This is a genomic window from Sphingobium sp. CFD-2 (assembly GCF_024611135.1).
Classification (GTDB): domain Bacteria; phylum Pseudomonadota; class Alphaproteobacteria; order Sphingomonadales; family Sphingomonadaceae; genus Sphingobium; species Sphingobium fuliginis.
The window spans coordinates 2,312,780-2,367,372 of the sequence record NZ_CP084405.1 but is presented as its reverse complement, the minus strand read 5'-3'; the positions used below and the strand labels follow the sequence as shown (position 1 = coordinate 2,367,372).

Below are 54,593 nucleotides of genomic sequence, written 5' to 3'. Positions count from 1 at the left end.
GGATCGTCAAATAATGAGCGAAGCCTATAAGATCATCGACCACACCTATGACACGGTCGTCGTGGGTGCCGGCGGCTCCGGCCTGCGCGCCACCATGGGCAGTGCGGAAGCGGGCCTGAAGACCGCCTGCATCACCAAGCTGTTCCCGACCCGCAGCCATACGGTGGCGGCGCAGGGCGGCATCGCGGCGAGCCTTGGCAACAACTCGCCCGACCACTGGACCTGGCACATGTACGACACCGTCAAGGGGTCGGACTGGCTGGGCGACCAGGACGCGATCGAATATATGGTGCGCGAGGCGCCGGCCGCCGTGATCGAGCTGGAGCATGCGGGCGTTCCGTTCAGCCGTAACGACAACGGCACCATCTACCAGCGTCCGTTCGGCGGCCACATGCAGAATATGGGCGCCGGCCCGCCGGTGCAGCGCACCTGCGCCGCCGCCGACCGTACCGGCCACGCCATGCTGCACGCGCTCTATCAGCAGAGCCTGAAGTATGACGCGGACTTCTACATCGAATATTTCGCCATCGACCTGATCATGGAAGACGGCCCGAACGGCAAGGAATGCCGGGGCGTCATCGCCATCTGCATGGAAGACGGTTCGATCCATCGCTTCCGCAGCAAGGCGGTCGTGCTGGCGACGGGCGGTTACGGCCGCGCTTACTTCTCCGCCACTTCGGCGCATAGCTGCACCGGCGACGGCGGCGGCATGGTGCTGCGCGCGGGCCTGCCTTTGCAGGATCTGGAATTCGTGCAGTTCCACCCGACCGGCATCTACGGCGCGGGCGTGCTCATCACGGAAGGCGCGCGGGGCGAGGGCGGCTACCTCACCAATTCCGAGGGCGAGCGCTTCATGGAGCGCTATGCGCCTTCCGCGAAGGATCTGGCGTCGCGCGACGTCGTGTCGCGTTCGATGGCGATGGAAATGCGCGAAGGGCGCGGCGTGGGTCCGAACAAGGACCATATCTACCTGCACCTCGATCATATCGATCCCAAGGTGCTGGCGGAACGCTTGCCGGGCATCACCGAAAGCGGCAAGATCTTCGCCGGTGTCGACCTGACCCGCCAGCCGCTGCCGGTGACGCCGACCGTCCACTATAATATGGGCGGCATTCCCTGCAATTATCATGGGCAGGTGGTGACGAAGGTCGGTGACGATCCCGAAGTCGTGGTGCCGGGCCTCTATGCCGTGGGTGAAGCGGCCTGCGTTTCGGTCCATGGCGCGAACCGGCTGGGTTCCAACTCGTTGATCGATCTCGTCGTCTTCGGCCGCGCGACCGGCTTGCACCTCAAGGAAACGATCAAGCCCAACGGCTCGCATCGTCCGCTGCCCAAGGACGCGGCCGACCTGGCGCTGGGCCGCCTCGATCATTATCGCAATGCAAAGGGCGGTTCCCCTACGGCGAAGATCCGCCTGGAAATGCAGCACACCATGCAGAAGCACGCCGCCGTGTTCCGCGACAGCGCGCTGCTGGCGGAGGGCGTCGCGAAGATGGCAGAGGTCAATGGCCGCTTGCAGGACGTCGCGGTTTCGGACCGCTCGCTGATCTGGAACACCGACCTGATCGAGACGCTGGAACTGGACAATCTGATGTCCCAGGCGGTCTGCACCATGGTCAGCGCGGAAAACCGCAAGGAAAGCCGCGGCGCCCATGCGCATGAGGACTTCCCGAACCGCGACGACGCCGAATGGATGAAGCACACCGTAAGCTGGTTCGAGGGCTGGGGCGGCAAGGGCGGCAAGGTGACGCTCGACTACCGTCCGGTGCACGATTACACGCTCACGGACGAGGCGGAATATATCAAGCCCAAGGCGCGCGTTTACTAAGCCGCGCGAACGGCGGGAAACAGGAAGGGCGGGCTGCGAAGCTCGCCCTTTTCTTATATATGCTTCGTTCTGGGAAATTGCGGACACCAGCGCTTCCCCCCTGCTTCAGGGAAGGGGTTTGATGTCCTCGATCACCCAAGGCTTGCATCCCCGGCAGATGTGCCTGCTTCCCCTCCATCCGCCAAAGGTCTAAAGGCCGCGACATGAACGACCTTGCCACCCCATCCGCGCTGGCCGAAGAGAAGGCGCAAAGCTGGAAAGTCACCTTCCCATGCACCCGTGCGGAGGCCGAAGCGCTGGATGGCGACATTGCCGCCTTCGCGCTGATGGATCGTCCGCCTGTGCTGATGACCAGCGAGGCGGAGGCCGATAATGAACAAAGCTGGCGGCTCGACGCCTATTTCGAAGGCCAGCCGAGCCCCGCCGCGATCCGGCTGCTCCGTTCGCTCGTCCCCAGCGCCGCCGGCGTCAAGCCGCTGGTCGAGCAACTGCCCGACGAGGATTGGGTGACGTTGAGCCAGCAGGGGCTGGAACCCGTCACTGCGGGGCGTTTCCACGTCCGCAATCTCGCCAGCGACCCGGCGGCGCCCGGCCACGTCAATTTCCTGATCGAGGCGAGCCGCGCCTTCGGCACGGGCCAGCATGAAACCACGGCGGGCTGCCTGATCATGCTCGACCGCATGCGGCGGGTCGGCATGCGCTTCGGCAATGTCGCGGACATCGGAACGGGCACTGGCCTGCTTGCCTTCGCGGCGCTCCACCTTTGGCCGCGGGCTTATGCGACGGCGTCGGACATCGATCCCGTCGCGGTGGAGATCAGCGCTGCCAACGCGGCGGCCAACGGGATTGCGACGGGCAAGGGACAGGGGCAGCTCGCGCTCTACACGGCTGCCGGCGTGGATCACCCGGCTATTGCGACGCGCGCGCCCTATGACCTGCTGATCGCCAATATCCTGGCCGGTCCGCTGATCGAACTTGCTCCCTCGCTCTGCGCGCTGGTGGAGGAAGGCGGCACCATCGTCCTTGCGGGGCTGCTCAATGAACAGGCCGGTGCGGTGCTGGCTGCCTATCGCGCCCAGGGAATGCGCCTGGCGGAACGGACGGACCGCGGCGACTGGCCGACCCTCCGCCTGCGCAAGCGCCCGCGGATCGGCTGGAGACGGCCGACCCGCATCGACGGCAATGCCCGTGGCGAAGCCCCTGGTTTCGGCAGTCTGTGACCTTTTGCTGAGCGTGATCATCGCCCGGATCGACTTGGGGACCATTTCGACAGCGGACGGTTGAGGTGACCGCACGTTGGCGGAGGTGATGCATTTACAGGGCGGGACTGCGTGGAGCGCCTCGCCCTGCAAAAGGCCTCAGCCCACGATGCCCGCACCCAGCAGCAACAGCAGCTTCACGTCGATTGCGAAGCCTTCCGTCCGCCATGCCGCGATCCGGTCTTGAATTCTGTCGAGCGGCACGCGGTGCACGCGGATATCCTCGCCTTCCACGCCGCCGCCATCGCCGGTTTTCATGAGGTCATGCGCACGGAACAGCGTGAAGCTCTCCGACACCATGCCGGGCGAACTGAAGAATTCACCCAAAGCCTCCATCCGGCCGGACAGGTAGCCGGTTTCCTCCTCCAGTTCGCGAGTGGCGGCCAGCACGGCTTCCTCGCCCTCGTCATGGTCGCCCACAAGGCCGGCGGGCAATTCGATGCACCGGCGGCCCAGCGGCACGCGATATTGATCGACCAGCAACACATGCCGCCCGTCCGCCGCCTCGTCCACGGCCAGAATGACGGCGGCATGGATGCCCCGCGCCCGGCCGACATATTCCCACCTGCCCCGGCGCTTGGCGGTGATGAAGCGGCCTTCCCACATGATCTCTTCGGGGGAAGCTCCGTCCCGTTCGCTCATAATTCGATCAACCTGTCGGGCAATTCATTGGGATTGTCGCCGGTCGCCGGAAAATATTCGGCCAGCACGCCGCCGACCTGCCGCACCGCTTCCGCCATGCCTTCGGCGGCGCGGCCTGCGCGCACGCCGTCGATCAGCGCGGCCATGGCCTCGCCCCAGATTTCCGGAGCGACCTTTTCGTTGATCGCCGCATCCGCGACGAGTTCCGCCCGATGCTCATCCAGCGAGAGGTAGATGAGCACGCCGGTCCGTCCGCGCGTGCGCCCCTGGGCTACCGCGCGAAACAGGGTGATGGCACGGCGGCGCACGCGGCGGGCCTTGGTGGCCTTGGGCGTCAACGCCATGCGCAGCGGCATCCAGGCGAGTGCATAGCGGACGATCAGGAATTTGAGGATGAGCAGGCTGAGCAGGACCGTCAAGAGCTTCCAGTCCTCCACCTCATGCTCCCAGCTTTGCAGCAGCCAGGAGCATAAGCGCCGGAAATGCAGGGGAAAGGCCGCCGCCGCCGACAGGGCCAGGAACACCGCGCCGATGGCCCAGTGCAGCCCTGCATCATGATAGGCGTCCGACCGGCGCGCGACGATGGTGACGATCTCGCCATCCGTCGCCTTCTCCGCTTCGGCCACCGCAGCGGTCACGCGGTCGTGATCGGCTTCGTTCATGATCAGGCGCATCACCAGTCCCCCGACGCGCCGCCGCCGCCGAAGCTGCCGCCGCCGCCCGAAAAGCCGCCGCCGCCGCTGCCCCAGCCGCCACCGCCCCAGCCTGATCCACCGCCGCTCCATCCGGAATCGCCCGGCCCCCACAGGATGATCGGTCCCGATCCGCCCCGATAGCGCCGTCCCTTGCCCCGCCCGGAAAGCATGGCGATCACGATGATCGCGACGACGACGAGCCAGAATATCGCCATGAATGCCCCGCCATCGTCCGCTGCGTCGCGCGCCCTGGCTTCGGCCTGCGCCGCCAGCGCCTTGGCTTCTTCGGGGGGCAGGGTCAGCAGCTTGCCGATGGCGTCCACGCCCGCATCGATCCCGCCGGGCATGTCCCCGGCCTTGAACCGGGGCGTGATGGCGTTGCGGATGATCTGGGACGACAGCGCATCGGTCATGATGCCTTCCAGGCCGTAGCCGACCTCGATCCGGACCTTGCGCTCATTGGGGGCGATGATCAGCAGCGCGCCGTCATTCTTGTCCTTGGACCCGATTCCCCAGGCGCGGCCCAGCCGATAGCCATAATCGGATATGTCATATCCCTGGAGGTCGGGCAGGGTCGCCACCACCAGTTGTCGCCCGCTCTGCTGCTCCAGCGCCGCCAGCTTGTCGGTCAACGCCTGCTTCTGCTGAGGGGAGAGCAGGGCGGCGTCATCCACCACCCGGCCGGTCAGCTTGGGGAAGGTCTGGGCCTGAGCGGAAGGCGCGATTCCCGTCCCTCCCGCCACGGGCATGAAAACCAGCAGCGCGAAGATCAGGAGCAGGCGGCGTAGCATCACCGGCTCAGTTGCCGAAATCGACCTTCGGCGCTTCTTCCGCGCCGGGCGTGGTGGCCTGGAACGGAGTCATGGGCTTGGCGCCATGGATGATCTTGGCGCCGATCGCGTCGGGGAAGGTGCGGATGCGGGTGTTATAGGCGCGCACCGCTTCGTTATAGTCGCGAATCGCGACGGCGATGCGGTTCTCCGTACCCTCGAGCTGGGATTGCAGGTCGAGGAAATTCTGGTTGGTCTTGAGCTCCGGATAAGCCTCTACCGAGGCGAGAAGGCGGCCAAGGCCCTGGCTCAGTTGCGCCTGCGCCTGCTGGAACTGCTGCACCTTGGCGGGATCGGACAGATCCTCGGCATTGACCTGGACGGAGGTGGCCCTGGCGCGGGCCTCCGTCACCTTGACCAGCGTGTCCTGCTCCTGCTTGCCGGCGGCTTTCACCGTGGCCACGAGATTGCCGACAAGGTTCGCGCGGCGCTGATATTGCGCCTGCACGTCGGCCCATTTGGCCTTTGCGACCTCCTCGGCGGCGGGGACGCTGTTGATGCCGCAGGCGCTGAGCGCAAAGGCGCCCAGCAGCGGCAGAAGGAACAGGCGGAACTGGCGCAGGATCGTCATGGAACATCCTCAGGCTTGTTTCGTGTGAGGAAATAGGCGGTTGTCGAAGCCTTCGCAACGGCTCATGCTGTCAATATCGCAATCGGGACAAGGGGTTCGCCATGGGGCTGATTTCCGAATTCAAGACGTTCATCAATCGCGGCAATGTCATGGACCTGGCCGTCGGCGTGATCATCGGCGGGGCTTTCGCCACCATCACCAAGTCGTTGACGGACGACCTGATCATGCCGGTCGTCGGCTATATCTTCGGCGGGGCCGACTTTTCCGGCTATTTCATCCGGCTGGGCGAGATTCCCGCCGGGTTCAAGGGGAACCCGGACAGTTATGCCGACCTGAAGGCGGCCAATGTCGCCATGTTCGGCTGGGGCGAATTCCTGACCGTGTTCGTCAATTTCCTGATCCTGGCCTTCATCATCTTCCTGCTGGTGAAGGCGGTGAACAAGCTGATGCCCAAGCCCGAGGAAGCGCCGGCCGCGACGCCGGAGGACGTGCTGCTGCTGCGCGAAATTCGCGATTCCCTGAAAAAATAAGTCGTTTCCGCGACGAAAGGAGTGTGCGGCGGGAACCATCCTTCGCGCGACCAGTTGATGGGCGTCAGGGTTCCGGGCATCCGGTCCCCTTGCCGAATGACGTCAGCCCATGGGGGCGCAACAGGAGAAAACGCCGTGAAAACCTTCGTATCAGTCCTTGGCCTTGCCAGCCTGATCGCGCTTGCTGCATGCGATTCCAAGCAGGAGAACAAGGTCGAGAACGCGTATGAGAATCAGGCGGACGCCATCGACAACCAGGCCGACAATATGGAAGCGATGGCCGATAATCTGAGCGGCAATGCCGAAAGCGCCGCTGAAAACGCCGCGGACGCGCTGGAGAACAAGGCGGACGCCACCCGCGAAGCCGGTGAGAAGGCGGCTGACTCGGTCGAGAAGACCGAGGCGCATTAAGTTCAAGGCTGTTACCGAGCCGAAAGGGGCGCCGCGACTGCCGGTCGCGGCGCCCCTTTTCCTTTCATGGTTGCCGCGTTACCCCTCTTTAACGGGGATTTAACCACAGCCGCGCCATGGTCCGCCGCCTATCCCATGAGGCGGTGGAATGGACGAGCTACTCCAGGAATTCATATCGGAAACGCAGGAAACGCTGGAGGCGCTGGCGGGGGAGGTCGTCGCCTGGGAAGCCGACCCTACGGACCGCGACCGGCTGGACGCCATTTTCCGCTTTTTCCATACGGTGAAAGGGAGCTGCGGCTTCCTCAACCTGCCGCGGTTCGAACGGCTGAGCCATGCGGCTGAGGATGTGTTGTCGGAAATCCGGGCGGACAAGCGCCTTGCCGATCCTGCCACCGTCAGCGCCGTTCTGGGCATTATGGACCGGATCGCGGAACTGGCCGAGGCGGTCGCCATCGGCGCTGCGCTGCCGCAGGAGAATGACGATTATCTGATCGCCGCCCTGACCGAGAAGGAAGCGTCCGCGCCGGATGAGAGCGAGGCGCCGGCGGCGTCCGTCGCCGTCGCGCGCGCTTCCGGCGGGCAATCGGCGCCGCGCACGATCCGCCTGCCCCTGTCGCTGATCGACCAGTTGATGAACGGCGTGTCCGACATGGTGCTGGCCCGCAACGAGCTGTCGCGCAAGCTGCGCGAGCGGTCGGGCGATCCGGAACTGGAAAGCGCCTTCGAAAGACTGTCGACCTGCGTCGCGGACATGCGCGACGCCATTTCCAAGACCAGGATGCAGCGCGTCGACCGGCTGTTCACGGCCATCCCGCGCATGGTGCGCGATCTCGGCCGGGACCTGGGCAAGCGCATCGACCTCAGCCTTGAGGGGGGCGATGTCGAAATGGACCGCGAAATGGTGGAGATGGTGGTCGACCCGCTCACCCATATCGTCCGCAACAGCATCGACCATGGCATAGAAACGCCGGAAAGGCGCCGGGCGCTGGGCAAGCCCGAAGCGGGGCGGCTGAAGCTGGAGGCGCGCCAGTCGGGCAACCAGATCGTCATCGAGATTTCCGATGACGGGCAGGGCATCGATACGGGTCGGCTGGTCGACAAGGCGATGGCCGCGGGCCGCCTGACGCCGGAAGCAGCCGCGCGGATGAGCGAGGCGGAGAAGCTCGACCTGATCTTCCATCCTGGCCTTTCGACCGCCAGTCAGGTCACGGCCATTTCCGGGCGCGGCGTCGGCATGGATGTGGTCCGCGCCAATGTGGAGCGGATCGGCGGCGTCATCGCGCTCGACAACCGGCCGGGCTGCGGATTGACCATCACCTTGCGGGTGCCGCTGACGCTGACCATCATTCCGGGATTGATCGTGCGGGCCGGCGACCTGCATTTCGCGATTCCCCGCGCTGCCGTCGTGGAAATCCTGCACGACAACAATGAGACGCTGAACATCGCGCAGGTCGGCGGGGCCAAGATCGCGACGATCCGCTCCATCCGCCATTCGATGATCGATCTGGAAGACGTGCTGGGCATGGAGCGGGTCGCGCAGTCCGGGCCGCGTGCCGTCATGGTCGTGCGTTCCGCGACCGGCGTGCCCTTCGCCATGGGCGTGTCGGCGGTGGAGAATCATGAGGAACTGGTGATCCGTCCCGCATCGCCGCTGGTGATGGCGTCGGGCGTCTATGCCGGCATGACCCTGCCCGACAATGGCAAGCCGATGCTGCTGCTGGACGCGGCGGGCCTCGCCAATGCGGCGCGCCTGCCCAACATCATCGACGATCATGCGGCCCGCCGGGCCGGGGAGGATGAGGAGGCGCAGGGCGGTGTCGAGATGGTGCCCGCCTTGCGGTTCGAGGAATATTCGGGCGAGCGGCGCTTGCTGAAGCTGTCGCTGATCGAGCGGGTCGAGGACATAGACGCCCGGCTGTTCGGTCGGTCGGGCGGGCGCGGCTTCGTGCGTCTGGACGGGCGGCTGGTGCCGGTCGCCAACGGCCATCATGCCTTTTCCGAGGAGAAGGTCGCCGCGCTCCGCCTGCGCGACGGCGCGAGGGAGGCCTGCTATCCGGTTGCCGCGGTGCTCGACATCGTGGAAATGCCCGCCGTGCCGGACATGGTCGCGATGCATGGGCTGTTGAGCGGGGTTGCCGTGATCGATGGCGAGCATCTGGAGGTGATCAATCCCTTCGCCCTGTTCGCCGCCCTGCCGGAGGAGCCGGTCGCGGAACGGAGCGGCGGCCGCTGCCTGCTGGCCGACAGCGAAGATGGCTGGACGCGCGAGATATTGGCGCCGCTGCTCCGCCAGGCCGGGCATGATGTGGTGATGGGCCTGCCCGCCGACGAAGCGGTCGACCCGCAGGATGTGGTGCTGTTCACCGGATCGGACGCGTCCCAGGCGAGCGAACTGCTGGGCTGCCGCATCGTCCATCTGCGCGCCACGCCGCGACCCGCCGGACCCCAGGACAGCAGCATCTATCGCTATGATCAGGACGCGCTGATGGCCGCGCTTGCCGGATCGCGGCGATAGGAACGGAGAAATAGCCGCATGAACCAGCTTTACCTCTTCGCCACGCTGGCGGGCACGAGGATCGCCGTCGAAACCCGGGAGGTGGAGGCGGTGGTCAAGCTGACCGACATCTCGCCGGTGCCGGGCATGGGCGCGCATGTCGCCGGGCTGTCCGCGCTGCGCAGCCGGGTGCTGACCGTCATCGACGTCGCCGCGCTGGTCCGGGGGCGGCCGACGCCCATGGAGCGGCGGGTCTTCGCGATCATCGCGGACATCAGCGGCCACAGCTATGGGCTGATGGTCGATGCCGTGCACGACATCTGCCAGGTGCCGGAGGGCGAACTGCCGCTGCGGGGCCAGCTCGATGCCGCCTGGGCGCCCTATGCCCGCGGCCTGGTGGAGCATGAGGGCCAGCCCTATCTGCTGGTGTCGTTGAGCGGCTTCATCGAGGCCGGCACCGTCGCCCAGGCGGCATGACGCCAGATCGCACGATCTCGTACCGGCGTTTACCAAATCCTCGCCTTTGCCGGTTAAGGCTTGTGACAATGGGACGCAAAACAAGGGACGCTCTATGAAAAACTGCCTGGTCGTGGATGATTCGAAGGTCATCCGCAAAGTTGCCCGCCATATATTGGAATCGCTCGATCTTTCGGTGAGCGAGGCGGTCGACGGGCGTGACGCCCTTACGCAATGCGAAACGTCCGTGCCGGACGTGGTCCTGCTGGACTGGAACATGCCGGTGATGAGCGGCATGGAATTCCTCCAGGCGTTGCCGGACGCCAATCTGTCCGCGCGGCCCAAGATCATCTTCTGCACCACGGAAAACGGCATCAGCCATATCAAGGCCGCCGTCGAAGCCGGCGCGGACGAATATGTGATGAAGCCGTTCGACCGCGAAACGCTGGAAAGCAAGCTGACGATCGTCGGCGTCATCTAGGCGTAGCGCTTCGGATCGAGCGATCTTCGACCGACCTCCCCGATTTTGTTCAGAAAGATTTCCCTCGATGACCGTTCACGTGCCGATCATGGCCAGCAGCCGCGACGAGGACAGGGCGCTGCGTACCCTGATCGTCGACGATTCGGTCGTGGTCAGGACGGTCATCGAACGGATATTGAACGCCGACCGGCGATTTTCCGTCACGCACAAGACCAACAGCGCCGAACATGCGCTGGGCTATTTGCGGGACCATGAGGTCGACCTGATCCTGCTCGACATAGAATTGCCGGGACAGAGCGGCCTTACGGCGCTGCCCGCGATCCTGCGGACCAATCCGCGCGCCAAGGTCGTGATCCTGTCGGGCAATTGCGAGGAGGGGAGCGCCGCGGCGGTCGAAGCGCTGGCGCTGGGCGCGAGCGACATATTGGCGAAGCCGGGAAGCGGCAGCTTCGGTGAGCACTTCCCCCAGGCCCTGATCGACCGCCTGTCGCGCCTGTTCAGCGGCGAAGCCATGCCTGTGGCGGTCGGGCCGCCTCTGCGGGCCGATCCGGAGCAGGCGGCCCAGCCGCTCGCCTGCCTGGGCATCGGCGCATCGACCGGCGGCATCCATGCCCTGGGACAGCTTTTCGCGGGACTGGCCGCGCCGCTGGGCGTGCCGATCCTGTTGACCCAGCATCTGCCCGCCAGCTTCACCCATTATTTCGTCCAGCAACTAGGGCGGATGACACCCCTGCGCGTCAAGGTGGCGGAGCAGGGCGAGTTGCTGGCCCCGGACATCGTCTATGTCGCGCCGGGCGACGCCAATCTCCAGCTTCGGCGGGGGCTTTATGCTCGGGTGTCCGTCGTGCTCAATCCGCAGCGCACGCCGACCGGCAATCTGCCCGGCGTCGACCCGATGTTCGCCAGCATGGCCCAGGCCTATGGCGCTGGCGCGGCCGGCGTGGTGCTGACGGGCATGGGGCGGGACGGCACCGCCGGTGCGCGGGACATAGTGGCGGCCGGCGGATGGATCGTGGCGCAGGACGAAGCGAGCAGCGTGGTCTGGGGCATGCCCGGATCGGTCGCCGGAGAAGGATTGAACTGCGCCCTGCTGGAACCCCATGCGATCATGGATTTCGTGGCGCGAAGAGGAAAGAACAGAAACTGATGGCATTGCCCCCTTCGGCCGACCCCCTCCTGTCCGGCTCCGTTTCCTCCGCCGATCCCATGCGCGGGGCGGCGCGCATCTTTTCCGGCCTGCTGGAAGCGCGCACCGGTCAGATTCTGTCCGAAAGCCGGGCCTGGCGGATGGAGACGGCGCTGAAGCCTGTGCTGCGGGCGCATGGGCTGAGCGACATGGATGCGCTTGCCTCCCGGCTGATGGGGCACAAGGATGCTATGCTGGAAAATGACGTGGTCAACGCGCTGCTCAACAATGAGAGCAGCTTCTTCCGCGATCTCCAGATATTCGACATGATCCACCGCCATATCCTGCCACGCATCCATGCGCAGCGATCGGACCGGACGCTGCGCATCTGGAGCGCGGGCTGTTCGACTGGGCAGGAGGTCTATTCGCTGGCGATCCAGCTTTGCAACGACATGGCGCGCTGGCGCGGCTGGCGGATCGAGATATTGGCGACCGATATTTCCACCGCCGCCATAGCGCAGGCGAAGACGGGCATCTTCACGCAGATGGATGTGCAGCGGGGCCTGCCGGTGGGGGACCTGCTCAAATGGTTCGACCCTTCGGGCGACGATTGGCGCGCCAATTCGGCCCTGCGCCAGATGATCGATTTCCGCACCGACAATCTGTTCGACGCGCATGCGCCCCAGGGCGAATATGACCTTTTGCTCTGCCGCAACGTGCTTCTCTACTTCACGCCCGAACGCCGCCAGAGCGTGCTGCGTCTTCTCGCCCGGCACAGCCATGCGGGCTCTGTCCTGCTGCTGGGCGCGGGCGAGACGGTGATCGGCCATAGCGAGGATTTCGTCCCCCATGCCGAATTCCGCGGCGGCTATGGACGCCGCGCCGACGCCGCGGCGCAATCGGGCGGAGCCATGCGCCGGGCGGTCTGATCGTCCCGGCGGGAAAATACCGCGCCCTGCTTGATTGGTCTGCCGCTGTCGGCCATGGTCTGTCCGCGCGCCCGAAGGCGCTGACGGACGAATGCGAGTGACTGGCCCTTGGCGATGAACGACTTCCCGATGATCGACACGCCGTCGCCCAATTTTGACGAGCGCAGCCTGCCGATTTCCATGCTGGTGCTGCACTATACCGGGATGGCCGATGCCGCGACCGCGATCAACTGGCTCGCCAGCCCGGAATCCAAGGTATCCGCTCATTATGTCGTGACGGAGGATGGGCAGGTCATCCGCATGGTGGATGAGGAAAAGCGCGCCTGGCATGCCGGCCGTGCCCATTGGCGCGGCATCGACGACATCAATTCGGCCAGCATCGGGATCGAGATCGTCAATCCGGGGCATGAATGGGGCTATCGACCCTTTCCGGACGCGCAGATGGGATCGCTGATCCCGCTGATCCACCAGATCGTGCAGCGGCACAGGATCACCCGCGGCAACATCGTCGGGCATAGCGATGTCGCCCCGGCCCGCAAGCAGGACCCCGGCGAACTGTTCCCCTGGGGCCAGTTGGCGCGTCTGCGGCTGGCCCTGCCGCGACCGACCAAGAATCTGATGGACCCGCATTGGAGCGACGGCGGCTTCATGTTGGCGCTGGAGCGCTTCGGATACGACATTGCGGAGCCGCAGGCGGCGGTGGTCGCGTTCCAGCGCCGCTTCCGGCCCGAACTGATCGATGGAATCATCGATGGCGAGTGCCGGGCGATCCTGCTGGCGTTGCTGCTGCCCAAGCCGATGGGCGACGACTGAACGGGGACGACGCCCAAACGGGGATGACGGGGGCGCCGGACTTGTGTATAGGCCCCTCTGCCAGAGGGCCGGGCGGCCGCGGCGTGGCGGGTAACTTCCACGGCGAGGAAAGTCCGGGCTCCACGAAATGACGGTGCCGGCTAACGGCCGGCTGGAGTGATCCAAGGGACAGTGCAACAGAAAGCAGGTCGCTACAGCTTCGGCTCAGCGAAATTGAAAGGGTGCGGTAAGAGCGCACCGCGCCTGCGGCAACGCAAGGCGGCACGGTAAACCCCACCGGGAGCAAGACCGAATAGGGGCGGCGCGCAGTTTCGGCTGCTAGGCCAGTTTCGGCTGAGACCGCCCGGGTTGGTTGCTGGAGGGACGGAGCGATCCGTCCCCTAGAGGAATGGTCGCCACCCTTCGCAAGAGGGGGACAGAACCCGGCTTACAGGCCCTCTGGCATTTAAATCCTCCCCATCGGCAGATGGGGAGGATTTAAAATAACGGCAATTTCATCGGCTGCCGGGGTGGCGTTCCGCCTGCGGCCTGCCTAATTTGGAACCATGGCAAGAAGCAGCCGATCCAATGACTGGGGCTTTCCCCGCTGGCGCAGCTACGGCGCATCGCGTGAGGCGCAGCAGGTGCGCCTGTGCGACCGGCATGGCTGCGAACGGCCGGGCGACTGCCCCGCGCCCAAATCGCCCAACAGCCGCGAACGCTGGTATTTCTGCACCGACCATGCAGCGGAATATAACCGCAACTGGGACTATTTTCAGGGCCTGGACCAGGAAGAGCGGGAGCAGCGCGAACGTGCCGAGCGGCGCGACGCGGGCGGTTATCAGAACAGCGCCTATCATGGTTGGGGCGGGCCGGGTGACGGCAGCCGCTCGCGCGACGAGTTGCATGCGCTGCAGGCGCTGGAGCTGGAGGACGACGCTGATTTCGAGGCCGTGAAGAAGAGCTGGCGCCGCCTTGCCAAGGAATATCATCCCGATGTGAAGCCCGGCGACGCGCAGGCGGCCGTGCGTTTCCAGACGATCCAGGCTGCCTATGAAGTGCTGCGGGCGGCGGAGGAGCGGCGGACGTGGAAACCGCGGGAGCGGGCGGATTGAAGGATCGCGTCCGGTCGAACTGGGATCATGCGGTGCTGGTCTGCCGCAAATGTTCGAAGAAGCTGGACGGCGGTTTCGGCCGGGACGGGGACGAGCGGCTGGCCCGGGCGCTGCGCCGGCATCTTTCTCTGAAAAAGGGGCGCAAGGCGGCGGCTGGGATCGTCGAGGTCAACTGCCTCGGCATCTGTCCCAAGGGTGCGGTGACAGTCGTCGACGGCGCAAAATCGCGCGACTGGTTGCTAGTGCGGCCGGGCGCCGATCTGGATGAACTGGCACAGGCGTTGGGCCTGGTTCCGGCAAAGGAAGGCTGAATTCAGCCTGCGCGCCTGATCCGGGCCGAATCGATCAGCCCGGCGTCGGACAGCAAGGGCATCAGCAGCCCTTCTTCCTTGTGCAGCCGGTTCAGGATGCTGGCCAGGATGGCACGGGTTTCACGGCAGAAATCCGCCCATTCGCGTTCGATCCGATCATCGCTCCAACGCGCCATATAGGCGGCGAAGTCGCTGGCGATGGGCGCCATTTCACTTTCGAGTCGCGCCGCGGTGCCGCGCAGCTTTTCGTGCGGCTGCCGTTGCATATTGGGGTAGAAAATCCGGTCTTCCAGCGCCAGATGCGCCATCAGCAGGCGGGCGAACTGCCAACGCAGCGGGCCCAGCCTTTGCGGAACGCCTTCGTCCGCTATCGCCTGATGAAAGCGGGCGGCCATCGCCTCTATCTCATCATGCTGCTTCTGCAATTCGTCGAGGTCCATGCACCGCTTTCCTCGTCCCCGCCCGGCATATTCCGCTCGCGGGGTTAAGAAACGGTTGTGCGGACTTCACAAAGGCTTGAGCGGTCCGCCCGCCGCGCATTCCACGCGGCGGGCGCCCTCCATTCAGGCCGGCTGGTCGGCGCGGCTGACGCCCTGGCCGTCCAGATTCTGCGCGGCGAAGTCCCAGTTGATCGCTTCCTTGAGGACGCGGTCGGCATAGTTGGGGCGCGCGTTGCGATAGTCGATATAATAGGCATGTTCCCACACATCGAGGATCAGCAGCGGCTGATGGCCCTCATGCGCAACGGGCGTGTCCGCGTCATGGTAGCTGGTGACTTCCAGCTTCCCGTCCTTCAGGATCAGCGCGGCCCAGCCGCTGGCGAAATGGCCGACGGCTTCGGCCTTCAGCTTTTCGACCAGCGCGTCGACCGAGCCGAAACCCTCGTTGATGAGGTCGAGCAACTGGCCGGACGGCGCGGTCTTGGTCGGCGACAGCGACTGCCAGTAAAAAGTGTGATTCCAGATCTGGCCGACCTGGTTGAACAGGCCGCCCTTGGACGACTTGATCAGCTCGACCAGCGACTTGCCCTGGAGCGAGGCGTCGGCGGCGACCAGTTCATTGGCCTTCACGACATAGGCATTGTGGTGCTTGCCATGGTGGAAGTCGAAGGTTTCGGCGGTCAGAATGTCGCCAAAGGCATCCTTGGCATAGGGCAGGGGGGGAAGAACAAAGGCCATGGCGGAACTCCTCGGGTTCGTTATGGGTCGGCCGCAGAACGGATGGTGCGGTCGATTGGTTCAATGGTCCTGTCGGGGCGTGGACGCCTCCGCGCCCCTCCCATATGCGCCCCCGGCGGCCATGAAAACAGATATATGCCTATTGCGAAACGATCTTAATTAGGCGGCCGATTCAACCCTGGGGCGGGGTGGTTTCACCGATCTCGTCACTGTCCAGCTTTTCGCCCAGGTCCAGGCCGTGGCGCATCAGCATGGGGATGTTGGCGGCAGCGAAGACGACCGATACGATGGTCACGCCCCATACCTTGACGGCCAGCCAGCTATCGAAGCTCATGGTCCGTCGCATGACTTCGTTGGCGAGCGCCATGGCGACGAAGAAAAGGGCCCAGTTGCGCGACAGCTTGCGCCAGCCGGTCTCGGTCAGGCCGTCATAGGCCGCCTGGAGGAGATATTTGAGCAACGCCTTGCCCCGCATCAGCCCCGCGAACAGCATCAGCGCGAAGAAGGCGTAGATGATGGTCGGCTTGATCTGGATGAAGCTCTGGTCGCGGAAATAGATGGTGAGGCCGCCGAAGAAGAGGATCAGCAGCGCCGATAGCCAGAGCATGGGCGACACGCGGCCGAGCTTCACCTTAGAGGCGATCACGGCGACGACGATGGCGGCCATGAAGGCGGCGGTGCCGAACATCATCGCGGTGATGGGGTTGCCCGGCCCCCAGAGCCAGCCCGCGCCCTTGTAGGTCAGGAAGAAGACGAGAAGAGGGCCGAAGTCCAGCGCGAGGCTGAGATTGCCGCCATGGGTCGGTTTTTTCGGATCAGCCATATATGTTCACTCCGTCGTCCCGGCGCGGGCCGGGATCTCGTGAGGCCGGGTCGAGCCGCGGAGGCCAGAGATGCCGGCCTGCGCCGGCATGACGAAGGGGGAGCGATCACCGCGCATAGGCGGTTCCCGCGATCGCCCGCGCCATGTCGCCCGGGTCGAACGGCCGCAAATCCTCGATCTTCTCGCCAACGCCGATGGCATGGATCGGCAGGCGATATTTCTCCGCCGCCGCGACCAGCACGCCGCCGCGCGCCGTGCCGTCCAGCTTGGTCATGACGAGGCCCGTCACCTGCGCGAATTCCTTGAAGACCTCGATCTGGCTCAACGCATTCTGTCCCGTGGTGGCATCCAGCACCAGCACAACGTCATGCGGCGCCGCCGGGTTCAACCGGCCGAGCACGCGGCGGATCTTGGCCAGCTCGTCCATCAGTTCGGTCTTGTTCTGCAGGCGCCCGGCCGTGTCCACGATCAGCACGTCGATGCCGGTGGCGGTCGCCTGCTTCACCGCGTCGAAGACGATGCCCGCCGCGTCGCCGCCCTCCTTGCCCGCGACGATGGGGATGCCGAGCCGTTCCGCCCAGACCTTGAGCTGGCCGATGGCGGCAGCGCGGAAGGTGTCGCCCGCCGCCAGCATCACGCCATAATCCTGTTCGAGGAAGAGGTTGGCGAGCTTGGCGATGGTGGTGGTCTTGCCGGAACCGTTGACGCCGATGACCAGGATCACCTGAGGGCGCGGAAAAGCTTCGATCTCCAGCGGGCGCGCGACCGGGGCGAGAACCTTCTCGATCTCCTCCGCGATGATCTCCCGCAGATAATCCTCGGTCAGTTCGCGGTTGTAGCGGCCTTCGGACAGGCGGTCGCGCACGCGGGCGGCCATGGCGGGACCGAGGTCGCTGACGATCAGCGCTTCCTCGATCTCGTCCAGTGTCTGCTCGTCGAGCGCGGCCTTGGAGAAGAGGCCGGTGAGATTCTCGCCCAGCTTGTCGGAAGTGCGCTTGAGGCCGCCGAAGAGGCGATCGCGCCAGGATGTTTCAGCCATGTCTATCCACCAGCATCATCCCCGCGCGGGCGGGGATCCATCTCCCATGGGGTGCACCAGGCGGAACGGCCCGGAGCCCGGAGATGGATTCCCGCCTGCGCGGGAATGACGGAAAAATGATTGTCTCTCACGCTGCCTCTTGCGCGATCAGCGCGCCATTCTCAAGGGCCGTGATGGTCGCATGGACGATGGAGGAGGGCGATTGCGGGGTCGCGAAACGCACCGGGGCGAAATTTTCGGCATGTCCGGAAAGCCCGTTGCGTTCGACCAGCACGGATTGGGTGGAACCGATGAGGCTCTGGAGCCAGCGTTCCCGTTGCGCCTCGCAGGCGGCGCGCAGCCGGGCGGCGCGCGCCTTGATGGTGGCCCGCTCCACCTGCGGCATGCGGGCGGCCGGGGTATTTGCGCGCGGTGAATAGGGGAAGACATGGCCATGGACGATGGCGCATTGCTCGACCAGCCTGAGGCTGTTTTCGAACATGGCGTCGTCCTCGGTCGGAAAGCCGGCGATGATGTCGGCGCCGATGCTGATCTCCGGACGGGCGGCCCTGAGGCGTTCCACGACGCGCACGGCGTCGGCGCGGCTGTGGCGGCGCTTCATGCGCTTCAGGATCATGTCGTCGCCCGCCTGGAGCGACAGGTGCAGATGCGGCATCATGCGCGGCTCATGGGCGAGGATGTCGAACAGCCGCTCGTCGATCTCCACGCTGTCGAGCGAGGAAAGGCGCAGGCGGGGGAGGTCGGGCACCCCCTTCAGCATGCGTTCGATCAGCAGGCCGAGCGACGGCGCGCCCGGCAGGTCCGGGCCGTAGCTGGTGACGTCCACGCCGGTGAGGACGATTTCCCTGTAACCCGCATCGACCAGTTCCCTGGCCTTGTCGATGACGGCGCCGGCCGGGACGGAGCGGCTGTTGCCCCGGCCATAGGGGATGATGCAGAAGGTGCAGCGATGGTCGCAGCCATTCTGCACCTCCAGGAAGGCGCGGGCATGTTCTGCAAAGGCGCTGGCCATATGGGGAGCGGTGTCGCGGACCGACATGATGTCGGAGACCCTGACCGGGTCACTTCCTCCGTTCGGGAGATAGGATGTCCGGTGCATCTTTTCCCGATTGCCGATCACCGCGTCGACTTCGGCCATGGCGGCGAAGGTTTCCGGCTCCGTCTGCGCGGCGCAGCCCGTCACCATGATCCGCGCACCGGGGCGGTCGCGGCGGGCGCGGCGGATGGCCTGCCGGCTCTGGCGCACGGCCTCTGCCGTCACGGCGCAGCTGTTGACGACGACCAGATCATCCTGCGCGTTCGGCATCTCGCGGCCGATAATCTCTCGAATCGCCTCGCTCTCCGCGATGTTGAGGCGGCAGCCAAGCGTGATGATCTGCGGCCCGCCCATGTCAGAATCGCGCCCAGTCAGCCTCGCCGTCGAAGACATGGGTGGCAGGGCCGGTCATCAATATGTGCCCGCCCGGCGCCCAATCGATCACAAGGTCGCCCCCCGGCAGGCTCACGGTGGTCGGCCCGCTCGCCAGCTTGCGCCGCACCGCCGCCACCGCCGTCGCGCAGGCGCCGGTTCCGCAGGCGCGGGTCAGGCCGGCGCCGCGTTCCCAGACGACCAGGCGGATATGATTGTCGCCCACCATCTGCGCGAAATTCACGTTCACGCGGGCGGGGAAGAGCGGATCATGCTCGATCAGCGGCCCAAGACGGTCGAAGTTCACACCGTCCAGACGGTCCATGAAGAAGATCACGTGCGGATTGCCGACATTGACCGCGACCGGGGCAGGCAGATCCTCCCAGCTTACCGGCATGGCCAGCGTGTCCATGGCGTAGGCGAGGGGGATCGCGTCCCATTCGAGGCGCGGTTCGCCCATGTCGACGCTCGCGCCGCCATCGACGGTCCTTGCGTCCAGCAGGCCTGCCTTCGTCTCGATCAGCACGTCCCGGCCGACGAACAGGGGGACGCAGCGGGTGGCGTTGCCGCAGGCCTCCACCTCGCCGCCGTCGCTGTTGAAGATGCGCATCGACACGTCGGCGCGGTCGCTATTGCCGATCAGGATCAACTGGTCGCAGCCGATGCCGGCGTGACGGTCGGCAATGGCCTGCGCGCGCGCCTCCGTCATGTCGAGCGCGGTTTCCCGCGCGTCGATCACGACAAAGTCGTTGCCCAGTCCATGCATCTTCGAAAAACGGCCCATGATGGGCGCGCATGTAAGGCCTGTGCCGGCAAAAGACCAGCCTATCCCGCGTTCAGTGCGGCGCGCCTGCGGCCATAGAGGAAATAGACGGCCAGACCGATGGCGTTCCAGAGGAGGCAGGCGAGGATGGTCTTCACCGGCAGGCTGATGAACAGATAGGCGCAGCCGCCGATGGCGCCGAGCCCGACCAGCCATCCGGCCGGGGTGCGGAAGGGGCGCCTCATGTCGGGCATGCGCCGGCGCAGGATCAGCAGGCATGCGCCCACGGCGGTGAAGGCGATCAGCGTTCCCGCATTGGCCAGCGCCGCGATCTCGTCGATGGGCAGCAGGCCGGCGATGATCGCGACCAGCAGGGCGGTGACGGCGGTGATCCGGGCGGGCGTCCCGCGCCGGGAGATCAGCGCCAGCCTTTGCGGCAGGAAGCCGTCGCGGGCCATGACGAGGAAGATGCGGCTCTGGCCGTAGAGGAAGCCCAGCAGCACCGTGGGAAGGGCGATGACCGCCGCGATGGCGACGATTCGCGCCACCTGTCCCTGGCCCATTTCACGCAGGATCAGCGCCAGCGGTTCGGGACTGCCGGCAAAGCGGGTGAAGGGCATCGCCCCGACCGCCGCCGCCGCCACGAGCACATAGATCAGCGTGCAGGCGACCAGCGATCCGACGATGCCGATGGCAAGGTCGCGATCCGGGTTCTTCGCCTCCTCCGCCGCGGTGGAGATGGCGTCGAAGCCGTAGAAGGCGAAGAAGATGATCGCCGCCGCGGCCATCACGCCGCGCTCGACGCCGTCCGGCGCCATCGACTTGGCGAAGCCGAAGGGCATGAAAGGCTGAAGGTTCTGGGCGTCGAAGGCGGGCAGGGCGATGGCGACGAACAGGCTGAGCGTCGCGATCTTGATCACCACCAGCAACGAGTTCAGCCGCGCGCTTTCATGCGTGCCGAGCATCAACAGGCCGGCGACCACGGCGATGATGAAGATGGCGGGCGCATTGACCAGGCCGCCCAGTTCCGGCCCCCTGGTCAACAGGTCCGGGAAGCCCGCCGATGTCAGCAGGGGTGCGGCATAGCCGGACCAGCCCACCGCCACGGTCGACACGACCAGCGAATATTCGAGGATCAGGCTCCATCCGACGATCCACGCAATGCCTTCGCCCAGCACGACATAGCTGTAGCTGTACGCGCTGCCGGCGGCGGGCATCATGGTGGAAAGTTCGGCATAGGCCAGCGCCGCGCAGGCGCAGATCGCGCCGGCAATGGCGAAGGACAGCAGCACGGCTGGACCCGCCCGGTCCGCGCCGACGCCGATCAGCGTCAATATGCCGGTGCCGACGATGGCCCCCACGCCCAGCGCCAGCAGATGCGGCCAGGACAAGGTGCGCGCCAGCCTTTGCCCCTCATGCGAGGGCATCATCGCCTCCATCGGCTTGCGGCGCGTCCAACCCATGTCCTGATTCCCCTCTCTGCACGGCGCACCTTGCCGCTGCCGAAGCTGCTGGCAAGGGGTTTTACAAATGTAAGGCAGCGCCGGGCCGCCTCTCGCGACTCCCCTGATATTCTGTTACAGGGACGCAAACAAAGGTCGCGACGGCTTAAATCTTCTTGAAAAGGGGGAAGGCGTCCCATGGATGCTGCTGCGTCGACCGTTCCCGCGTCCGTGCGGGAAAATGGCTTTTACCTGGCAATGTCGGTCGCCATCGCGGCGACGGTGATCGGGGGCTTCGGCTCCTACGCGCTGCGCGGAATGGTGGATGTGGCGCGCGTGCCCTTTTGGGTGCATGTCCACGGCGCGGTGTTCGTCGGCTGGACATTGCTGTTCGTCATGCAGAACGCCTTTGCCCATCGCGGGTCGATGGCGCTGCATCGGCGCATGGGATGGGTGGCCGTAGGCCTGGCCACGGCGATGGTGCCGCTGGGCATCCTGACCATGAGCATGGCGGTCGTGCTGGACCGGGTGCCGCCCTTCTTCACGCCGCCGATCTTCCTGGCGCTGAGCCTGCTGGAACTGCTGGCCTTCGCCGCCCTGCTGACGGGCGCCATCCGGATGCGCCGACGGACCGAATGGCATCGGCGGCTGATGCTGTGCGCCATGGTGGCGATCATCGGGCCTGCCTTCGGACGCATCCTGCCGATGCCGCTGCTCGGCCCCTGGGGCGGGCTGGCGGTGATGAGCGGGCAGATGCTGTTCGTCGCGGCCGGCATGGTCCATGACCTCGCCACGCGGGGCCGGGTGCATCCCGCCTATGCCGTGGGCGCTGCGGCGATTCTGGCGGAGGGACTGGCCGTGCCGGTCCTGGCGGCGACGCGGCCTGTCCTCTGGCTGGCTTCCGCCCTGGCCGGCTGAGCCGCTTTCGGTTGCGTCGGGCGCGCCCTTGCGCTAAGGGCGCGCCAGCAGTCGGATGGTTTGCCGTCCGATACCCTGACAGATCCATGGCACTCAAGAGGAGTACCGGATGGACGCTGGCCGGCGAGGTTTCGCCCGCCGGCGATTTTGTCGTTTGACGGGGTAAGCAAGGTTTTCCGGGCCTTTCGGCCCAAATTGAGGTGATGATGTTCGATTCGCTAAGCGATCGTCTGGGTGGGGTATTCGACAAGCTGCGTGGGCGCGGTGCGCTGACGGAGGACGATGTCCGCGCCGCGATGCGCGAGGTGCGAATCGCGCTGCTGGAGGCCGACGTCGCGCTTCCGGTGGTGCGCCAGTTCGTCGAGCAGGCAACCGAGCGGGCGGTCGGCAGCGACGTGCTGCGATCGGTCACGCCGGGGCAGATGGTCGTCAAGATCGTCTCGGACACGTTGACCGAGACGCTGGGTTCGGAATCCTCCGACCTGCTGATCGACGTGACCCCGCCCGCCGTCATCATGATGGTCGGCCTGCAGGGTTCGGGCAAGACCACCTCCACCGCGAAGATCGCCAATCGCCTGAAGGAAAAAGAGCGCAAGAAGGTGCTGATGGCGTCGCTCGACGTCCAGCGACCCGCCGCGCAGGAGCAGTTGGCGGTGCTGGGCACGCAGACCGACGTGGCGACCCTGCCCATCGTGCCGGGGCAGCAGCCGGTCGACATCGCCAGGCGGGCGTTGCAGGCGGCGAAGCTCCAGGGTTTCGACGTGGTGATGCTCGACACCGCAGGCCGGCTGCATGTCGACCAGGCGCTGATGGACGAGATGAAGGCGGTGGCCGAAGTCTCCAGCCCGGCGGAAATCCTGCTGGTGGTCGACTCGTTGACCGGTCAGGACGCGGTGAATGTCGCGACCAGCTTCACCGCGCAGGTGCCGCTGACCGGCGTGGTGCTGACCCGGATGGACGGCGATGCGCGCGGCGGCGCGGCGCTGTCGATGCGCGCCGTTACCGGCCGTCCGATCAAGTTCGCGGGTACCGGCGAAAAGCTGGACGCGATCGAGCCGTTCCATCCTGCCCGCGTGGCGCAGCGCATATTGGGCATGGGCGACGTCGTCTCGCTGGTCGAGAAGGCCGCCGAGACCATCGACGCCGAGGAAGCCGACAAGCTTGCCAAGAAGATGGCCAAGGGTCAGTTCGACATGAACGACCTGCGCGCCCAGCTCAACCAGATGCGCCGCATGGGCGGTCTTGGCGCGCTGGCGGGCATGCTGCCGGGCCTCAAGAAGGCGCAGGCGGCGATGGCGCAGAGCGGCGCCAACGACAAGACGCTGATCCATCTCGATGCGATGATCGGGTCGATGACCCCCAAGGAGCGGGAGAAGCCCGCCCTGATCAACGCCAAGCGCAAGATCCGTATCGCCAAGGGTTCCGGCACGACCGTGCAGGAAGTCAACAGGCTCCTGAAAATGCATCAGGAGATGGAAACGGCGATGAAGAAGATCCGCAAGATGGGCGGCCTGAAAGGGCTGGCCAAGATGTTCACCGGTGGTGGGCTGGATGGGATGCTGGGCGGCGGCGGCGCGCCTCCGCAGGGTTTGCCGGGACTGGGGAGCAATATGCCGAACCTGCCGCCCGGCTTTCAGAATTTCATGAAGAAGTGAAGCTGCTCGTCATTGGCGCAAGCTGGGATGACGAATTGAAAAACACGTAATTGGTACAGAAAGGTAAGGTCAGGTTTCATGGCAACGTCCATTCGTCTTTCGCGCGGCGGTTCGAAGAAGCGTCCCTATTACCGCATCGTCGTGGCGGACAGCCGCGCCCCGCGTGACGGCAAGTTCATCGAGCGCATCGGCAGCTACAACCCCGTCCTGCCCAAGGGCGACGAGAAGCGCGTCGTTCTGAACGTCGAGCGCGCGAAGCACTGGGTTGCCGCCGGCGCGCAGCCGACCGACCGCGTGGCCCGCTTCCTGGATGCTGCCGGCGTGAAGGAACGCGCCGCCCGCAACAACCCGAAGAAGGCCGAGCCGGGTCAGAAGGCCAAGGATCGCGCCGAAGACCGCGCCGCCAAGGCTGCGGAAGCCGCTGAAGCTGCCGAAGCCGCCAAGGCGGCCGCCGCCGAGGCCGCTGCCGCTCCGGCCGCCGAAGCACCGGCGGAAGAAGCCGCTCCGGCTGAAGAATCGGCTGAAGGCTGAGCCCTTTGACCGACAAGCCCGTCACGCTTGCCGTCATCATCGGCGCGCATGGAGTGACGGGCGAGGTCCGTCTGAAGCTGTTCGGGGAGGGGGCTGAGGCCCTGAAATCCTATGACGGCTTCGATGCGGCGGGGCGCAGGCTGACGTTGAAGTCCGTGCGCCCCGGCCCGAACGGCGCGGTCGCCCGCTTTGCCGAAGTCGGCGATCGCTCCGCGGCGGAGGCGCTGCGCGGCACGGAACTGACCGTTCCCCGTTCGGCTTTGCCTCCTCTGGGGGAGGGCGAATATTATCATGCCGACCTGATCGACCTGCCCTGCTTCTCCAGCGATGGCGAAGGGCTGGGCCATGTCGTGGCGGTCGAGAATTTCGGCGCCGGCGACATCATCGAGGTGGAGCGGCCCAACGGCAAGCGTTTCATGGCGCCGATGCATGCGGTGACCATTGCGGATGAGCGGGCGGTCATAGAGGCCGCCTTTGCGGCTTGAGCTTCGTTCGCCAGGGCAATTGAACCGCCGTGCTCCCGCGAAGACAGGAGCCCAGATCGGACGGTGGAACCAGGCTCCCGCCTTCGCAGGAGCAGCTTGTAGATCAATCGGAGGCATTAAGAGGGCGCGAACCATGCCGAAAATCCTTGCCGCTCTCTATCTGCTCCTGATGGTCGCCGCCGGCTGGCGTCTCTTCGCCATGTCCTGGTCGCGGGCGCTCAAGATCGCCGCGGGCGTGGCGATGGTCGTTCCCATTCCGATGCTGTTCCTGCTGCCCGCGCTGGTGCAGCCGGACCGGCCCTTCGCGGACCTGCTGTGCGCCATCGGCATCGCGCTGATGCTCGGCGGCGGGGTGTCGCTGCTGGGCGGCATGACGGGCGCCTGGTTCAAGGCGCGCAAGGCATGAGCTTTCAGGCGCAGATATTGACGCTCTACCCGGAGATGTTTCCTGGGCCGCTGGGCGTGTCGCTGGCCGGGCGGGCGCTGGCGGAGGGGAAATGGGGCTGCGATCCCATCCACATTCGCGACTTTGCCACCGACAGGCATCGCACCGTGGACGATACGCCCGCGGGCGGCGGGGCGGGCATGGTGTTGCGGGCCGACATCCTTGGCCTTGCCATCGATCATGCGCTGGCAAAGCGCCCGGACCTGCCCGTCATCGCCATGACGCCGCGCGGCGCGCCGATCACCCAGGGGCGCATCCGCCAGCTTGCCGCCGGTCCCGGAGCCACCATCCTCTGCGGCCGGTTCGAGGGATTTGACGAGCGGATTTTCGACGCCCGGCCCGTCGAGCAGATCAGCATGGGCGACATCATCCTTTCCGGCGGCGAAATGGGCGCCCTGATGCTGCTGGATGCTTGCATCCGCCTGCTTCCTGGGGTAATGGGCGCCGCTTCCAGTGGGGATGAAGAGAGCTTCGAAAGCGGCCTTCTCGAATATCCGCACTATACCCGGCCCGTTATATGGGAAGGGCGTATGATCCCCGAAGTGTTGCGATCGGGGGATCATGCGAAGATCGCCGCCTGGCGGAAACAAAGGGCGGAGGATGACACACGGCTAAGGCGGCCGGACCTTTGGGAACGTCATATCGGCGTTCGGGACCAGCCGCCCTCTGGTGCGCAACGCGAAAAGTAGGACTTGAAGTCATGAACCTGATCCAGCAGATCGAGGCCGAGAACATCGCGGCCCTCGCCAAGGATATTCCGGAATTCCGTCCCGGCGACACGCTGCGCGTCGGCGTGAAGGTCGTCGAAGGCGACCGCAGCCGCGTCCAGAATTACGAAGGCGTCTGCATCGCCCGCTCGAACAAGGGCATGGGCAGCAACTTCACCGTGCGCAAGATCAGCTTCGGTGAGGGCGTGGAGCGCGTCTTCCCGCTCTATTCGCCGAACATCGATTCGATCACTGTCGTCCGCAAGGGCGTGGTGCGTCGCGCGAAGCTCTATTATCTGCGCGGCCGCACCGGCAAGCGCGCTCGCATTGCCGAGCGCCGTGAAGTGCGCAGCGAGGATTGATCGCTTTCATACTGTCTTGACAGTTGTAAAAAAGAGACAGGCGGCATCCCATGCGGGTGCCGCCTTTTTCTTTATGCATCAATGATTTGATCTGGAATTGCGGGGATTTCCCCTTTCCCCGTCAGCCATGATTTTGCGCCGCAGCAGAAATTCGTTTTTCTTTGATGGCGGTTTTGTGTCAGCGTTCCGTTTCCAGAGATTGCTAAATATTTCGAAGATCCAAGCCTGCGGCTCTGGAGCAGGATCATCGTAGCTCAAAGGATTTGAACGAACTGTTCAGGTAAGAACAAGAAAATATCTGTCGGGAGAGGCTCTCTTCATAACGAAGCAAGGGGGCTGGTTCATGAACCACAAGAGTTTCGTTTCTCGCGCAGCCATGATTATTGCGCTGTCTTCTTCAGCAACAGTTTACGCACAGACCGATCCGCAAGCGGCCTCCGCCACGGATGGCGCGGCGATCATCGTCACCGGCACCCGCCTGACCGGGATGAAGGTGGCCGACAGCCCGGCGCCGATCCAGCTCCTGGGCGCGGACACGTTGCAGCGCACGGGCTCCCCGGACCTGATGCAGAGCCTGGCGCAGCAGCTTCCCTCCGTCCAGGCGCAATCCTTCGGCAGCGACCTTCAGGCGCATAACCTGCAGATGAAGCTGCGCGGCCTCAGCCCCAACCACACGCTGGTCCTGGTCAATGGCAAGCGGCGCCACGGCACCGCCAACGTCTCGGTCGCCGGTGGCCCCTATGGTGGCAGCGCCGCTCCGGACGTCAGCTTCATCCTGCCCGAATCGATCGAGCGCGTGGAAGTGCTGCAGGACGGCGCGGCGGCGCAATATGGCACGGACGCGATCGCGGGCGTCATCAACTTCCTCCAGAAGAAGGCCGACCATGGCGGCTCCATCAATGCGACCGGCGGCGAATATTACGACCAGGGCGGCAAGACCTATGCGATCGGCGGCAATATCGGCCTGGCGCCCTTCGACGGCGCCTATCTGAACATATCGGCGCAGAAGAAGCACAAGGGCTTCAGCTTCCGGGGCGACATCAACCCGCAATCGATCAACCTGTCCAACACCTATCCCGAAATCAGGAACCTGCCCGGCTATCCCTATACCAACCGGATCATAGGCGACCCGCACATCGACCAGACGGTCGTGAACTACAATGCCGGCTATGAATTCGGCGACTATGAAATCTACAGCTTCGGCAGCTATGGCCACAAGAAGGCCGCCGCCTATGAGAATACGCGCCCGCCGACGACCGTCGTCAGCGCCGGCGGCGTGCCCTATTATGCCGGGGGCTTCCAGCCGCAGGAGCGCATCGACGAGACCGATTATTCGGTGACCGGCGGTTTCCGCGGCACATTGGGGGACACGACGTTCGACCTGGCGTCCACCTATGGCAAGGATCTGGTCAAGGTCTATGTCTATCATTCGGCCAATGCCCAGCTCTACGCCGATACCGGCTTCACGCCCGAAACCTTCCACAATGGCGACTTCTTCAACACCCAGTGGAGCAACACGCTCGACCTGACGCATGCCGTGGACATTGGGCTTTCGGAACCGGTCAACATCGCGGCGGGCCTGGAATTCCGGCATGAGACCTATGGCATCCGGGCCGGCGATCCGGCCTCCTATTATGGCGGCGGTGCGCAGTCCTTCTTCGGCTACAGCCCCAATGACGCGGGCAAGTACAAGCGGGACAATTTCTCGCAATATCTGGACATCAGCCTCAAGCCGCTGGAAAACTGGCTGGTGGACGGCGCGGTCCGCCACGAACATTATAGCGATTTCGGTGACACGACCGTCTTCAAGCTGACCAGCCGCTATGACTTCTCCGACGCCTTTGCGTTGCGCGGCACGGTCAGCACCGGTTTCCGCGCGCCGACCCTGGCCGAAGGAGGCTATTCCGGCCTGAACGTCGGACCGGGCTTCATCGGCGGCGTGCTTCCGCCCGCATCGTCCGCCGCGGCGTCGCTGGGCTTTGGCGGCCTCAAGCCTGAAAAATCGACCAACTTCAGCCTGGGTACGGTCATCAACCCGGCGCGCAACTTCACCATCACGCTGGACGCCTATCAGATCACGATCCGCAACCGCATCATGACCTCCACGGCCTTCTCCGGCTTTACCGGCAATCGCTGCCCGGCGGGTTATGCGGGCGGCAATGCGGCGGCCTGCCTGCCCTTCGATGCGGACCAATATGCCATCTACAACCAGTTGGCGGTGCTGAGCGCGGTGAACGCGGCGCTGGGCGGCAGCAGCACGGTGACGGACTGGAGGACGGCGGACGCGATCCCGGCCTATGTGCTGTTCGCGGACAATGGCGTCGACCGCAACACCGAGGGCGGAGTGTCGGTGCAGAGCTTCGTCAACGGCGTGAAGATGCGGACCCGGGGTGTCGACCTGGTGGCGAGCTATGTCACCGACCTTGGCGAAATGGGCAAGCTCGACCTGACCTTCACCGGCAATTACAACGCCAACAAGGTCCTGGGCATCAATCCGCTTCCTTCCGCGCTCTATTCCAGCACCGTCAATCCCGAGCTGACGCGCCTTATCGACGCGTCGAGCGAAGTGGAGCTGGAGCACAGCACGCCGCGCTTCCGGGGCACGTTCAACGCCTTCTGGACCTGGGGCAAATTCTCCGCCAACCTGCGCGAAAGCTATTATTCGCAGGTTTATACGCTGGAAACCGCGCGCAGCGGCCCGGATGCCGGCGACCTCATCAAGGTGCCGGTCAAGGAGGCGTTCATCACCGACCTCGAACTTGGCTACCAGATCGCCAAGCCGATCAAGCTTTCCATCGGTGCGAACAATCTGTTCAACAAATATCCGACCCAGCGGTCCAAGGAGTTCATCCGCAACGCGGAACTCGCCAATGGCGAACGCGGCTATTCGACCAGCAAATATCCGACCATCTCGCCCTTCGGCATCAATGGCGGCTATTATTATGCGCGGGTGAACGTCACCTTCTGAAAACAGGCGGACAGGCCTTCCGGCCTGCCTGTCTTGCAACGGGAAGGGCGGCGAACGGCACGGGCCGTCGCCGCCATTCTGCCTTTTATCGGTGCCAGTCCATGCCGCTTTTCCACCGTATCGCCACCCCGGCCGACGAACCGGCGCTGCTGGAACTGATGACCCTGGCCATCGACCGCCTGCAATCCGGTTTCCTGACACCCGAACAGGTGAAGGCCAGCCATGGCTTCATGGGGCTGGACAGCCGGTTGATCAGCGACGGCACCTATTTCGTGATCGAGGATCGGGGGGAGATTGCCGGTTGCGGCGGCTGGAGTCGGCGCGCCACGGCCTATGGCGGCGACCATAGCGCGGGGCGGGACGACCGGCTGCTCGATCCGGCGACGGAGGCCGCCAGGGTGCGGGCCATGTACACCCATCCCGATCATGTGCGGAAGGGCGTGGGCACGCTGATCCTCTCCCTTTGCGAGGAGGCGGCGCGGGCCGAGGGCTTCGCGGCGCTGGAGCTGTCCGCCACCATGGCGGGCGTGCCGCTTTACCGCAGCTTCGGTTTCGCCGACGTGCGGGCGTTCGAGGATAGCGGCGTGCCGCTGATCCTGATGCGCAAGCCTATTGGCGACTCGTGAACCAGAGGCCGATCAGGCTGAGCGCCGCCGCTGCCGACATATAGAGGCCGACCAGCTCGACGCCCTGGACCTGGATCAGCCAGGTCGCGACGATGGGAGCGAGCGCGCCGCCGATGATGCCGCCCAGGTTGAAGGCGAAAGACGCGCCGGTATAGCGAAGCTGCACCGGGAAGAGATGCGGCAGATAGGCGCCGAGCGGCCCATAGACGAAGCCCATCAGGAACAGGGCGAGGCTGAGGATCAGGAAGATCGGCAGCAATTGCCCGGTGCCCATGGCGGGACCGAAGATCACGCCCATCGCCACCGTGCCGATGCAGCCCGCGACCAGCACGCGGGTCGGGCTGCTCCTGTCCGACCACCAGCCGGCGACGATGATGCTGAACGCCATGAACAGGATCGCGCCCAACTGGATGGCGAGGAAGGTTTCGCGGTCGATCCTGAGCGTGGTGGTGCCATAGCCGAGGGCGAAGGCGGTCGCGATATAATAGACGGCGAAGCAGGCGGCGCAGGCGAAGGTGCCCGCGATGGCCGCGCCCAAATGGCTCTTGAACAGGGTGGCGAGCGGCACGGCGGGCGGCGGTGCTTCGGCCCGGGCGGCAGCGAATTCGGGGGTTTCGGTGAGCTTCAGGCGTATCCAGAGGCCCAGGATCACCAGCACCGCGCTGCCCAGGAAGGGCAGGCGCCAGCCCCAGGCGAAGAAATCCTTGTCAGTGAGGAACATGCCCAGCAACAGGAACAGCCCATTGGCGGCCAGGAATCCGACCGGCGCGCCCAATTGCGGGAACATGCCGAAGCGCGCCCGCCATCCCGGAGGCGCATTCTCCACCGCCAGCAAGGCCGCGCCGCCCCATTCGCCGCCGAGGCCGAAACCCTGTCCGAAGCGCAGGAGGCAGAGGATCAGCGGCGCCCACCAGCCGATGCTCTGATAGGTCGGCAGGAATCCGATCGCCAGCGTCGATCCGCCCATCAGCATCAGCGACGTCACCAGCGTCGCCTTCCGCCCGATGCGGTCGCCATAATGGCCGAACACCGCCGCGCCCAGGGGCCGGGCGAAGAAGGCGAGGGCGAGGCTGCCATAGGCGGCGAGCAATTGTGCCGAGGGGGAGGAGGCAGGGAAGAAGAGCGGCCCGAAGACCAGGCTGGCGGCGGTCGCGTAGATATAGAAGTCGTAGAATTCGACGGCCGTGCCGATCAGGCTGGCCGCCAGCACCCGCTTGTGGCGCAGCATCGCGCCCATGCCGCCCATTTCCCTGGTCCCTGCTTCCACCGCTTGCACGCCCCCCATCGTCGTCATTTACCCGCCCGCTTCTGGTTCAGCAATTCATAGGCCATCACCGCGCAGGCGACCGCCGCGTTCAGGCTGTCCGCCTTGCCCAGCATCGGCATCTTCACCAGCAGGTCGCATTCGGCTTCATAGCTTTCGGGCAGGCCCTGCGCCTCATTGCCGACCAGCAGGAAGCTGGGGCTCTGGTAGCGCGGTTCCTGATAGTCGTGCGTGGCCTTCAGGCTGGTGCCGATCAGCTCGCCCGGCCCCTGGCGCAGCCAGTGCATGAACTCGCCCCAGCGCGCCTGGGTGATGCTTTGGGTGAAGAGGGCGCCCATGCTGGCGCGCACGGATTCGACGGAGAAGGGGTCGACGCAATCGTCGATCAGGATCAGCCCGCCCGCGCCGACCGCATCGCCGGTGCGCAGGATCGTGCCCAGATTGCCGGGATCGCGCAGCGACTGGGCGACGATCCAGATGTCGGCCCTGCTCCGGTCGAGCTTCGCCAGCGGGGTCAAGCGGTCGCGATAGACGCCGACCACCGCCTGCGGATTATCCTTGCCGCTGATCTTGGAGAGGATGTCGGGCGTCGTCTCTATCACGTCGCCGCCCGCCGCCTCCATCGCCGCGATCAGGTCGGCGGCGAGTGGGTGGGTGGAACCGGCGTGGAACAGCATTTCGGGCAGCACGCCTTCCTCGCGCGCTTCGGTCAGGATGCGCAGCCCTTCGGCCAGGAAGAGGCCCTCCGCCTTGCGGAACTTCTTCTCCCGCAGGGAACGGACGCGCTTCACCAGCGGGTTGGAAAATCCGGTGATTTCTCGCGCCACGATGCTGTCCCTTGCCCTTTTTGCAGGTCCGCCGAAACGGCCTCTCTATAGGGGGAGAGGGGAAAAGGGTAGGGGGCTTGGCAGGGTGGGGGTTTGGCCTTGCTGCCGGCGGGCTTTAAACCAAACACTCTATCTCAGGTCGCCTGGGAGGCGCCGTGCCGGGCGACGGCGACGCGGTTGCGGCCGGAGCGCTTGGCTTCGTAGAGCGCCATGTCCGCGACCGCCAGCCAGCTTTCGCCGGTCGGCCAGTCGCCGCGAAGTTCCGCCACGCCGAAGCTGACGGTGGCGCGCAGCGGCGGCGTGCCGGGCATTTCCGCAGCGGCGATCGCGTCGCAGAAGCGCTGCGCCGCCCTTGCGGCATCGTCCTCCGCCGTTTCGGGCAGCAATATGCCGAATTCCTCGCCGCCCAGCCGCCCGAGCGAATCGCTGGGGCGTTGCAGGCCGGCGCAGAGCCGGGCGATGCCGCGGATCACCTGGTCGCCAGCGGGATGGCCGTAGGTGTCGTTGATATGCTTGAAATGGTCGATGTCGAACAGCAGCAGGCTGGCGGGCCGCTCATGCCGTTCGAACAGGGCGATGGCGCGGTTCATTTCGGTGAGAAAGGCTCTGCGGCTGAGCGCGCCGGTCAGATGATCGCGCTCCGCGATGCGGCGCAGTTCCAGCTGCTCAACCACCAGCGCGGCGAGATTCTTGAGGATGGCGATCTGCGCCGGGTCGAATTCGCGCGGCACGGTGTCGATCGCGCAGAGCGAACCGATATTATAGCCGTCCGGCGTCTCCAGCGGGATGCCGGCATAGCTGCGGATGTTGGGATCGCCCGTCACCAGCGGATTGTCGCGGAAGCGGGCATCCTCCTTGGCGTCGGTGATGACCATCGGCGCCCGCTGGCGGATGGTGTGGTCGCAAAAGGCGATGTCGCGGGCGGTTTCGCTTTCGTCGAGGCCGGCCAGCGACTTGAACCACTGCCGATCGGTATCGACCAGCGAGACGGCCGAAATCGGCACGCCCAGGATGCTGCGGACCAGATCGGTGATGCGGTCGAAGGAGGATTCCCTTGGCGTATCCAGAACTTCATACCGGTTCAGCGCGGCGAGACGCGCCGGTTCGTCCATCAGCTTTGGATCGAGCATTGCCAACTATCCTCAACCGGCGGCGCGCCCTTCCTGCGCCCCGCGATTCCCGTTCGATATTATCCTGTGATAGTCGCTTGCCGATGTTTGACAAAGGCTTAGCAGGCTCGACCCGCCTTATTCCTCGCCAAATTTATCCTCGACCAGCGTCACCAGCTTGCCCAGCGAATCGGCTGCCTCGGGACCGGTGGCGCTGATGACGATGCTGTCCCCCATCGCCGCGCCCAGCATCATCAGGCCCATGATGGAGGTTCCGGTGACTTCGCTGCCGTCCTTGCGCACGGTGATCTGCGCGGGAAGGCCGCTGGCCAGGGTCACGAATTTCGCGCTGGCGCGGGCGTGGAGGCCCCGGCGGTTGCTGATCCTGACTTCCTGGCTGATTTCGCTCATGTGGTGCTGCCCAACAGTTCCGATGCAACGCTGATATATTTCTGACCCGCTTCCCGCGCGGCGGCGACGGCCTGGCGCACGTCCATGACCTTGCGCGCGCTTTCCAGGCGGATCAGCATGGGCAGGTTGATGCCCGCGATCACCTCTATCTCCCCAGCCTTCAGCAGGGAGATGGCGAGGTTGGAGGGGGTGCCGCCGAACAGGTCGGTCAGCAGGATCACCCCCGACCCGTCGTTGACGCGCGCCACCGCATTGGCGATGTCGGCGCGGCGCATCTCCATATCGTCCTCAGGCCCGATGCAGATGGTCTCGATCTGCTGCTGCGGACCGACCACATGCTCCATCGCGACGACGAATTCCGTCGCCAGCGCCCCATGGGTGACGAGTACCAGTCCAATCATCTTGCTTACGTGGCCCACCTGTTCTTCATGGATTACGCTTTCGGGCCTCCCGGTCTGCGCTTCTCCAGGGCGTCCTGGGGCGCTGATTCCATATTGCGGTGCGAGACCGTGGGCGAAAAGCCCGCATCTTGCAAGTATCTGGCGACGCGTTCGGCCACATGGACCGACCGATGGCGGCCGCCCGTACAGCCAAAGGCCACGGTAATGTAGCTTTTTCCGCCCTCCGCATAGCGGGGCAGCAGCAGGGCCAGCAAGTGTTCGATGCGCCCGACCGCCTCCTCATAGGCGGGATCTTCCACGATATAGGCGGCGACAGCGGGGTCGAGCCCCGTCTTCGGCCGCAGCGCCTCCTCCCAATGGGGATTGCGCAGGAAGCGCATGTCGAACACCAGATCGGCGTTGAGCGGCACGCCGCGCGAATAGCCGAAGGACATGATGGTCAGCACCGGGTCCGACAGCCCCTCGCGCGAGAAGCGGTTGCGGATTTCCTGTTGCAGGCCGTTGCTGGTGAGGCTGCTGGTGTCGATCACCTGATTGGCCCAGCGGCGCAGCGGTTCGGTCAGTTCCCGTTCGCGGGCGATGCCATGGCGGGCCGGGCGGTCGGTGGCCAGCGGATGGCGGCGGCGGGTTTCCGCGAAACGACGCTCCAGCTCCTCGCCGGAGCAGTCGAGGAACAGCGTTTCCACATCATGGCCGTGGCGAGCGCGCAGGGCCTTGATCCGCTGGACGATCGCGGCGGCGTCGAAGCCGCGGGTGCGCGCGTCGATGCCCAGCGCCAGAGGACGGTCCGTCCCTTCCTCATGCCCCTCCGGCAGGGGGGTGTCGAGCAGGCGGTCGAGCAGCACCAGCGGCAGGTTGTCGACCACTTCCCAGCCCATATCCTCCAGCGTCTTGAGCGCGGTCGTCTTGCCCGCGCCTGACAGGCCGGACACGAGCAGGATGGTCTTCGGCGTTTCCAGGCTCACAACGGGTCCATGCTCCCGAGGCCCAGGGTCCGGACGGCGAGTTCCACCTTGATCGGGGCGGATGCTTCGAACGGGGCGAGCCGGACCACGGGGATTGCGACCCCGGCGATGGACCGTTGCGCGGTTTCCGGCGGCATGCGCTCCACATCGTCGCTGAGGTCGACCGCCAGCGCGACCGGGGCGTTGTCCGCATGGGGCATGTCGACCAGGCCCAGGCCGCGCACCTCCATCATGCCGACGATCCGGTCGGGCGCGCGGGCGAACAGGCGCCCTTCGATCTCCAGCAGGCGGGTATAGTCGTCGCTCACCAGCACGGCGCCGCGATCGATCAAGCGCAGCGCCAGGTCGGACTTGCCCATGCCGCTGGGGCCGCAGAGCAGCACGGCCCGGCCGTCGATCGCCACGCTGGTCGCATGCAGGGTTTCGGAAGAATGTGTCGACGCCATATCGCCTTATCGCTTTGACGTCATATTAGCTCCTGTTGGTGCTGGTGGAAATCGAATTAACCGGGGCGTTTCTCATTATGGTGCAGTGGGGTGTGGGGGGGCGGCAAATCCAGGCCATTCCTCGCAGACGGTCGGCGCGGCGAAGCGGGCCTGGAGGGCGGCAGCTTAAAAATCCCGGCCTCCTCCCGCCCATGGGAGGGGGAGTATCTGAGCCTCCCCCTTTCCGGCTTATTCCGAAACGATGCCCGGATCGCGTTCGACCGCCATGGGCAGGCGCACGATGAAGCAGGCGCCGCTTTGCGCGTCCTGGCGGTCCGCGATGCTGATCTTGCCCTGATGCCCCTCCACGATGGAGCGGGCGATGGCGAGGCCAAGGCCCGAATGCTTGCCGAACGCCTCATTTTCCGGGCGGACGCTGTGGAACCGGCGGAAGACATGCTCGCGTTCCGATTGCGGGACGCCGGGACCCTGATCCTCCACGCTGACCAGCACTTCATTGTCCGCCACGGTCGCGACGATCTGGACCAGCCCGTCATCGGGGGAGAAGGAGATCGCATTGTCGATGAGGTTGTCGAGCACGCGGATGATCCGCTGCTCCTCGCCCAGCGCAACCGCGACATTCCTGCGTGGCCGGGCGAAGGCGAGGCGCACGCCGCGAGGCACGCCGCGGGCTTCGCGGGCGACCACCATCTTCTCGATCAACAGGCCGAGGTCGATCGGCTCGAACCGGGTGCGGGAAAGCTGCGCGTCGATGCGCGAAGCTTCGGCAATGTCCGTCACCAGCCGGTCGAGCCGGCGCACATCGTCCTGCGCGATCGCCATCAGCTGGGCGCGCAGTTCCGGCTTGTCCACCCGGTCCAGCGCGTCGAGGGCGGAACGCAGGGAGGCGATGGGGTTCTTCAGCTCATGGCTGACATCGGCGGCGAAGGCGTCGGTCGCGTCGATCCGCTGGCGCAGCGCATGGCTCATGTCGGACAGGGCGCGGGCCAGCATGCCGATCTCGTCCCGCCGGTCGGGCAGGCGCGGCACCGTGACTTCGCGCGCCCGCCCCAGCCGCACGCGCACCGCCGCGCGGGCGAGGCGTTGCAGCGGCTGCACGATGGTCCGGGCCAGGAACAGGGAAAGCAGGACGGAAGCCAGCACCGCCGCCGCCAGCACCATGCCCAGGCGGAAACGCTCCGCGCGGACGGTGCGCGTGATGTCGCGGGCGTTTTCCGTCGCCAGCAGGCCGGTGCCGTCCTTCACATTGACCGCCGCGGAGATCATGAAGGTGCGGTCGGGGGCATAGCGGTTCACCGCCTGGGTGCGGCCGCTTTTGCGCGCCACGACCATTTCGGGCCATGCCTGTGCCCGGTCGACCGCCGGCTCCTCGAAATTGGGCGGGCGGTCGGCGGACACGATGCGGTCTATCACCTTGTCGAGGAAGCGGGCGACATGGCGCTGCCATTCCTCCTCGGCGGGCAGGCGCAGGCGATAGCGCGGCGCGTTCATGGCGAAGCTGTCGGCGATCAGCCGTCCTTGCGCGTCATAGCGGCGCACGCGGTCGCCGGTCTGCCGCGCATAGGCGGCGATCAGCGCGTCCTGCCGGTCCGCCGGCGCATTTTCAAGGCCAATGGCCAGCAGCTTCAATTCGCGCGCCGACTGCTCCAGCCGGTCGTCGACGATGCGCGTGCGGTAGCTGTCCAGATAGAAGAAGCCGCCCGCCAGCAGCGCCAGCGCGAACACATTGACCGCCAGGATGCGCGGGGTCAGGCTGATCCGGCCGGACCAGCTCCACCTTGCGCCCGCGTCATGCTTCTTCGGAGAAACGATAGCCGGCGCCATAGAGGGTGTCGATTGCGTTGAATTCGGGGTCGACTTCGCGGAACTTGCGGCGAAGGCGCTTGATGTGGCTGTCGATGGTGCGGTCGTCGACATAGACGTCGTCCTGATAGGCGGCATCCATCAGCTGGTTGCGGTTCTTGACCACGCCGGGGCGCGCGGCGAGCGTTTCCAGGATCAGGAATTCGGTCACGGTCAGCGTCACGTCGCGGCCCATCCATTTGACCCGGTGGCGGGCGGGGTCCATTTCCAGCCGGCCGCGCACGATCGGTTCGACCACCGGCTCGTCGGGCGCGGCATCCACCTTGCTCGCCTCCGCCCGGCGCAGGATCGCGCGGATGCGCGCGATCAGCAGCCGCTGGGAGAAAGGCTTGCTGATATAATCGTCCGCGCCCATGGCGAGGCCTAGCGCCTCGTCCAGTTCGTCGGCCTTGGACGTCAGGAAGATGACCGGCATATGGCTCTTTTCCCGCAGCCGCCGCAGCAGTTCCAACCCGTCCATGCGCGGCATCTTGATGTCGAACACGGCCAGGTCTGCGGGATTTTCTACCAGCGCCTTCAGCGCCGCCTCCGGGTCCGAATAGAGGCGCGTCAGGAACCCTTCCGTCTGCAACGCGATGGAGACGGAGGTCAGGATATTCTTGTCATCGTCCACCAGAGCGATGGTTGCGGTCATGCTGCGCCCCGAAAATCGTCGGCAATGGGAATGCCCCTGCGTTAGACGAAGGCGGCTTCCCCTGCAAGGAAGGCCGGGCGGGCGGGTTATGCGGTGTAGCCATGGGAATTCGGGATAAATGCCGGGGATGCGGGGTTTCCCGGGGTTTGACGCATCTTCTGCAAAGGCTTATGCCCGCTAGGTCTGCAGCAGATGGCGCCAAGCGGCGAAGATCGCGGCGTTGAGAGGCGGACCGGCCGTGAACATGATAAGATGGCGGCCGGACATAATGATATTCAGGAGTAAAGGCGTGCAGGCCAAATCCTCTTTCACCCTCGATCGGCAGGGCATTTCCACCAGCGCCGATCAATATTGGAATCTGGGCACCGCGCCGCTGGTCGAAGCCGCGCTTGCCAATGGCGAGGGCATATTGGCCAAGGACGGCCCGCTGGTGGTCAAGACCGGCAAGCATACCGGGCGGTCGGCAAGCGACAAGTTCATCGTCAGGGACGCGGAAACCGAATCCACCGTCTGGTGGGGCAAGACCAACGTGCCCATGACGCCGGAGCATTTCGCTGCGCTGAAGGCCGATTTCTTCGCCGCCCTGGGGCAGAAGGACAAGCTGTACATTGCCGATCTGTTCGGCGGATCGCAGCCTGAGCATCGCGTCAACGTGCGGATCATCAACGAATTCGCCTGGCATAACCTCTTCATCCGCACGCTGCTGGTCCGTCCGGGCGCGGAGGAGCTGGCGGATTTCGCGCCTGAATATACGATCATCGACCTGCCCACCTTCCAGGCCGATCCGGCCCGTCACGGCACCCGCAGCGAGACGGTGATCGCGGTCAACTTCACCGAGAAGCTGATCCTGATCGGCGGCACGCGCTATGCCGGCGAGATGAAGAAGTCGGTCTTCGGCATCCTCAACTATCTGCTGCCGACGCGGGGCGTGATGCCGATGCACTGTTCGGCCAATATCGGCCCGAACGGCGACACGGCGGTCTTCTTCGGCCTGTCGGGCACGGGCAAGACCACCCTGTCGGCCGATGCCAGCCGCACGCTGATCGGGGATGACGAGCATGGCTGGTCGGACACCGCCGTCTTCAATTTCGAGGGCGGCTGCTACGCCAAGATGATCAACCTGTCGGCCGAGGCCGAGCCGGAGATCTTCGCCACCACCAAGCGGTTCGGCACGGTGCTGGAAAATGTCGTGATCGACGAGGAAACCCGCGAGATCGACCTGGACGACAACAGCCTGGCCGAGAACAGCCGGGGTTCCTACCCGATCGACTTCATCCCGAATGCGTCGGAGAAGAATCTGGGGCCGGTGCCGAAGAACATCATCTTCCTGACCGCCGATGCTTACGGGGTTTTACCGCCGATCGCGCGGCTGACGCCGGACCAGGCCATGTATCATTTCCTTTCGGGCTATACCGCGCGCGTCGCCGGGACGGAGATCGGCGTGACGGAGCCGTCCGCGACCTTCTCCACCTGCTTCGGCGCGCCGTTCATGCCGCGTCACCCTTCCGTTTACGGCAACCTGCTGAAGGAACGGATCAACAAGGGCGGCGTGACCTGCTGGCTGGTCAACACCGGCTGGACCGGGGGCAAATATGGCGTCGGCAAGCGCATGCCGATCAAGGTGACGCGGGCCCTGCTGAACGCGGCGCTCGACGGCAGCCTCAACAACGCCGAATTCCGCACCGATCCCAATTTCGGCTTCCAGGTGCCGGTTGCGGTTCCGGGCGTGGATTCGACCATACTCGATCCGCGCGCGACCTGGCCCGACAAGGCGGCCTATGACGAAACCGCCGGCAAGCTGGTCAAGCAGTTCGTCGACAATTTCGCCCAGTTCGAGGATCATGTCGATGCGTCGGTGCGCGACGCGGCGCTGACGGCGGCCTGACAGGCCCGCATTTCGTAACGACAGGGGCCGGAGCGATCTTCCGGCCTCTTTCGCTTCCCGTCGGCGGGACGGAATGCTATCCTGCATCAAACTTCAGCGGGATATGAGCTATGGCACTGTTCGACGATTTGCTGGGCAATATGGGTGGCCTGGAGGCGGTTGCCGCGAAGATCGGCCTTCAGCCCGACCAGATGCAGGCCTTGATGAGCGAAATCGGCGGCAAGATCGCTTCGGGCGAGACCGATGTCGCCGCGCTGGCGACCACGGCCGCCGAACATGGCGTGTCGGCGGACAAGTTGCAGGAGCTGTTCGCCCATTTCGGCGGCCCGGAAGCCATATTGGCGAAGATCGGCGGCCTGTTCGACCGGGATGGCGACGGCAATCCGCTCAACGAACTGGGCGGGCTGGCCAAAGGTCTTTTCGGCTGATCCGCCGTCCCGGCGCACGCTGGGATGACGGATTTTGCGGAAATGGCCGGGCATACCCCGGATTGGGTATGCTTTTGGATAGATAAGCGATTATGAGCTTGCTGCGGGAAGGGCGTGTCGGCGCTCCGGGAGCAGGGGAAAATCATGATGATGGGGGATATGCTGCGCGGCAGCGCCGCCATTGCAGCGATATTGAGCAGCAACGCGCAGGCGCAGAGCCAATTTCTGTCCGGTGAATGGATGCAGGACGGGGCCTGCGTGCCCAGCTACCGTGCGCTGAATGCGCCGGAGACGCGCAATCTTCCCTGCTGCGTTCCGGCGCGTCGCGCGGTGCCGCCGCTTTGCCCGCGGTCCTGATCCGCGCGGATGATCGCCAGCTTTCGCACGGACAAGTTTTTTTCGCCTTGCCTTGGAACGTCCCAAGGGGCATTCGCGCTGCATAGCTTATTGCGAAGCCCACGCAACTGACGCTCTTACCCGCGACAGTCGCCCTGGATTTGGCAGGGGAAAAGGTTTTGAACGACGTGACGATCGAAAAGCCGGTGCTGGAACCGACCGGCGCGCTTTCAGTGGAAACCGTGCTGTCGGTGCGGCATTGGAACGAACATCTGTTCAGTTTCCGCATCACGCGGCCGGCCAGCTTCCGCTTCCGGTCGGGCGAGTTCGTGATGATCGGTTTGCAGGGCGACAATGGCAAGCCGCTGCTGCGCGCCTATTCGGTCGCCAGCCCCGCCTGGGACGAGGAACTGGAGTTCCTGTCGATCAAGGTGCAGGACGGGCCGCTGACGTCCAAACTGCAACTGATCCAGCCCGGCGACCAGATCTATCTGGGGCGCAAGCCGACCGGCACGCTCGTCACGGACGCGCTGCTGCCGGGCAAGCGGCTGTTCATGCTGTCGACCGGCACGGGCCTGGCGCCCTTCCTCAGCCTGGCGCGCGATCCGGACGTCTATGAATTTTACGAGCAGGTCGTGGTGGTCCATTCGGTCCGCCGGGTGAGCGACCTTGCCTTCCATGACGAGCTGTCGGGCAAGCTGGCGGACGACCCGCTGGTGGCCGAGCAGGCGGCCAGCCAGTTCCATTATGTGCCGACCGTGACGCGCGAACCCTTCCGCAACAACGTCCGCATCGACAAGCTGGTGGAAACGGGCGCGCTGTTCGAAGGGATTGCAGGCGAGCCGAAGTTCAATCCCGAGACCGACCGGATCATGATGTGCGGCAGCATGGAGATGATCAAGCAGTTCGGCGCCTATTTCGAGGAACAGGGCTTTGCCGAGGGCTCCAACGCCGCGCCCGGCGCCTATGTTATCGAGCGCGCCTTCGTAGGTTGATCGCCTGCGGCATCGGCAAGGGAAGGGCTGGCGGCGATGCCGGCCCTTCTGCTTTTCCGTGGATGGTCTTCATGATGGGGGCAGGCGGCGCAAGGCCGGCATCGCAACGGCGCCAGACGATGTCATCGCAATGAACCGGCTGCGACCCGAGGCTTTGCTTCTGGCCGGTCCATATCCTTGTTTCCCTTTCCCGTGCCGATGGCAAGATGATCATCGTCCATTATGAACGGTTTATCGGATATGCTCCGGCGTCCGCGCATGGCCCCCGCGGCGAGTCGCGCCCGGGATGCGGCTCCATTCGGCCGTTGCGGCAGCGGGCGATTCGGCAAAGCGGTCGATTTTTCGGTGGAACATCGCGATAAGCAGTCCACCTCCGGCGTAGGAAGGGGCGACGGCGCGATTTGTGGAGATGCGGGCAGACAGTGCGAAGGCGGCCTACACCGCCTTCCTGAGCTATAATCACAGGGACGTTCGGGCCGCGCGCGGGCTGCAACGGCGGCTGGAATCCTATCGGCTGCCCAAGGGCGCCATGCGATCCGACGGCGAGCGGCGGCTTGGCCCGATCTTCCGCGACCGCGACGAATTGCCTGCCGCGGCCGACCTGTCGGAGGCGGTGAAGCAGGCGCTTTCCCGATCGGCGGCTTTGGTGGTCCTGTGTTCGCCCCATGCGGCGGCTTCGCCCTGGGTGGACAAGGAAATCCGCCTGTTCCGCTTCCTCCATCCCGACCGGCCGATCCTGGCGGCGATCATCGAAGGCGAACCGGAAGAGGCCTTTCCGCCTGCGCTGCAGGACGGTGGCGAACCGCTTGCCGCCGACCTTCGGCGGGAGGGCGACGGCGTTCGGCTGGGCACCCTGAAGATCATTGCCGGGCTGGCCGGGATCGGCCTGGACCGGCTGGTGCAGCGCGATGCGCAGCGGCGCGTCCGGCGCGTGACGGCTGTCACGCTGGCCCTGATGCTGGTCATGCTAGCTTTTCTCGCGCTGTCGATTGCGGCCTTGCAAGCGCAGCGGGAAGCGGAGCGGCAACGCGCCGAAGCAGAAGGGATCATCGAATTCATGCTGACCGATTTGCGGGAACGTCTGCGCAGCGTCGGTCGCCTGGATGCCCTGACCGTCGTCAACGACCGGGCGATGAACTATTATCGCGACCAGGGCGACCTCGACGATTTGCCGGACGACAGTCTGGAGAGGCGGGCGCGCATCCTTCAGGCGATGGGGGAGGACGACATCGCGCGCGGCAGCCTGCCGGCGGCGCGGCGCAAGTTCGAGGAAGCGCATCGCACCACCACCGCTCTGCTGGACGACGATCCCCAGCGGCCCGAATGGATCTTCGTCCACGCGCAGAGCGAATTCTGGATCGGGCAGGTCGATCAGCTATCCGGGCAGGCCGACGCCGCGCTCAGGCATTATCGGGCCTATCTGCATTGGGCCCGCCAGCTTTTCCGGTATCAGCCCCAGGCGGCGCGCAGCTTCACGGAAATGGGCTATGCGCTCAGCAACATCGCTTCGGTCCAATGGGAATCGAAGAACGACCATGACGATGCGATCCGGAATTATGCGAAGTCGCTCTACTGGTTCCAGCGGGCGCAGCAGGCCGATCCCGGATCGCTCAACATTCGCATGGAAGTGGCCGAACGCCATGCGCGGCTGGCCGACGTGCATTTCGACCGCCGCGACTTCCGCGCGTCGGAGCAGCATCGGCTGGAGCAACTGAGGCTGCTCGAACCCTTGCGGCGGGAAGATCCGCAAAATGGCGACATCGCCTATGACACTCTGGTGGCGACCCGTTCGCTTGCGCGGATCGCGTTCGAGACCGGTGAGACGGCCAAGGCGGTCAGGCTGCTGCGCGATGCGCGGAGCCAGTCTTCGGCGCTGCGCCAGCGCGATCCGGAGAACCAGAACTGGTTCGAGCAGCATTTGCGGCTGCTGATGGATGCAGCCGAGGTGGCGAGGGCGCGCCACCAGGGCGCGGAGGTCCACCGACTGGTCGACCAGGCCCGTCGGATCATGCATGATGCAAGTCCGACGGCCGCGGCGGACCCGGCATTTCGGGCTACGTCGATCCGGCGTCTGGATGCTATAGCACAGTCGAATGACAGGGCTTCGGCAAAGGGGGAGTGAATGCTGCCTTACGGGAACAGTGTCAGGACCATCGGCCCCGGCGACAAGATCGATCATGTCACCCTGCTCTCCATTCGCGTGCGGGAAGGCGCGTGGAATGTCAGCCGCTGGTTCGCGCCGATCTGCGAACGCGGACTGCAGGCCACGGAGGCGCGCCTGCTGAAGATGGCGCAGTCCCGCGACCCCGCGCAATATCCCGAATTCAGGGGCTATGGGTTCGAGAACATCGCCTTCGTCGAATATATGTGCTTCTTCACCATCATATTGGATGCGCCCGGCTACGGCTTCCATGACGGAAAGGACACCGATCCGATCTGGTTCGTGGAGAAGAAGGAAAACAGTTCGCTGCCCCCGCCGCCCGCGCCGGTGGCGCCCAACCGCAGCTTCTACGACCTGGAGATGACCGACATCGGCGGCTATCCGGCGCTGCGCTGCCGCAACTACATGTGCAACGGCTATACCGGCGAACCGTTGAAGGAAGGGGAGGAGCAGGGCTTCATCTTCAATCTCTATATTCGCGGCCGTTATGAACATGGCGGCGATTCGGGGGTTGTCCTGGCGATCGATCCCGACGGCGTCAGCAAGGGACCGCGGAAATAGGATCGCGCGAATCCGGTGGCGGCGGACGGGCGCTTGTGGGACAAGGCGGGAAATGATCAGGCCGCAGCTTAACAGCATCACGCGATTGGCCCGGGCGGGCGCGCTGGAACAGGCCTGGACCACATTCCATGCCGCCGGCCTGTCGCCGCAATCGGACGACCCGGATGTGCTGACGGTTTACGGACGCCTGCTGAAGGACCGCGCGGCGGGGGAGAGCGGCGCGGCGCGGGAAGAATTGCTGAACCGGGCCATCACCGCCTATGAGCGTGCTTCCGCCCTTTCGCATGCGACCTATCCGTTGATCAACGCGGCGACGCTGGCCTATGTCGCAGGGCGGCACGAGGCGGCGGTGACGCTGGCCAATGCCGTGATGACGCTGCTCGACGATCCGCTGCGCGCCGCCGAGACGCCCTATTGGATCGATGCGACGCGGGCCGAAGCGCTGCTGCTGCTGGGCCGGACCCAGGATGCCGAACGGATGCTGCGGCAGGCCATCGGGCATCAGCCCGAAGCGTGGGAAGACCATGCCTCCACGCTGCGACAGTTCGCGATGATCCTGGCGGAGGCGGGACGGCCGGCGGACTGGCTGGACCGTCACCGTCCGGCTTCGCCGCTCTATTTCGAAGGAATATTGGGCCTTGCAGCCGATGACGCCCAGGCGGCTCACACGATTGCCGGGGCGGTGGATGCATTGGCCCCTTCCATGGTGATCGGGGCGCTGGCCGCCGGGGCGGACATATTGGTGGCGGAGGCGGCCATTGAGGCGGGCCGCCAGCTGCATGTCGTTCTGCCCTGTCCGGCCGAACTGTTCCGGGCGGCGTCGGTCGATCCTTTCGGTCCGGCATGGGCCGATCGGTTCGATGCGTTGATGGGAAGGGCGGTGTCGGTCAGGGAAATGGACGACTGGCAACCGCTCAGCAATGCATCCGTCGAGGTGTCGAGGCAGGCCGCCATGGGGCTAGCCCTGTGCGAGGCCAAGCGCCTGCAATCCTCCGCCCGCGCCTTGCAGATCGTCGGGCGGGGCGAGGAGGGGGGAGGCGACATGGCAGGCTGGGAAGCGCTGGGGCTTCGGCTGGATCGGCTGGCGCTGGAACGGAGCAACGCCGCTCAGGTCGCCCTGTCGCCGGAGGCGGAAGTCGTGGCGCTGATCGCCGTTCCGGAATCCCTGCCCTTCCACTTCGGCGGGGATGCGACGCTCTTGATCGGGCAGGAGGGGCAGCATGCCTATGGCCAGTCTTCCCTTGCCGACGCGGCCCACAGGGCCGCTGCTTTGCGCGGCGACCATCCCGAGGCCCGGCTGGCGCTGGATTACCGCGCCCTGGCCGACACGCAGGACGGGCGCTGGGATCGTGCGCTCATGATCGCCGCCGCGGACCTGGAGGGGGCGGTGGCGTTGAGCGAGTCGGCCGCCCTTGCCCTTGCCCTGCACGCGCCGGAGGCGAATGTGCAGCCGATGGGCGACATCAGGACGGCGTCGGGCGACCTGGCGCTTTATGGCCTGTTTCCCTGAGCCTGGGGGAATCGCCTCTTTCTGGTCCGCGCTGAGTCCTTCGACAAGCTGAGGGCGAACGGATGTTGAGCGGCTCCGGTTCATCGGACGTTGCTCAGGATGTGCGAGGATCCGGCTTCCGCGACCGGGAGGAGAATCGGCGCTTGCAGGCCCGATCTCCGCATGGCGTGGTCCGGGCAGGCTTCAGGCTATCAATTCGGCGAGCAGGCGCGGCGCCAGTATCTCCAGCGCCTCGTCTGTCCGGCTGACGATGCCCCGCCGCAGCAGATGCGCAATGGCCCGGGATGTCGTCTCCCGCGTGGTATGCACCGACAGCGCCAGCGCGGACAGCACGGGCGGCGGCTCGATGCGGTTGGAGGCGCCCGCAAGGCGCAGCAGTTCGGCATAGACCCGGCCATTCGCCGTCAAAGTGGTTCTGGCGGCCATGCGGTCCAGCATCACGTCCAACTGCCGCGCGAACAGCAGGCTGAGGCCATGGGCTATATCCGCGCTGTGCCGCGCCAGGTCCACCAATGCCGAGGTTTCGATGCAGAGGAGATGGAGCGAACCCTGCGCGACGATGTCGCTGCGCAGCGCCGCCGGTTCGGGATAGCTGCCGAAGATTTCGCCCGGCCCGTGGGAAGCGAGCAAGGTCAACTGGCCATCGGCCGAGTTGATCTGGGCCTGGGCGGCGCCCTCCACGACCACCCAGCAATGATCGGCCAGGTCGCCCTGATGCGCGACGACGGCCTTGTGCGGAAAAACCATGTCGCGAACGGCGGACGCCAGAGCCTCGGCACCTGCCTGCCCACATGAAAACACGCTTCTGATAACGGCCAGCCGTTCCGTCTCAAGCAAGCTCTTCCCCCAAAAACCATGTGGGCCAGCGCGGTCGAACCTACCGGCTGATGGCTCTCAAAAAAAGGCCCAGCAGCGCGAAGGCTGCCGGGCCCTGAGTTGGAAATCAGGCAAGCCTGAGTTCCTCGGGTCGCGGGCGGAACAATAAGCGCCTCTTCCCATCTTGCGCGTGACGTGCATCACGCTTCGTCGATCTCCGACAAAGGCGTTGGGCGGGAGAAGGCGCCCACCATGCTCAGCTTGACGCCGGCCCGTATACGCTGCCCTAATAGGTGACGGTCACCGTCAGCGTGTCGAGATAGCCGGCGCCGGCCGCCACATTCTGTCCCGCCGGGATGCGGCCGTAGACGGTGACGCTGTCGTTGAACACCAGCAATGCCAGGACGGCGCGCGTGACGTTGACCGATCCGCCGGTGCCGTTGCCCCATATCTGCGTGCGTGCGGCGTTGGTGTAGAGGTTGTAGTTGAGGGCAGCGGCGCCCCTTCGCAGCGTGCGTGGCGCGAAGCTGCCGGAACTGCCGGCGCTGATGTCGATCGTGTAGGAGCCGGCCAGCGCCACCAGAAGATCGCAATGGACGTTGATCGTACCCGTCGCGTCCGTCGCGGTGGGGGAGAGCGGATTATAGTTGCCGAAGCTGATGCCGGTGGCGGTGACCGTGCAGGAGCAGCCGGCCAGACCGTTGCAGGCGGCCTGGGCAGGGCTTGGCTGCATCAGGAACAGGATGGCCGTCAGCAGCGGCAGGGCCGTCAGGGCTTGAGCGCGCCGCCTCATGGCGCCGGCTCCCGCTGGAAGGCGCAGGCGACGGGGCCGATGCGGGGCAGCGTGTCGCGCGGCGCGATGCCTGTCACGATCGCCTTGCAGACGCTACCGCCCGTGTCGATCTCCAGCACCATCCCTTCGCGGAGATTGCGCACGAAAATTTCTCCGCCGAAGCCGACGAACAGCGTCTCGCCGCCGTCGGTGCGTACGTTCGCGCCGGCTGCGACCGGCTTGCCGTCGGCGGTGGCGACGACCACCGTGCCCGGCCGGTCCTGCTCGACCGGGAAGCGGGCATGGGCCGCGCCCCTGATCCGCGGAACGACGATCATCGTGTCGTCGGGCAGCCGCACGTCCAGCGGCAGGTCGGACGGCGCCAGCGAAATCCGGTTCGCCTCATAGGGTCGCAGGTCCGGAACAATGGCGATGCCCCGCCGGTCGGTGCGCGCGACGGGGCGGTTTTCCTGATAGATGCGCACATTGCCCTGCCCCGGCACCTCGACCACGCCAAAGCCATTTTCGATCCGCCGGGAGGCATGGATGCTGCCGGCCGCGAGCATGACCCCGCCGCTCGCGAGCAGCCTCAGGCCCGTCTTGCCCCGGAAGCGGGCCGCCTCCAGGCTCAGCTCGCCCGTGGAGCCGCGCCAGTTCATTTCCGCCTGCTGCCGGTCGTTTTCGCCCTCGCTGCCCGCCAGGCGGTAGCCCCAGCCGCCCGAAAGCGGCGCCGTCCGCCGGATTTCCGCCAGGCGGTTGCGATTGTCGCCCTGCGCATAGACGCTGGTCCGCGTGCCCAGGGGAATGGTGAGGCCAAGGCCGACGACCGCCTCCGGTTCCCGGCCCGCCATGTCGCTGCGGATGGCGAACAGGCTCATATAGGCGCGGCTGCCGATCCCGACGCTGTAATTGGCCGATCCGATCCTCGCCCGGTTGCCGTCGCCATATTCAAGGTCGGTCCAGGTCACGACCATGCTGCCCAGATCGCCGAGCGACGCCCCGGCCGACGCCTGGAACTGCCGCGCGATGCGGTCCGCCGGGCGGTCTATGCCGATCTGGTCGAAGCGATCCGACGCACGCTGATAGCTGAACGCGATGTTCCAGCGCGGGGTGATGCGCGCGAAGGAGGCGCGATAGAGGCCGCCGCTCCCCTCCCTCCCGAGCGATCCCGCCAAAGCGAGGCTGAATTCCCCGAGCAGCGGCCAGACGAACGACAGGCCGCCGCCCAGCATTTGCACGTCGCCGCTCGCCTCCGCCCGGGCATCCACGGTCAGCCAGTCCGTCAGGCCGCGCCTGTAGCTGCCCGCGGCGAAGGCGGTGCCGTAGCTGAAGCTGGCAATGCCATAGTCGCGCCGTTCCGCCCCGGCCTCGAACGACCAGGCGGACAGCCCGGCGCTGAGCAGCCGGGGGCTGACATAATAGGGCGTGCGCACGCGCCGTTCGACCCCCATGGCGTCGCGCACGACCAGCGTCACCTCGCCCGCGCCCGTCACCAGAGGCACCTGATCGATGGAGAAGGGCCCCTGATCGACGTCCGACTGGAAGCGCACGGCATTGTTCACGAGCAGTTCGACATTGGAGGGCACGGCGGTGCGGCCGAGAAAGGCGGGGGTGGGAAAGGTGATGAGGGTGGGACTGAGTCCGAATTCGGTGCCGTAGCGAACGCCGCCATAGCGTATCTGGCGGCCCCAGTCGGGGCTGGTCGTGACGGTATCGCCCAGGATCAGTCGGCGGAGATCCTGGGGATCGTCGCGGATGAAATAGCTGTCGAGCCGCACGACGCCGTTGCCGATGCCGCTGCTCTGCCCGACCGTCATGCTGTTGGCGAACAGGCCCCAATCGTCCGACAGGCCGGCTTCCAGGAAGGCGGAGGAGGCCAGTTCGTCCTGATGGGAGACCGACAGGTCGTAATTGAGGAAGGCGGCGAAGGTGCCGGCTGTGGGCAGCAGCCTGCCGGCCGATCCGGAAAGCCGCTGCACCGCGAACCGTTCGGCGGGTACGGTCAGGTCAAGCTGCTGGCTGGCCGCATCGAAGGAGGGCGTGATGAAGGAGGGGAGGGGGACCAGCGCCTCTCCGTCGATCGTCACGGGCGGGGCATCGGGGCGGATCTTCCAGCGTTCGAGGTCCGCGGCCTTCAGGAACCAGGCATCGCCGCGCCGCCCGGCCAGTATCTCGCCCTCCTGCGCCTGGCCGTTGACCAGAAGCCGGACCAGCATCAGCGAGGGCCCGTCGCCGTCTTCCCCGGCGGCCGGCGGCGATCCATGGCCGGGGGGAGCCTGGGCGGCGGCGGGGCGGGACAGGAGGCAGAGCGCGACCATGGCCCCTTCAAGGGCGCGCGACTTCACGGGGCCGCTCCTCTGCAACGATCTCCGCGGCGACATCCGCCTGATCGGTCATCGCGTCGAGTTTCAGGGTCTGGCCGGAAGCGATGGATGCGGCAGTGTCGAGGACGACCTGCTGCGAGGAGCCGGGGAGCAGATAGACCGACATGTCCTGCCGGGCCACTTGCGGACCGCCCTTGCGCGACAGGATCAGGCGGTTGATCTGCACATGGGCGTTGCCTTCGTTGCGGATGGCGAAGGTCATCTGGCGCGGTCCGCTGGGCCAGGCGCGCCAGACCAGCCTGCCCGACCCGCGAGCCGGGGGCACGAAGATCGGAATGCTGATCCGCAGGAGCGTCTGGACGGTTCCGGCGGGAACCGCGCGGGTGCCGGGCACCTCCTCCAGGATCACGCGATAGCTCTTCTCCGCAGCGCCTGTTCCCGTCCTGAGGCCGAAGCGGGCGATCTGCACGGCGCCGGGCCGCACCTCGAACAGGGCGGGATTGGCGAGCACGTCGCGGGTCTCCTCCAGCACGTCTTCGCCCTTTTCCTGCCGCCAGCCATAGACGCGGAGCTGGACGCGGGCGCTTTCCTTGCTGCTGTTCTCTATCGCCATGGTCTGCACCGGTTCCGCCGGCGTCAGCACGACGCGCACCGGGAAGACCTTGAGCCCCGCCGCCTGCACGGGCGGCGCAGAGAGCATCGCCGCCGCTGCCGCAACGCTTGCATATCCCCTGTTCATCTTTTCGCGCTTCAGTAGTTGACGGTTACGGTGACCGTATCGGCATAGCCGCCCGCCGGCACATTCTGGCTTGGCGGGATGCGGCCATAGACGGTGAGCGTGCTGGGCAGCACCGGTGCGGTGGTGGCCGGCGGCGTGTCGGTGCCCGGCGTGTTGCCCCAATTGTTCGTGCGCGTCGTCTCCCGGAAGAGGCCATAGTTGAGGAGGTTGGCGCCGTTGACCATCTTCCGGCTGGTGACGGTGGCGCCGCTCGACGTGCCCGCGTTCAGGCCGACGGTGAAGGACGTGCCGACCGTGCACAGCACCGAAAGCGTGGTCGTGGCATCGAGCGGCGTGGCCGATGTGGGATCGTAGTTTCCGAAGCTGAGGGGGTTCGCCGTCACGGCGCAGGCAGTGAGGACGGTCGCCGTCACCGGGAATGTCGTCGTCGTCTGCGCCGCCTGCGCGGCGTCCGGCAAAGCCATTCCGAATATCAGCAGCCCGGCCAGATGGCCTTTGCCATACCGCTTCATGCGCATCTCCTGTAACGCATCCTGCGCCCTGTTCTGGCTATAGGCGCACTCCATGAGCATCGCGGGACCGGCTGCAGCATGTCTGTCCCGATGCCGGTCGTCGCGAGGGAGGAAACGGCGGAAGGCGCGAAGTTGTTCCGATTATTCCAAGGCTTAGGTTAAAATGATACCTCGATATAGCGGGTGGCGGCAGGGGATGCGCCTTGCCCCGCGTGCGCCGGTTCCGCGCCATGGCCGGGAGCGGGCGAAGTCGTGGCCTTTCCGGCCATGTATATCCGGGGGCGCTGGCCGGATATGCAATCCACCCGCAGGCCCTCCACGGTGCATGGGGCCACGACCACGGCGCCGACGGCCATGCGCTGCTTCGCTTCGGCGGCATGGACGCTTCCGGTTGAGCCAAGTGCAAGCATGGCCAGAGCCGTGGCGGATTTCATCGGGCTGTGGGTGGGCATGTCGTTCCTTCCTCCCTATAGACGACCGGGCAGGTCGTCCATTTAGCCTGTATCGACATTCAGCCCTGGCAGCCTGCAAATAGCGCCTGTTCGCGCTTCCGGCGCTGCCCATGCCTTAAATACGCGCCATTCAGGGATGCACGTCACTCATTGGAGGATCACGAAAAACCGGCATTTTCGGCTCGTCCTCTTCTGAATGTCGATACGGGCCGCCGGCGATCTTCGGGGCCGCATGCGCAGCGGCCTTGCAAAGGGAAGGCAGGCGGGGCATTGCACGGCGTCACCGCGCAATGGACGCCATGCTGGTTTACGTCGCGATTGATCTTGAAATGCGACAGGAACGGCATGGATCGCAACGACGCCTCGCCAAAGCGGCCCCACCGCCAGCGGCCGCCCGGCCATGAGCCGCAGGGCAGGCCGGCCGGGATCATCGGACAAGGGCAATCCCCCGCCGCCCGGCGAGGCCGCCCGCCGATAGAAATGGTGGATGTCGCGGACATTCCCGGCGGCGGCCAGCTGCACCTGCTCAAATGCGGCAAGGAATATTCCATCCAGTTCGGTCGCGACGAGTTGATGGGCAGTCAGGACCATGTTTCGGAAATGGCGCTGGCCACGCTGACGAGCGAGCGTCTCGACAGGAAGGACGGTCATGTCCTGGTGGGGGGACTGGGCATGGGCTTCACGCTGGACGCCGTGCTGGGTTCCTGGACCTGCGACGCGCTCGTGACGGTCGCGGAACTGGTGCCGCAGATACTGGTGTGGGCCAAGGGGCCGCTGGCGCATCTGTTCAGGGACAATCTCGCGGACCCGCGCGTCAGCGTTCGGGTCGTCGACGTCTATGACATCATCATGGAGGGGCCGGATCGTTTCGACGCCATCTTGCTGGATGTCGACAACGGTCCGGACGGTTTCATCACGTCGCGCAACGACCGGCTCTATTCGCATGCCGGACTCTCCGCCGCCTATGACGCCTTGCGGCCGGGCGGGCTGTTGTCCGTCTGGTCCTCCTATTCCGACGATTGCTTCGCGGGGCGGCTGGAGGAATCGGGTTTCGACGTCGATGAGATCGTCCTGCCGGCCTATATCGGCAGCACGGAACGCTGGCACAATATCTGGTTTGCCGCCAAGCCGGGCCCGGCCATCCGGAAAGCAGCCGCTTCGCGCTGAAAGCGGCTCAGTCGTCCTATTTTCCGCCGGATTTATTCTACCGTCGTTCGCCCAGCATATAATATTGGTGCATGCAGGGACAAATATTGGGCTGTATTCCACTATCGATGGCGTGATGTCGCCTCTTCCTCTTCCCGGCGCAGAACGGAGATGATCTTGGCGTAGGCCCTTGCCTGCTCTTCATGCCTCGTCCGCTCCACCGGGCAGATGGCCAGATCGGCATGATTCAATTCGGCCTTTCTGCGACGGTCGAGATAATCGAACTGGCTCATGACTATTTCCATCGTGCCGGCGGCGTCCATTGTCTGGCCATGTGCGACGCTGATCGCGTGACGCTGCCCTCGATCAGCCTGTCCTTCATCAGGACGCGGAAGGCGTCCGCGTCCCGCGGATCGAGCAGGACGACCCGCGCCCCGCCCGACACCAGTTCCTCCAGCGCGGATATGCGGAAGGCATGCTTCGTGCACATCGTCTTGATGCTGTCCGGCGTGGCGCGGACGTTGACGACCCTGCTCATGCCGCGCCGCCCTCCACGTTGAAGGGAAAGGGGTTGAAGGGCGTCGAACCGTCCGCCCGCCTGGAACGATAGGGATGGGGGTGATGGCGGATTCGCGTCGCATATCCCTGCGCGAGCCGTTCGTGGACGCGGCCGGCCTCCGGACTGTGCGCCGTCCGGGCGCGCAGCAGTTCTTCCTGTTCGCGCTTGAGCAGATAGTTCAGGTCTTCCATGACGAGGCTCCTCGGCTGGCAAGCGGGAGCACGATGGTCTCTCTGTCACGGCGAATGCTTGCGGCAAATTTCGCGCAATAAAGGAACCGTAGCACAAGGGGCCGCTCCCGTCTCGCGCGAAAGTCGTGCAAGTTCCAAAAACTTCTGTTCGGGTCATGCAGAGGATGCTACCAGCAGTCATCGGATTTCCGCTTCGCACGATCCGACAGAGAGACTTGCGTGCTCCCGCGCAGAGGGAGCATGTCGTGCAGGAAGATTGTCTTTCCTTTCAGGTCGCGCCGGTCGTATCGGTCGTCGTGCCGATCCTTCCGGGACGGTGCGTCTTCGGACGGAGCGGCTGATGCCGCGAATATGACGGCGCTGCGGCGCTCCCGTTGTTCCAGACTGTTATCCAAGGCCCCATGACGATCCAGCCCCCATCTCCCCCATCGCTCTCCCGTATCCAGCAGAACTGGCTTGCCGCGAACGAGCGGCGGTTGCTTGGCTGGCTGTGCGGCCGGATGCCCGCTTGGGTCACGCCGGACCGGTTGACGGCGACTGGAATGGTCGGCGCGCTGATGATATTCGCCGGCTATGCCGCCAGCAACGTCGCGCCGGCCTGGCTGCTGTTGGCGATTGCGGGCTATGCGGTGCAGTGGTTCGGTGACTCCATGGACGGCAGCCTGGCGCGCTATCGGCGGATCGAGCGACCGTCCTACGGTTATTTCATCGATCATAGCTGCGATGGGCTGGCGACGCTGCTCATCCTTGCCGGGATCGGCCTCAGCCCGTTCGTGACGATGGATGTCGCGCTGATCGCGCTGGCGGGTTATCTGCTGCTGTCGATCCATGCCTTTCTGTCCGCGCGGGTATTGGGGGAATTGAAGCTTTCCTATCTTTCCGCCGGGCCGACCGAACTCAGGCTGCTGCTGATCGGACTGACGGTCATGATGATGGTGCTGGGGTCCGGTCCGGGTCTGTTCGGGCGCTGGTCGGGCTTCGACCTCTTCGTCGGGACGGCCGGTTCGATCCTGATCCTTCTTTTCATCGGCCAGACCCTGGTCACGGGCAGAAGGCTCGCTCTGGCGGAAACGGCGCATCGCCATGCTTCCAAATGAGGCGGCGGCGCCCCGGATCGGTGCGGGGGCGCTCATCATCGGGAGACAGTCATGACCGTGCGCCTCGCCCATTTCGCCATAGAGGCCGACGGCGAAAGCTATCGGTTGCGCCTGACGCTGGAGGACGGTTCGATCCTGGTGGTCGGGGCGTCCTTCGATCAGCTCGACCGATTGGGCGAGGAGATAGACCGGCGTCTGGACGCCGACCAGGACCTGTTGCCGCCCGATCTCTGAAGCAGCCGATCATCGGCATCTGCCCTAGGGCAGAAGCGATTTCAGCGCGCTGCGCAAGCGGTCGGGCCTGAACGGCTTCACCAGGCGCGGCACGTCCGCGAAGCGGGCGGGGATGGTCCATCCGTCATAGCC

Annotated in this window: 62 protein-coding genes and 1 other RNA gene (2 of these 63 running past the window's edge); 33 read left to right on the top strand and 30 right to left on the bottom strand. The window is 65.5% G+C overall.

Going from position 1 to position 54,593, the window contains the following annotated elements; all coding sequences use genetic code 11:
* The 3 genes from sdhD to LDB29_RS11680 all read left to right on the top strand — a co-directional run.
* Positions 1-14, top strand: partial view of a succinate dehydrogenase, hydrophobic membrane anchor protein gene (gene sdhD / locus LDB29_RS11690; protein ID WP_025547631.1) — the 3' end only. 376 nt of this gene lie to the left of the window's left edge; 14 of the gene's 390 nt are visible here — the last part of the coding sequence; its start codon lies off the left edge, out of view; it ends in the stop codon at positions 12-14.
* The gene (gene sdhA, locus LDB29_RS11685; protein WP_025547629.1) at positions 14-1,828 is read left to right on the top strand and encodes a succinate dehydrogenase flavoprotein subunit; all 1,815 of its coding nucleotides are present in this window, start codon (positions 14-16) and stop codon (positions 1,826-1,828) included. Before sdhD ends, sdhA begins: the two co-directional genes overlap by 1 nt.
* Positions 1,829-2,031: 203 nt before the next feature.
* The gene (locus tag LDB29_RS11680; protein WP_025547627.1) at positions 2,032-3,048 is read left to right on the top strand and encodes a 50S ribosomal protein L11 methyltransferase; all 1,017 of its coding nucleotides are present in this window, start codon (positions 2,032-2,034) and stop codon (positions 3,046-3,048) included.
* A 138-nt stretch (positions 3,049-3,186) separates the two neighbouring features.
* Here the strand turns inward: LDB29_RS11680 and LDB29_RS11675 are convergent, their stop codons facing one another.
* The 4 genes from LDB29_RS11675 to LDB29_RS11660 are packed head-to-tail and all read right to left on the bottom strand — an operon-like array spanning position 3,187 to position 5,825.
* Positions 3,187-3,729: an NUDIX hydrolase gene (locus LDB29_RS11675; RefSeq protein ID WP_257554231.1), complete on the bottom strand. Its 543-nt coding sequence runs from the start codon at positions 3,727-3,729 to the stop codon at positions 3,187-3,189.
* Positions 3,726-4,403: a TPM domain-containing protein gene (locus tag LDB29_RS11670; protein ID WP_025547624.1), complete on the bottom strand. Its 678-nt coding sequence runs from the start codon at positions 4,401-4,403 to the stop codon at positions 3,726-3,728. Before LDB29_RS11670 ends, LDB29_RS11675 begins: the two co-directional genes overlap by 4 nt.
* Complete coding sequence (locus tag LDB29_RS11665) at positions 4,403-5,215, bottom strand: YgcG family protein (RefSeq protein WP_025547622.1); 813 nt, start codon at positions 5,213-5,215, stop codon at positions 4,403-4,405. Before LDB29_RS11665 ends, LDB29_RS11670 begins: the two co-directional genes overlap by 1 nt.
* A 7-nt stretch (positions 5,216-5,222) precedes the next feature.
* The gene (locus LDB29_RS11660) at positions 5,223-5,825 is read right to left on the bottom strand and encodes a LemA family protein (RefSeq protein WP_025547620.1); all 603 of its coding nucleotides are present in this window, start codon (positions 5,823-5,825) and stop codon (positions 5,223-5,225) included.
* A 101-nt stretch (positions 5,826-5,926) separates the two neighbouring features.
* On the opposite strand from LDB29_RS11660, the gene mscL reads away from it, so the two are divergent.
* The 11 genes from mscL to LDB29_RS11605 all read left to right on the top strand — a co-directional run bounded on the left by mscL (position 5,927) and on the right by LDB29_RS11605 (position 14,473).
* Complete coding sequence (gene mscL / locus LDB29_RS11655) at positions 5,927-6,355, top strand: large conductance mechanosensitive channel protein MscL (RefSeq protein ID WP_065846006.1); 429 nt, start codon at positions 5,927-5,929, stop codon at positions 6,353-6,355.
* Positions 6,356-6,490: 135 nt separating this feature from the next.
* On the top strand, positions 6,491-6,766 hold the full coding sequence (locus LDB29_RS11650; protein WP_025547617.1) for a hypothetical protein: 276 nt from the start codon (positions 6,491-6,493) through the stop codon (positions 6,764-6,766).
* Between the two features lie 148 nt (positions 6,767-6,914).
* The gene (locus LDB29_RS11645; protein ID WP_099185637.1) at positions 6,915-9,284 is read left to right on the top strand and encodes a chemotaxis protein CheA; all 2,370 of its coding nucleotides are present in this window, start codon (positions 6,915-6,917) and stop codon (positions 9,282-9,284) included.
* An 18-nt stretch (positions 9,285-9,302) separates the two neighbouring features.
* Positions 9,303-9,740, top strand: a complete 438-nt coding sequence (locus tag LDB29_RS11640) for a chemotaxis protein CheW (protein ID WP_044662721.1) — start codon at positions 9,303-9,305, stop codon at positions 9,738-9,740.
* 94 nt (positions 9,741-9,834) lie between these two features.
* Entirely contained in the window at positions 9,835-10,200 is a 366-nt protein-coding gene (locus tag LDB29_RS11635) for a response regulator (protein WP_025547613.1), read from the top strand.
* A 67-nt stretch (positions 10,201-10,267) separates the two neighbouring features.
* Positions 10,268-11,347, top strand: coding sequence for a chemotaxis protein CheB (locus LDB29_RS11630; RefSeq protein ID WP_099185638.1), 1,080 nt, complete (start codon positions 10,268-10,270; stop codon positions 11,345-11,347).
* A complete protein-coding gene (locus tag LDB29_RS11625) occupies positions 11,347-12,255 on the top strand; it encodes a protein-glutamate O-methyltransferase CheR (RefSeq protein ID WP_229742409.1) in 909 nt (302 codons plus the stop codon). Before LDB29_RS11630 ends, LDB29_RS11625 begins: the two co-directional genes overlap by 1 nt.
* Before the next feature lie 114 nt (positions 12,256-12,369).
* Complete coding sequence (locus LDB29_RS11620; RefSeq protein ID WP_025547608.1) at positions 12,370-13,068, top strand: N-acetylmuramoyl-L-alanine amidase; 699 nt, start codon at positions 12,370-12,372, stop codon at positions 13,066-13,068.
* Between the two features lie 60 nt (positions 13,069-13,128).
* Positions 13,129-13,514, top strand: an RNA gene (rnpB, locus tag LDB29_RS11615) — RNase P RNA component class A.
* A gap of 99 nt (positions 13,515-13,613) precedes the next feature.
* The gene (locus LDB29_RS11610) at positions 13,614-14,162 is read left to right on the top strand and encodes a J domain-containing protein (RefSeq protein ID WP_257554230.1); all 549 of its coding nucleotides are present in this window, start codon (positions 13,614-13,616) and stop codon (positions 14,160-14,162) included.
* Positions 14,135-14,473: a hypothetical protein gene (locus LDB29_RS11605; protein WP_025547605.1), complete on the top strand. Its 339-nt coding sequence runs from the start codon at positions 14,135-14,137 to the stop codon at positions 14,471-14,473. The genes LDB29_RS11610 and LDB29_RS11605 overlap by 28 nt, the downstream gene beginning before the upstream one ends.
* A gap of 2 nt (positions 14,474-14,475) precedes the next feature.
* Here LDB29_RS11605 and LDB29_RS11600 read toward each other — a convergent pair whose 3' ends face one another.
* The 7 genes from LDB29_RS11600 to LDB29_RS11570 form a co-directional block, all read right to left on the bottom strand.
* Entirely contained in the window at positions 14,476-14,913 is a 438-nt protein-coding gene (locus LDB29_RS11600; RefSeq protein ID WP_025547603.1) for a hemerythrin domain-containing protein, read from the bottom strand.
* Positions 14,914-15,036: 123 nt separating this feature from the next.
* The gene (locus LDB29_RS11595; RefSeq protein WP_025547601.1) at positions 15,037-15,651 is read right to left on the bottom strand and encodes a superoxide dismutase; all 615 of its coding nucleotides are present in this window, start codon (positions 15,649-15,651) and stop codon (positions 15,037-15,039) included.
* A gap of 172 nt (positions 15,652-15,823) precedes the next feature.
* Complete coding sequence (gene ispZ / locus LDB29_RS11590) at positions 15,824-16,474, bottom strand: septation protein IspZ (RefSeq protein WP_099185639.1); 651 nt, start codon at positions 16,472-16,474, stop codon at positions 15,824-15,826.
* Positions 16,475-16,580: 106 nt separating this feature from the next.
* A complete protein-coding gene (ftsY, locus tag LDB29_RS11585) occupies positions 16,581-17,513 on the bottom strand; it encodes a signal recognition particle-docking protein FtsY (RefSeq protein ID WP_025547600.1) in 933 nt (310 codons plus the stop codon).
* A 127-nt stretch (positions 17,514-17,640) separates the two neighbouring features.
* Positions 17,641-18,903, bottom strand: a complete 1,263-nt coding sequence (mtaB, locus tag LDB29_RS11580) for a tRNA (N(6)-L-threonylcarbamoyladenosine(37)-C(2))-methylthiotransferase MtaB (protein WP_025547598.1) — start codon at positions 18,901-18,903, stop codon at positions 17,641-17,643.
* Position 18,904: 1 nt separating this feature from the next.
* Positions 18,905-19,705 carry a diaminopimelate epimerase gene (gene dapF / locus LDB29_RS11575; RefSeq protein WP_099185640.1) on the bottom strand — a complete coding sequence of 267 codons (801 nt, stop codon included), beginning with the start codon at positions 19,703-19,705 and terminating at the stop codon, positions 18,905-18,907.
* 41 nt (positions 19,706-19,746) lie between these two features.
* The gene (locus LDB29_RS11570; protein WP_048576041.1) at positions 19,747-21,147 is read right to left on the bottom strand and encodes an amino acid permease; all 1,401 of its coding nucleotides are present in this window, start codon (positions 21,145-21,147) and stop codon (positions 19,747-19,749) included.
* 177 nt (positions 21,148-21,324) lie between these two features.
* On the opposite strand from LDB29_RS11570, the gene LDB29_RS11565 reads away from it, so the two are divergent.
* From LDB29_RS11565 to LDB29_RS11525, 9 genes are all read left to right on the top strand, one after another.
* On the top strand, positions 21,325-22,044 hold the full coding sequence (locus tag LDB29_RS11565; RefSeq protein ID WP_025547595.1) for a hypothetical protein: 720 nt from the start codon (positions 21,325-21,327) through the stop codon (positions 22,042-22,044).
* A 203-nt stretch (positions 22,045-22,247) separates the two neighbouring features.
* Positions 22,248-23,699: a signal recognition particle protein gene (gene ffh, locus LDB29_RS11560; RefSeq protein ID WP_025547593.1), complete on the top strand. Its 1,452-nt coding sequence runs from the start codon at positions 22,248-22,250 to the stop codon at positions 23,697-23,699.
* A gap of 78 nt (positions 23,700-23,777) precedes the next feature.
* A complete protein-coding gene (gene rpsP, locus LDB29_RS11555) occupies positions 23,778-24,230 on the top strand; it encodes a 30S ribosomal protein S16 (RefSeq protein WP_025547592.1) in 453 nt (150 codons plus the stop codon).
* A gap of 5 nt (positions 24,231-24,235) precedes the next feature.
* Positions 24,236-24,715: a ribosome maturation factor RimM gene (gene rimM / locus LDB29_RS11550; RefSeq protein WP_025547590.1), complete on the top strand. Its 480-nt coding sequence runs from the start codon at positions 24,236-24,238 to the stop codon at positions 24,713-24,715.
* 133 nt (positions 24,716-24,848) lie between these two features.
* Complete coding sequence (locus LDB29_RS11545; RefSeq protein WP_025547589.1) at positions 24,849-25,121, top strand: hypothetical protein; 273 nt, start codon at positions 24,849-24,851, stop codon at positions 25,119-25,121.
* The gene (trmD, locus tag LDB29_RS11540) at positions 25,118-25,849 is read left to right on the top strand and encodes a tRNA (guanosine(37)-N1)-methyltransferase TrmD (RefSeq protein WP_025547587.1); all 732 of its coding nucleotides are present in this window, start codon (positions 25,118-25,120) and stop codon (positions 25,847-25,849) included. Before LDB29_RS11545 ends, trmD begins: the two co-directional genes overlap by 4 nt.
* A gap of 11 nt (positions 25,850-25,860) precedes the next feature.
* Entirely contained in the window at positions 25,861-26,229 is a 369-nt protein-coding gene (gene rplS, locus LDB29_RS11535) for a 50S ribosomal protein L19 (protein ID WP_025547586.1), read from the top strand.
* A gap of 343 nt (positions 26,230-26,572) precedes the next feature.
* Complete coding sequence (locus LDB29_RS11530; protein WP_226870179.1) at positions 26,573-29,197, top strand: TonB-dependent siderophore receptor; 2,625 nt, start codon at positions 26,573-26,575, stop codon at positions 29,195-29,197.
* Positions 29,198-29,298: 101 nt separating this feature from the next.
* Complete coding sequence (locus LDB29_RS11525; RefSeq protein ID WP_025547584.1) at positions 29,299-29,823, top strand: GNAT family N-acetyltransferase; 525 nt, start codon at positions 29,299-29,301, stop codon at positions 29,821-29,823.
* Here the strand turns inward: LDB29_RS11525 and LDB29_RS11520 are convergent.
* From LDB29_RS11520 to LDB29_RS11480, 9 genes are all read right to left on the bottom strand, one after another.
* Positions 29,807-31,069, bottom strand: coding sequence for an MFS transporter (locus LDB29_RS11520; protein ID WP_099185966.1), 1,263 nt, complete (start codon positions 31,067-31,069; stop codon positions 29,807-29,809). The two genes, LDB29_RS11525 and LDB29_RS11520, sit on opposite strands and share 17 nt — an antisense overlap.
* Positions 31,070-31,113: 44 nt before the next feature.
* The gene (locus LDB29_RS11515) at positions 31,114-31,914 is read right to left on the bottom strand and encodes an RNA methyltransferase (protein WP_044662706.1); all 801 of its coding nucleotides are present in this window, start codon (positions 31,912-31,914) and stop codon (positions 31,114-31,116) included.
* Positions 31,915-32,048: 134 nt separating this feature from the next.
* Positions 32,049-33,044, bottom strand: coding sequence for a sensor domain-containing diguanylate cyclase (locus LDB29_RS11510; RefSeq protein ID WP_048576856.1), 996 nt, complete (start codon positions 33,042-33,044; stop codon positions 32,049-32,051).
* Positions 33,045-33,161: 117 nt separating this feature from the next.
* On the bottom strand, positions 33,162-33,434 hold the full coding sequence (locus LDB29_RS11505; RefSeq protein ID WP_025547580.1) for an HPr family phosphocarrier protein: 273 nt from the start codon (positions 33,432-33,434) through the stop codon (positions 33,162-33,164).
* Positions 33,431-33,835, bottom strand: a complete 405-nt coding sequence (locus tag LDB29_RS11500) for a PTS sugar transporter subunit IIA (RefSeq protein WP_025547579.1) — start codon at positions 33,833-33,835, stop codon at positions 33,431-33,433. The genes LDB29_RS11505 and LDB29_RS11500 overlap by 4 nt, the downstream gene beginning before the upstream one ends.
* 32 nt (positions 33,836-33,867) lie before the next feature.
* Complete coding sequence (gene rapZ / locus LDB29_RS11495; protein WP_025547577.1) at positions 33,868-34,800, bottom strand: RNase adapter RapZ; 933 nt, start codon at positions 34,798-34,800, stop codon at positions 33,868-33,870.
* Entirely contained in the window at positions 34,797-35,246 is a 450-nt protein-coding gene (locus LDB29_RS11490) for an HPr kinase/phosphorylase (protein WP_025547576.1), read from the bottom strand. The genes rapZ and LDB29_RS11490 overlap by 4 nt, the downstream gene beginning before the upstream one ends.
* Before the next feature lie 228 nt (positions 35,247-35,474).
* The gene (locus LDB29_RS11485) at positions 35,475-37,070 is read right to left on the bottom strand and encodes a stimulus-sensing domain-containing protein (RefSeq protein WP_025547574.1); all 1,596 of its coding nucleotides are present in this window, start codon (positions 37,068-37,070) and stop codon (positions 35,475-35,477) included.
* Complete coding sequence (locus LDB29_RS11480) at positions 37,036-37,743, bottom strand: response regulator transcription factor (RefSeq protein WP_025547572.1); 708 nt, start codon at positions 37,741-37,743, stop codon at positions 37,036-37,038. Before LDB29_RS11480 ends, LDB29_RS11485 begins: the two co-directional genes overlap by 35 nt.
* Positions 37,744-38,032: 289 nt before the next feature.
* Between LDB29_RS11480 and LDB29_RS11475 the strand changes: the two genes are divergently transcribed.
* The 7 genes from LDB29_RS11475 to LDB29_RS11445 all read left to right on the top strand — a co-directional run bounded on the left by LDB29_RS11475 (position 38,033) and on the right by LDB29_RS11445 (position 45,619).
* On the top strand, positions 38,033-39,628 hold the full coding sequence (locus LDB29_RS11475; protein ID WP_025547570.1) for a phosphoenolpyruvate carboxykinase: 1,596 nt from the start codon (positions 38,033-38,035) through the stop codon (positions 39,626-39,628).
* A 110-nt stretch (positions 39,629-39,738) separates the two neighbouring features.
* Positions 39,739-40,056 carry a hypothetical protein gene (locus LDB29_RS11470; protein ID WP_025547568.1) on the top strand — a complete coding sequence of 106 codons (318 nt, stop codon included), beginning with the start codon at positions 39,739-39,741 and terminating at the stop codon, positions 40,054-40,056.
* 144 nt (positions 40,057-40,200) lie between these two features.
* Entirely contained in the window at positions 40,201-40,413 is a 213-nt protein-coding gene (locus LDB29_RS11465) for a hypothetical protein (protein ID WP_226870181.1), read from the top strand.
* Positions 40,414-40,571: 158 nt separating this feature from the next.
* Positions 40,572-41,387 (top strand): ferredoxin--NADP reductase, encoded by an 816-nt coding sequence (locus LDB29_RS11460; protein WP_025547564.1) that lies wholly within the window; start codon positions 40,572-40,574, stop codon positions 41,385-41,387.
* A 409-nt stretch (positions 41,388-41,796) separates the two neighbouring features.
* Positions 41,797-43,509: a toll/interleukin-1 receptor domain-containing protein gene (locus tag LDB29_RS11455; RefSeq protein ID WP_099185641.1), complete on the top strand. Its 1,713-nt coding sequence runs from the start codon at positions 41,797-41,799 to the stop codon at positions 43,507-43,509.
* Positions 43,510-44,109, top strand: coding sequence for a hypothetical protein (locus LDB29_RS11450; RefSeq protein WP_025547563.1), 600 nt, complete (start codon positions 43,510-43,512; stop codon positions 44,107-44,109).
* A gap of 52 nt (positions 44,110-44,161) precedes the next feature.
* Positions 44,162-45,619, top strand: coding sequence for a TRAFs-binding domain-containing protein (locus LDB29_RS11445; RefSeq protein WP_099185642.1), 1,458 nt, complete (start codon positions 44,162-44,164; stop codon positions 45,617-45,619).
* Between the two features lie 183 nt (positions 45,620-45,802).
* Here the strand turns inward: LDB29_RS11445 and LDB29_RS11440 are convergent, their stop codons facing one another.
* The 6 genes from LDB29_RS11440 to LDB29_RS11415 form a co-directional block, all read right to left on the bottom strand.
* Positions 45,803-46,456, bottom strand: coding sequence for a Crp/Fnr family transcriptional regulator (locus LDB29_RS11440; protein ID WP_025547559.1), 654 nt, complete (start codon positions 46,454-46,456; stop codon positions 45,803-45,805).
* Positions 46,457-46,721: 265 nt separating this feature from the next.
* Positions 46,722-47,228, bottom strand: a complete 507-nt coding sequence (locus tag LDB29_RS11435) for a spore coat U domain-containing protein (protein ID WP_025547557.1) — start codon at positions 47,226-47,228, stop codon at positions 46,722-46,724.
* Positions 47,225-49,552: a fimbria/pilus outer membrane usher protein gene (locus LDB29_RS11430; protein ID WP_255308829.1), complete on the bottom strand. Its 2,328-nt coding sequence runs from the start codon at positions 49,550-49,552 to the stop codon at positions 47,225-47,227. The genes LDB29_RS11435 and LDB29_RS11430 overlap by 4 nt, the downstream gene beginning before the upstream one ends.
* On the bottom strand, positions 49,533-50,270 hold the full coding sequence (locus tag LDB29_RS11425; RefSeq protein ID WP_025547555.1) for a molecular chaperone: 738 nt from the start codon (positions 50,268-50,270) through the stop codon (positions 49,533-49,535). Before LDB29_RS11425 ends, LDB29_RS11430 begins: the two co-directional genes overlap by 20 nt.
* 11 nt (positions 50,271-50,281) lie before the next feature.
* Entirely contained in the window at positions 50,282-50,782 is a 501-nt protein-coding gene (locus tag LDB29_RS11420) for a spore coat U domain-containing protein (protein WP_082166166.1), read from the bottom strand.
* 158 nt (positions 50,783-50,940) lie between these two features.
* Positions 50,941-51,234: a hypothetical protein gene (locus tag LDB29_RS11415; RefSeq protein ID WP_128830691.1), complete on the bottom strand. Its 294-nt coding sequence runs from the start codon at positions 51,232-51,234 to the stop codon at positions 50,941-50,943.
* 480 nt (positions 51,235-51,714) lie between these two features.
* Between LDB29_RS11415 and LDB29_RS11410 the strand changes: the two genes are divergently transcribed.
* Positions 51,715-52,401 carry a spermidine synthase gene (locus LDB29_RS11410; RefSeq protein WP_373278215.1) on the top strand — a complete coding sequence of 229 codons (687 nt, stop codon included), beginning with the start codon at positions 51,715-51,717 and terminating at the stop codon, positions 52,399-52,401.
* A 101-nt stretch (positions 52,402-52,502) separates the two neighbouring features.
* Here LDB29_RS11410 and LDB29_RS11405 read toward each other — a convergent pair whose 3' ends face one another.
* Genes LDB29_RS11405 through LDB29_RS11395 form a run of 3 tightly spaced genes read right to left on the bottom strand, consistent with a single transcriptional unit; the run spans position 52,503 to position 53,130 of the window.
* Positions 52,503-52,673, bottom strand: a complete 171-nt coding sequence (locus LDB29_RS11405) for a hypothetical protein (RefSeq protein WP_162195972.1) — start codon at positions 52,671-52,673, stop codon at positions 52,503-52,505.
* Positions 52,674-52,675: 2 nt separating this feature from the next.
* Positions 52,676-52,918 carry a hypothetical protein gene (locus LDB29_RS11400; protein WP_025547548.1) on the bottom strand — a complete coding sequence of 81 codons (243 nt, stop codon included), beginning with the start codon at positions 52,916-52,918 and terminating at the stop codon, positions 52,676-52,678.
* Positions 52,915-53,130, bottom strand: coding sequence for a hypothetical protein (locus tag LDB29_RS11395; RefSeq protein ID WP_025547547.1), 216 nt, complete (start codon positions 53,128-53,130; stop codon positions 52,915-52,917). Before LDB29_RS11395 ends, LDB29_RS11400 begins: the two co-directional genes overlap by 4 nt.
* 401 nt (positions 53,131-53,531) lie before the next feature.
* Between LDB29_RS11395 and LDB29_RS11390 the strand changes: the two genes are divergently transcribed.
* On the top strand, positions 53,532-54,227 hold the full coding sequence (locus LDB29_RS11390) for a CDP-alcohol phosphatidyltransferase family protein (RefSeq protein WP_025547545.1): 696 nt from the start codon (positions 53,532-53,534) through the stop codon (positions 54,225-54,227).
* A gap of 51 nt (positions 54,228-54,278) precedes the next feature.
* The gene (locus LDB29_RS11385) at positions 54,279-54,461 is read left to right on the top strand and encodes a hypothetical protein (protein WP_025547543.1); all 183 of its coding nucleotides are present in this window, start codon (positions 54,279-54,281) and stop codon (positions 54,459-54,461) included.
* Positions 54,462-54,485: 24 nt separating this feature from the next.
* Here LDB29_RS11385 and LDB29_RS11380 read toward each other — a convergent pair whose 3' ends face one another.
* Positions 54,486-54,593, bottom strand: the final stretch of a protein-coding gene (locus LDB29_RS11380) for a response regulator (protein ID WP_044662694.1). Its footprint extends 261 nt past the window's final position; 108 of the gene's 369 nt are visible here — the last part of the coding sequence; the start codon falls outside the window, past its right edge; it ends in the stop codon at positions 54,486-54,488.

Bases quoted from the DNA above. Each gene is read 5' to 3' on its own strand.
- sdhA (WP_025547629.1), top strand. From the start codon at position 14: ATGAGCGAAGCCTATAAGATCATCGACCACACCTATGACACGGTCGTC.
- LDB29_RS11680 (WP_025547627.1), top strand. From the start codon at position 2,032: ATGAACGACCTTGCCACCCCATCCGCGCTGGCCGAAGAGAAGGCGCAA.
- LDB29_RS11675 (WP_257554231.1), bottom strand. From the start codon at position 3,729: ATGAGCGAACGGGACGGAGCTTCCCCCGAAGAGATCATGTGGGAAGGC.
- LDB29_RS11670 (WP_025547624.1), bottom strand. From the start codon at position 4,403: ATGCGCCTGATCATGAACGAAGCCGATCACGACCGCGTGACCGCTGCG.
- LDB29_RS11665 (WP_025547622.1), bottom strand. From the start codon at position 5,215: ATGCTACGCCGCCTGCTCCTGATCTTCGCGCTGCTGGTTTTCATGCCC.
- LDB29_RS11660 (WP_025547620.1), bottom strand. From the start codon at position 5,825: ATGACGATCCTGCGCCAGTTCCGCCTGTTCCTTCTGCCGCTGCTGGGC.
- mscL (WP_065846006.1), top strand. From the start codon at position 5,927: ATGGGGCTGATTTCCGAATTCAAGACGTTCATCAATCGCGGCAATGTC.
- LDB29_RS11645 (WP_099185637.1), top strand. From the start codon at position 6,915: ATGGACGAGCTACTCCAGGAATTCATATCGGAAACGCAGGAAACGCTG.
- LDB29_RS11640 (WP_044662721.1), top strand. From the start codon at position 9,303: ATGAACCAGCTTTACCTCTTCGCCACGCTGGCGGGCACGAGGATCGCC.
- LDB29_RS11635 (WP_025547613.1), top strand. From the start codon at position 9,835: ATGAAAAACTGCCTGGTCGTGGATGATTCGAAGGTCATCCGCAAAGTT.
- LDB29_RS11630 (WP_099185638.1), top strand. From the start codon at position 10,268: ATGACCGTTCACGTGCCGATCATGGCCAGCAGCCGCGACGAGGACAGG.
- LDB29_RS11625 (WP_229742409.1), top strand. From the start codon at position 11,347: ATGGCATTGCCCCCTTCGGCCGACCCCCTCCTGTCCGGCTCCGTTTCC.
- LDB29_RS11620 (WP_025547608.1), top strand. From the start codon at position 12,370: ATGAACGACTTCCCGATGATCGACACGCCGTCGCCCAATTTTGACGAG.
- LDB29_RS11610 (WP_257554230.1), top strand. From the start codon at position 13,614: ATGGCAAGAAGCAGCCGATCCAATGACTGGGGCTTTCCCCGCTGGCGC.
- LDB29_RS11600 (WP_025547603.1), bottom strand. From the start codon at position 14,913: ATGGACCTCGACGAATTGCAGAAGCAGCATGATGAGATAGAGGCGATG.
- LDB29_RS11595 (WP_025547601.1), bottom strand. From the start codon at position 15,651: ATGGCCTTTGTTCTTCCCCCCCTGCCCTATGCCAAGGATGCCTTTGGC.
- ispZ (WP_099185639.1), bottom strand. From the start codon at position 16,474: ATGGCTGATCCGAAAAAACCGACCCATGGCGGCAATCTCAGCCTCGCG.
- ftsY (WP_025547600.1), bottom strand. From the start codon at position 17,513: ATGGCTGAAACATCCTGGCGCGATCGCCTCTTCGGCGGCCTCAAGCGC.
- mtaB (WP_025547598.1), bottom strand. From the start codon at position 18,903: ATGGGCGGGCCGCAGATCATCACGCTTGGCTGCCGCCTCAACATCGCG.
- dapF (WP_099185640.1), bottom strand. From the start codon at position 19,705: ATGGGCCGTTTTTCGAAGATGCATGGACTGGGCAACGACTTTGTCGTG.
- LDB29_RS11570 (WP_048576041.1), bottom strand. From the start codon at position 21,147: ATGGGTTGGACGCGCCGCAAGCCGATGGAGGCGATGATGCCCTCGCAT.
- LDB29_RS11565 (WP_025547595.1), top strand. From the start codon at position 21,325: ATGGATGCTGCTGCGTCGACCGTTCCCGCGTCCGTGCGGGAAAATGGC.
- ffh (WP_025547593.1), top strand. From the start codon at position 22,248: ATGATGTTCGATTCGCTAAGCGATCGTCTGGGTGGGGTATTCGACAAG.
- rpsP (WP_025547592.1), top strand. From the start codon at position 23,778: ATGGCAACGTCCATTCGTCTTTCGCGCGGCGGTTCGAAGAAGCGTCCC.
- LDB29_RS11545 (WP_025547589.1), top strand. From the start codon at position 24,849: ATGCCGAAAATCCTTGCCGCTCTCTATCTGCTCCTGATGGTCGCCGCC.
- trmD (WP_025547587.1), top strand. From the start codon at position 25,118: ATGAGCTTTCAGGCGCAGATATTGACGCTCTACCCGGAGATGTTTCCT.
- rplS (WP_025547586.1), top strand. From the start codon at position 25,861: ATGAACCTGATCCAGCAGATCGAGGCCGAGAACATCGCGGCCCTCGCC.
- LDB29_RS11530 (WP_226870179.1), top strand. From the start codon at position 26,573: ATGAACCACAAGAGTTTCGTTTCTCGCGCAGCCATGATTATTGCGCTG.
- LDB29_RS11525 (WP_025547584.1), top strand. From the start codon at position 29,299: ATGCCGCTTTTCCACCGTATCGCCACCCCGGCCGACGAACCGGCGCTG.
- LDB29_RS11520 (WP_099185966.1), bottom strand. From the start codon at position 31,069: ATGGGCGGCATGGGCGCGATGCTGCGCCACAAGCGGGTGCTGGCGGCC.
- LDB29_RS11510 (WP_048576856.1), bottom strand. From the start codon at position 33,044: ATGCTCGATCCAAAGCTGATGGACGAACCGGCGCGTCTCGCCGCGCTG.
- LDB29_RS11505 (WP_025547580.1), bottom strand. From the start codon at position 33,434: ATGAGCGAAATCAGCCAGGAAGTCAGGATCAGCAACCGCCGGGGCCTC.
- LDB29_RS11500 (WP_025547579.1), bottom strand. From the start codon at position 33,835: ATGATTGGACTGGTACTCGTCACCCATGGGGCGCTGGCGACGGAATTC.
- LDB29_RS11490 (WP_025547576.1), bottom strand. From the start codon at position 35,246: ATGGCGTCGACACATTCTTCCGAAACCCTGCATGCGACCAGCGTGGCG.
- LDB29_RS11485 (WP_025547574.1), bottom strand. From the start codon at position 37,070: ATGGCGCCGGCTATCGTTTCTCCGAAGAAGCATGACGCGGGCGCAAGG.
- LDB29_RS11480 (WP_025547572.1), bottom strand. From the start codon at position 37,743: ATGACCGCAACCATCGCTCTGGTGGACGATGACAAGAATATCCTGACC.
- LDB29_RS11470 (WP_025547568.1), top strand. From the start codon at position 39,739: ATGGCACTGTTCGACGATTTGCTGGGCAATATGGGTGGCCTGGAGGCG.
- LDB29_RS11465 (WP_226870181.1), top strand. From the start codon at position 40,201: ATGATGATGGGGGATATGCTGCGCGGCAGCGCCGCCATTGCAGCGATA.
- LDB29_RS11455 (WP_099185641.1), top strand. From the start codon at position 41,797: ATGCGGGCAGACAGTGCGAAGGCGGCCTACACCGCCTTCCTGAGCTAT.
- LDB29_RS11450 (WP_025547563.1), top strand. From the start codon at position 43,510: ATGCTGCCTTACGGGAACAGTGTCAGGACCATCGGCCCCGGCGACAAG.
- LDB29_RS11445 (WP_099185642.1), top strand. From the start codon at position 44,162: ATGATCAGGCCGCAGCTTAACAGCATCACGCGATTGGCCCGGGCGGGC.
- LDB29_RS11435 (WP_025547557.1), bottom strand. From the start codon at position 47,228: ATGAGGCGGCGCGCTCAAGCCCTGACGGCCCTGCCGCTGCTGACGGCC.
- LDB29_RS11425 (WP_025547555.1), bottom strand. From the start codon at position 50,270: ATGAACAGGGGATATGCAAGCGTTGCGGCAGCGGCGGCGATGCTCTCT.
- LDB29_RS11420 (WP_082166166.1), bottom strand. From the start codon at position 50,782: ATGAAGCGGTATGGCAAAGGCCATCTGGCCGGGCTGCTGATATTCGGA.
- LDB29_RS11415 (WP_128830691.1), bottom strand. From the start codon at position 51,234: ATGCCCACCCACAGCCCGATGAAATCCGCCACGGCTCTGGCCATGCTT.
- LDB29_RS11410 (WP_373278215.1), top strand. From the start codon at position 51,715: ATGGTGGATGTCGCGGACATTCCCGGCGGCGGCCAGCTGCACCTGCTC.
- LDB29_RS11405 (WP_162195972.1), bottom strand. From the start codon at position 52,673: ATGAGCCAGTTCGATTATCTCGACCGTCGCAGAAAGGCCGAATTGAAT.
- LDB29_RS11400 (WP_025547548.1), bottom strand. From the start codon at position 52,918: ATGAGCAGGGTCGTCAACGTCCGCGCCACGCCGGACAGCATCAAGACG.
- LDB29_RS11395 (WP_025547547.1), bottom strand. From the start codon at position 53,130: ATGGAAGACCTGAACTATCTGCTCAAGCGCGAACAGGAAGAACTGCTG.
- LDB29_RS11390 (WP_025547545.1), top strand. From the start codon at position 53,532: ATGACGATCCAGCCCCCATCTCCCCCATCGCTCTCCCGTATCCAGCAG.
- LDB29_RS11385 (WP_025547543.1), top strand. From the start codon at position 54,279: ATGACCGTGCGCCTCGCCCATTTCGCCATAGAGGCCGACGGCGAAAGC.